This window comes from Mesorhizobium sp. BH1-1-4 (assembly GCF_020165665.1).
Taxonomy (GTDB): domain Bacteria; phylum Pseudomonadota; class Alphaproteobacteria; order Rhizobiales; family Rhizobiaceae; genus Mesorhizobium.
The window spans coordinates 1-56221 of the sequence record NZ_JAIUIN010000008.1; the positions used below are offsets into that span (position 1 = coordinate 1).

General features: G+C 63.6%; 56 protein-coding genes, 2 pseudogenes and 1 riboswitch (1 of these 59 cut by a window edge). Of the genes and pseudogenes, 24 read left to right on the forward strand and 34 right to left on the reverse strand.

Annotated elements, in window-relative coordinates:
- The 7 genes from LB569_RS15870 to LB569_RS15900 all read left to right on the forward strand — a co-directional run.
- Positions 1-3629: DUF5801 repeats-in-toxin domain-containing protein (locus tag LB569_RS15870; RefSeq protein WP_318013115.1), on the forward strand; the 3629-nt coding region annotated here is incomplete at its 5' end.
- Positions 3630-3700: 71 nt separating this feature from the next.
- Positions 3701-4069, forward strand: coding sequence for a hypothetical protein (locus LB569_RS15875; protein WP_140705884.1), 369 nt, complete (start codon positions 3701-3703; stop codon positions 4067-4069).
- Positions 4070-4719: 650 nt separating this feature from the next.
- Positions 4720-5922 (forward strand): ABC transporter substrate-binding protein, encoded by a 1203-nt coding sequence (locus LB569_RS15880; RefSeq protein ID WP_224693140.1) that lies wholly within the window; start codon positions 4720-4722, stop codon positions 5920-5922.
- A gap of 46 nt (positions 5923-5968) precedes the next feature.
- Entirely contained in the window at positions 5969-6631 is a 663-nt protein-coding gene (locus LB569_RS15885; RefSeq protein ID WP_224693141.1) for a thermonuclease family protein, read from the forward strand.
- A 147-nt stretch (positions 6632-6778) separates the two neighbouring features.
- Complete coding sequence (locus LB569_RS15890) at positions 6779-7534, forward strand: GGDEF domain-containing protein (protein ID WP_224693142.1); 756 nt, start codon at positions 6779-6781, stop codon at positions 7532-7534.
- 302 nt (positions 7535-7836) lie between these two features.
- Positions 7837-8205 carry a VanZ family protein gene (locus LB569_RS15895; protein ID WP_224693143.1) on the forward strand — a complete coding sequence of 123 codons (369 nt, stop codon included), beginning with the start codon at positions 7837-7839 and terminating at the stop codon, positions 8203-8205.
- 38 nt (positions 8206-8243) lie between these two features.
- On the forward strand, positions 8244-8417 hold the full coding sequence (locus LB569_RS15900; protein WP_224693144.1) for a hypothetical protein: 174 nt from the start codon (positions 8244-8246) through the stop codon (positions 8415-8417).
- A gap of 363 nt (positions 8418-8780) precedes the next feature.
- Here the strand turns inward: LB569_RS15900 and smc are convergent, their stop codons facing one another.
- The 3 genes from smc to LB569_RS15915 all read right to left on the reverse strand — a co-directional run bounded on the left by smc (position 8781) and on the right by LB569_RS15915 (position 13747).
- On the reverse strand, positions 8781-12239 hold the full coding sequence (gene smc, locus LB569_RS15905; protein WP_224693145.1) for a chromosome segregation protein SMC: 3459 nt from the start codon (positions 12237-12239) through the stop codon (positions 8781-8783).
- A gap of 99 nt (positions 12240-12338) precedes the next feature.
- Positions 12339-13082: a DsbA family protein gene (locus LB569_RS15910; RefSeq protein WP_224693146.1), complete on the reverse strand. Its 744-nt coding sequence runs from the start codon at positions 13080-13082 to the stop codon at positions 12339-12341.
- Between the two features lie 164 nt (positions 13083-13246).
- Positions 13247-13747 (reverse strand): DUF721 domain-containing protein, encoded by a 501-nt coding sequence (locus LB569_RS15915; protein WP_224693147.1) that lies wholly within the window; start codon positions 13745-13747, stop codon positions 13247-13249.
- Between the two features lie 53 nt (positions 13748-13800).
- Between LB569_RS15915 and mutY the strand changes: the two genes are divergently transcribed.
- Positions 13801-14925: an A/G-specific adenine glycosylase gene (gene mutY / locus LB569_RS15920; RefSeq protein WP_224693148.1), complete on the forward strand. Its 1125-nt coding sequence runs from the start codon at positions 13801-13803 to the stop codon at positions 14923-14925.
- Positions 14918-15529 (forward strand): HAD family hydrolase, encoded by a 612-nt coding sequence (locus LB569_RS15925; protein WP_140705865.1) that lies wholly within the window; start codon positions 14918-14920, stop codon positions 15527-15529. The genes mutY and LB569_RS15925 overlap by 8 nt, the downstream gene beginning before the upstream one ends.
- A gap of 64 nt (positions 15530-15593) precedes the next feature.
- Here the strand turns inward: LB569_RS15925 and LB569_RS15930 are convergent, their stop codons facing one another.
- Positions 15594-16727 (reverse strand): site-specific DNA-methyltransferase, encoded by a 1134-nt coding sequence (locus tag LB569_RS15930; RefSeq protein WP_224693149.1) that lies wholly within the window; start codon positions 16725-16727, stop codon positions 15594-15596.
- Positions 16728-16905: 178 nt separating this feature from the next.
- Here LB569_RS15930 and LB569_RS15935 point away from each other — a divergent pair, with 178 nt between their 5' ends.
- Positions 16906-17595: an HAD family hydrolase gene (locus LB569_RS15935; protein ID WP_224693150.1), complete on the forward strand. Its 690-nt coding sequence runs from the start codon at positions 16906-16908 to the stop codon at positions 17593-17595.
- Positions 17596-17637: 42 nt separating this feature from the next.
- On the opposite strand, the gene LB569_RS15940 is transcribed toward LB569_RS15935, so the two are convergent.
- On the reverse strand, positions 17638-18369 hold the full coding sequence (locus LB569_RS15940) for a hypothetical protein (protein ID WP_140705859.1): 732 nt from the start codon (positions 18367-18369) through the stop codon (positions 17638-17640).
- 129 nt (positions 18370-18498) lie between these two features.
- Between LB569_RS15940 and thrC the strand changes: the two genes are divergently transcribed.
- The 4 genes from thrC to LB569_RS15960 are packed head-to-tail and all read left to right on the forward strand — an operon-like array spanning position 18499 to position 24704.
- On the forward strand, positions 18499-19896 hold the full coding sequence (gene thrC / locus LB569_RS15945) for a threonine synthase (RefSeq protein ID WP_224693151.1): 1398 nt from the start codon (positions 18499-18501) through the stop codon (positions 19894-19896).
- Positions 19897-19910: 14 nt separating this feature from the next.
- Complete coding sequence (locus tag LB569_RS15950; protein ID WP_224693152.1) at positions 19911-21203, forward strand: M16 family metallopeptidase; 1293 nt, start codon at positions 19911-19913, stop codon at positions 21201-21203.
- A 12-nt stretch (positions 21204-21215) separates the two neighbouring features.
- Positions 21216-21812 carry a GNAT family N-acetyltransferase gene (locus LB569_RS15955; RefSeq protein ID WP_140661409.1) on the forward strand — a complete coding sequence of 199 codons (597 nt, stop codon included), beginning with the start codon at positions 21216-21218 and terminating at the stop codon, positions 21810-21812.
- Positions 21813-21815: 3 nt separating this feature from the next.
- Positions 21816-24704 (forward strand): EAL domain-containing protein, encoded by a 2889-nt coding sequence (locus LB569_RS15960; RefSeq protein WP_140705853.1) that lies wholly within the window; start codon positions 21816-21818, stop codon positions 24702-24704.
- Positions 24705-24835: 131 nt separating this feature from the next.
- Here LB569_RS15960 and LB569_RS15965 read toward each other — a convergent pair whose 3' ends face one another.
- The gene (locus LB569_RS15965; RefSeq protein WP_140705851.1) at positions 24836-25444 is read right to left on the reverse strand and encodes a YqgE/AlgH family protein; all 609 of its coding nucleotides are present in this window, start codon (positions 25442-25444) and stop codon (positions 24836-24838) included.
- Positions 25445-25616: 172 nt separating this feature from the next.
- On the opposite strand from LB569_RS15965, the gene LB569_RS15970 reads away from it, so the two are divergent.
- From LB569_RS15970 to LB569_RS15980, 3 genes are all read left to right on the forward strand, one after another.
- Positions 25617-26423 (forward strand): protein-disulfide reductase DsbD domain-containing protein, encoded by an 807-nt coding sequence (locus tag LB569_RS15970; protein ID WP_224693153.1) that lies wholly within the window; start codon positions 25617-25619, stop codon positions 26421-26423.
- A gap of 82 nt (positions 26424-26505) precedes the next feature.
- Positions 26506-26988, forward strand: a complete 483-nt coding sequence (locus LB569_RS15975; RefSeq protein ID WP_140705847.1) for a peroxiredoxin — start codon at positions 26506-26508, stop codon at positions 26986-26988.
- A 93-nt stretch (positions 26989-27081) separates the two neighbouring features.
- Positions 27082-27558 (forward strand): DUF2938 domain-containing protein, encoded by a 477-nt coding sequence (locus tag LB569_RS15980; RefSeq protein WP_140705845.1) that lies wholly within the window; start codon positions 27082-27084, stop codon positions 27556-27558.
- A 4-nt stretch (positions 27559-27562) separates the two neighbouring features.
- Here LB569_RS15980 and LB569_RS15985 read toward each other — a convergent pair whose 3' ends face one another.
- From LB569_RS15985 to coxB, 15 genes and pseudogenes are all read right to left on the reverse strand, one after another.
- A complete protein-coding gene (locus tag LB569_RS15985) occupies positions 27563-27874 on the reverse strand; it encodes a type II toxin-antitoxin system RelE/ParE family toxin (RefSeq protein WP_140705843.1) in 312 nt (103 codons plus the stop codon).
- Positions 27864-28145, reverse strand: a complete 282-nt coding sequence (locus tag LB569_RS15990) for a type II toxin-antitoxin system ParD family antitoxin (protein ID WP_140705841.1) — start codon at positions 28143-28145, stop codon at positions 27864-27866. Before LB569_RS15990 ends, LB569_RS15985 begins: the two co-directional genes overlap by 11 nt.
- A 111-nt stretch (positions 28146-28256) precedes the next feature.
- Positions 28257-28834 (reverse strand): annotated as a pseudogene (locus LB569_RS15995) (histidine phosphatase family protein).
- 43 nt (positions 28835-28877) lie between these two features.
- The gene (gene rnhA, locus LB569_RS16000) at positions 28878-29411 is read right to left on the reverse strand and encodes a ribonuclease HI (protein WP_224537882.1); all 534 of its coding nucleotides are present in this window, start codon (positions 29409-29411) and stop codon (positions 28878-28880) included.
- An 11-nt stretch (positions 29412-29422) separates the two neighbouring features.
- Positions 29423-30385 (reverse strand): homoserine kinase, encoded by a 963-nt coding sequence (locus LB569_RS16005; RefSeq protein ID WP_224693154.1) that lies wholly within the window; start codon positions 30383-30385, stop codon positions 29423-29425.
- A gap of 5 nt (positions 30386-30390) precedes the next feature.
- The gene (ispH, locus tag LB569_RS16010; RefSeq protein WP_224537886.1) at positions 30391-31401 is read right to left on the reverse strand and encodes a 4-hydroxy-3-methylbut-2-enyl diphosphate reductase; all 1011 of its coding nucleotides are present in this window, start codon (positions 31399-31401) and stop codon (positions 30391-30393) included.
- 106 nt (positions 31402-31507) lie between these two features.
- Positions 31508-32263, reverse strand: coding sequence for an SURF1 family protein (locus LB569_RS16015; RefSeq protein WP_181173677.1), 756 nt, complete (start codon positions 32261-32263; stop codon positions 31508-31510).
- Entirely contained in the window at positions 32260-32646 is a 387-nt protein-coding gene (locus LB569_RS16020; protein WP_027041471.1) for a DUF983 domain-containing protein, read from the reverse strand. Before LB569_RS16020 ends, LB569_RS16015 begins: the two co-directional genes overlap by 4 nt.
- A 2-nt stretch (positions 32647-32648) precedes the next feature.
- Entirely contained in the window at positions 32649-33140 is a 492-nt protein-coding gene (locus tag LB569_RS16025) for a murein L,D-transpeptidase family protein (protein WP_224537888.1), read from the reverse strand.
- A 91-nt stretch (positions 33141-33231) separates the two neighbouring features.
- Positions 33232-34110: a cytochrome c oxidase subunit 3 gene (locus tag LB569_RS16030; RefSeq protein ID WP_140705827.1), complete on the reverse strand. Its 879-nt coding sequence runs from the start codon at positions 34108-34110 to the stop codon at positions 33232-33234.
- Position 34111: 1 nt separating this feature from the next.
- On the reverse strand, positions 34112-34741 hold the full coding sequence (locus tag LB569_RS16035; RefSeq protein WP_224693155.1) for a cytochrome c oxidase assembly protein: 630 nt from the start codon (positions 34739-34741) through the stop codon (positions 34112-34114).
- On the reverse strand, positions 34741-34908 hold the full coding sequence (locus LB569_RS16040) for a hypothetical protein (RefSeq protein ID WP_224693156.1): 168 nt from the start codon (positions 34906-34908) through the stop codon (positions 34741-34743). Before LB569_RS16040 ends, LB569_RS16035 begins: the two co-directional genes overlap by 1 nt.
- Positions 34905-35849, reverse strand: a complete 945-nt coding sequence (locus LB569_RS16045; protein ID WP_224693157.1) for a heme o synthase — start codon at positions 35847-35849, stop codon at positions 34905-34907. Before LB569_RS16045 ends, LB569_RS16040 begins: the two co-directional genes overlap by 4 nt.
- Positions 35850-35922: 73 nt before the next feature.
- Positions 35923-37578, reverse strand: coding sequence for a cytochrome c oxidase subunit I (gene ctaD / locus LB569_RS16050; RefSeq protein ID WP_140705820.1), 1656 nt, complete (start codon positions 37576-37578; stop codon positions 35923-35925).
- Between the two features lie 38 nt (positions 37579-37616).
- Entirely contained in the window at positions 37617-38636 is a 1020-nt protein-coding gene (gene coxB / locus LB569_RS16055; RefSeq protein ID WP_181173676.1) for a cytochrome c oxidase subunit II, read from the reverse strand.
- Between the two features lie 259 nt (positions 38637-38895).
- Here coxB and LB569_RS16060 point away from each other — a divergent pair, with 259 nt between their 5' ends.
- From LB569_RS16060 to LB569_RS16075, 4 genes are all read left to right on the forward strand, one after another.
- Entirely contained in the window at positions 38896-39441 is a 546-nt protein-coding gene (locus tag LB569_RS16060; protein WP_140705816.1) for an invasion associated locus B family protein, read from the forward strand.
- Between the two features lie 172 nt (positions 39442-39613).
- A complete protein-coding gene (tldD, locus tag LB569_RS16065) occupies positions 39614-41026 on the forward strand; it encodes a metalloprotease TldD (protein WP_140705814.1) in 1413 nt (470 codons plus the stop codon).
- A gap of 164 nt (positions 41027-41190) precedes the next feature.
- On the forward strand, positions 41191-41907 hold the full coding sequence (locus tag LB569_RS16070) for a transglutaminase-like cysteine peptidase (RefSeq protein WP_224693158.1): 717 nt from the start codon (positions 41191-41193) through the stop codon (positions 41905-41907).
- Between the two features lie 84 nt (positions 41908-41991).
- Positions 41992-42408 carry a hypothetical protein gene (locus LB569_RS16075; RefSeq protein ID WP_224693159.1) on the forward strand — a complete coding sequence of 139 codons (417 nt, stop codon included), beginning with the start codon at positions 41992-41994 and terminating at the stop codon, positions 42406-42408.
- Positions 42409-42614: 206 nt separating this feature from the next.
- Here the strand turns inward: LB569_RS16075 and LB569_RS16080 are convergent, their stop codons facing one another.
- From LB569_RS16080 to LB569_RS16090, 3 genes are all read right to left on the reverse strand, one after another.
- Positions 42615-42860 (reverse strand): hypothetical protein, encoded by a 246-nt coding sequence (locus LB569_RS16080; protein WP_224693160.1) that lies wholly within the window; start codon positions 42858-42860, stop codon positions 42615-42617.
- A gap of 116 nt (positions 42861-42976) precedes the next feature.
- Entirely contained in the window at positions 42977-44218 is a 1242-nt protein-coding gene (locus LB569_RS16085; protein ID WP_224693161.1) for a class I SAM-dependent RNA methyltransferase, read from the reverse strand.
- On the reverse strand, positions 44215-44979 hold the full coding sequence (locus tag LB569_RS16090) for a TlyA family RNA methyltransferase (protein ID WP_224693162.1): 765 nt from the start codon (positions 44977-44979) through the stop codon (positions 44215-44217). The genes LB569_RS16085 and LB569_RS16090 overlap by 4 nt, the downstream gene beginning before the upstream one ends.
- 172 nt (positions 44980-45151) lie before the next feature.
- On the opposite strand from LB569_RS16090, the gene LB569_RS16095 reads away from it, so the two are divergent.
- Positions 45152-45553, forward strand: a complete 402-nt coding sequence (locus tag LB569_RS16095) for a GFA family protein (protein WP_140705806.1) — start codon at positions 45152-45154, stop codon at positions 45551-45553.
- Here the strand turns inward: LB569_RS16095 and LB569_RS16100 are convergent.
- The 6 genes from LB569_RS16100 to LB569_RS16125 form a co-directional block, all read right to left on the reverse strand.
- Positions 45550-45843: a hypothetical protein gene (locus LB569_RS16100; protein WP_224693163.1), complete on the reverse strand. Its 294-nt coding sequence runs from the start codon at positions 45841-45843 to the stop codon at positions 45550-45552. The genes LB569_RS16095 and LB569_RS16100 overlap by 4 nt on opposite strands.
- Positions 45844-46017: 174 nt before the next feature.
- Positions 46018-47931, reverse strand: a complete 1914-nt coding sequence (gene dxs, locus LB569_RS16105; protein ID WP_224693290.1) for a 1-deoxy-D-xylulose-5-phosphate synthase — start codon at positions 47929-47931, stop codon at positions 46018-46020.
- A gap of 98 nt (positions 47932-48029) precedes the next feature.
- Positions 48030-48950 (reverse strand): pirin family protein, encoded by a 921-nt coding sequence (locus LB569_RS16110; protein ID WP_224693164.1) that lies wholly within the window; start codon positions 48948-48950, stop codon positions 48030-48032.
- Positions 48951-48980: 30 nt separating this feature from the next.
- Positions 48981-49247, reverse strand: a complete 267-nt coding sequence (locus LB569_RS16115) for a DUF2277 domain-containing protein (RefSeq protein ID WP_224693165.1) — start codon at positions 49245-49247, stop codon at positions 48981-48983.
- A 105-nt stretch (positions 49248-49352) separates the two neighbouring features.
- Positions 49353-49604 (reverse strand): exodeoxyribonuclease VII small subunit, encoded by a 252-nt coding sequence (locus LB569_RS16120; RefSeq protein WP_127280686.1) that lies wholly within the window; start codon positions 49602-49604, stop codon positions 49353-49355.
- A 3-nt stretch (positions 49605-49607) separates the two neighbouring features.
- Complete coding sequence (locus tag LB569_RS16125; RefSeq protein WP_140705798.1) at positions 49608-50534, reverse strand: histone deacetylase family protein; 927 nt, start codon at positions 50532-50534, stop codon at positions 49608-49610.
- Positions 50535-50654: 120 nt separating this feature from the next.
- A riboswitch (cobalamin riboswitch) is annotated at positions 50655-50843 on the forward strand.
- A gap of 59 nt (positions 50844-50902) precedes the next feature.
- On the opposite strand from LB569_RS16125, the pseudogene bluB reads away from it, so the two are divergent.
- Positions 50903-51517 (forward strand): annotated as a pseudogene (gene bluB / locus LB569_RS16130) (5,6-dimethylbenzimidazole synthase); the annotation flags it as partial.
- Between the two features lie 119 nt (positions 51518-51636).
- Here the strand turns inward: bluB and LB569_RS16135 are convergent.
- A complete protein-coding gene (locus tag LB569_RS16135) occupies positions 51637-52620 on the reverse strand; it encodes a hypothetical protein (RefSeq protein ID WP_224693166.1) in 984 nt (327 codons plus the stop codon).
- Between the two features lie 90 nt (positions 52621-52710).
- A complete protein-coding gene (locus LB569_RS16140) occupies positions 52711-53319 on the reverse strand; it encodes a TetR/AcrR family transcriptional regulator (RefSeq protein WP_224537909.1) in 609 nt (202 codons plus the stop codon).
- A 119-nt stretch (positions 53320-53438) separates the two neighbouring features.
- Between LB569_RS16140 and LB569_RS16145 the strand changes: the two genes are divergently transcribed.
- Positions 53439-54659: an MFS transporter gene (locus LB569_RS16145; RefSeq protein WP_224693167.1), complete on the forward strand. Its 1221-nt coding sequence runs from the start codon at positions 53439-53441 to the stop codon at positions 54657-54659.
- A gap of 123 nt (positions 54660-54782) precedes the next feature.
- On the opposite strand, the gene ribB is transcribed toward LB569_RS16145, so the two are convergent.
- Entirely contained in the window at positions 54783-55883 is a 1101-nt protein-coding gene (gene ribB, locus LB569_RS16150) for a 3,4-dihydroxy-2-butanone-4-phosphate synthase (RefSeq protein WP_224693168.1), read from the reverse strand.
- A gap of 95 nt (positions 55884-55978) precedes the next feature.
- A protein-coding gene (gene aroC, locus LB569_RS16155; RefSeq protein WP_224693169.1) for a chorismate synthase crosses the window boundary here: on the reverse strand, positions 55979-56221 show its final stretch. The gene runs 885 nt beyond the window's last position; the window shows 243 of its 1128 coding nt (coding positions 886-1128); its start codon lies off the right edge, out of view — the gene reads right to left on this strand; it ends in the stop codon at positions 55979-55981.

Here is a 56221-nt window from a genome sequence, read left to right on the forward strand (position 1 = left end):
CCGACAAGGACGGCGACACGGCGACGGCGACGGCCAACATCGGCCAGAACCTGACCTTCCTCGATGACGGCCCGTCGGTGACGGCGAGTGCGACCCAGCCTCCGCTGACGGTCGACGAGAGCAATCTCGGGCAGAATGCGACGGCGAGCTTTGCCTCGGTGTTCACACCGGTGTTCGGCGCCGACGGCGCGGCGGCGGCCAATTCGGTCACCTATGCGCTGGGCTTCAATGCCGGAGCGACGGGTCTTGTCGACACGGCGACCGGCCAGGCGGTCGTGCTCAGCCTCAACGGCGGTGTCGTCGAGGGCCGCACGGCGGTCGGCAACGAGCTGGTGTTCACGGTCGCCACCGATGCGTCGGGCAATGTCACGCTCGACCAGCTGCGGGCGGTGGTTCACCCGAACGCCGCCGATCCCAACGATGCCAAGAGCCTGTCGGCGGACAACCTGATCACGCTGACGGCGACGGTGACCGACAAGGACGGCGACACGGCGACGGCGACGGCCAACATCGGCCAGAACCTGACCTTCCTCGATGACGGCCCGTCGATCTCGGTCTCGACGGCGGTGCAGCCGGTGCTGACGGTCGACGAGACGGATCTGACGGCCAATGCGACGGCGAACTTCGCCGCCAACTTCACCTCGGCGTTCGGCGCCGACGGCGCCGGCACGCTGGTCTATGGCCTGAGCGTGGTGGCGGGTGCGTCGGGTCTGGTCGACACGGCGACCGGCCAGGCGGTCAACATCGCCCTCGTCGGCAACGTCGTCGAAGGCCGCACGGCCGTCGGTGGCGACCTGGTGTTCACGCTGACCGTCAACACGGCGACCGGCGGGGCGACGCTGGACCAGATCCGGGCGGTCGTCCATCCGACGACGGACCCCAACGAGCCGACCAGCCTGAGCGCCGACAATCTGATCAAGGTGACGGCGACGATCACCGACAAGGACGGCGACAGCCAGACGGCCTCGGTCGACATCGGCAAGAACCTGACTTTCCTCGATGACGGCCCGTCCATCTCGGTCTCGACGGCGGTGCAGCCGGTGCTGACGGTCGACGAGACGGATCTGACGGCCAATGCGACGGCGAACTTCGCCGCCAACTTCACCTCGGCGTTCGGCGCCGATGGCGCCGGCACGCTGGTCTATGGCCTGAGCGTGGTGGCGGGTGCGTCGGGTCTGGTCGACACGGCGACCGGCCAGGTGGTCAACATCGCCCTCGTCGGCAACGTCGTCGAAGGCCGCACGGCCGTCGGTGGCGACCTGGTGTTCACGCTGACCGTCAACACGGCGACCGGCGGGGCGACGCTGGACCAGATCCGGGCGGTCGTCCATCCGACGACGGACCCCAACGAGCCGACCAGCCTGAGCGCCGACAATCTGATCAAGGTGACGGCGACGGTGACCGACAAGGACGGCGACAGCCAAACGGCCTCGGTCGACATCGGCAAGAACCTGACTTTCCTCGATGACGGCCCGTCGATCTCGGTCTCGACGGCGGTGCAGCCGGTGCTGACGGTCGACGAGACGGATCTGACGGCCAATGCGACGGCGAACTTCGCCGCCAACTTCACCTCGGCGTTCGGCGCCGATGGCGCCGGCACGCTGGTCTATGGCCTGAGCGTGGTGGCGGGTGCGTCGGGTCTGGTCGACACGGCGACCGGCCAGGCGGTCAACATCGCCCTCGTCGGCAACGTCGTCGAAGGCCGCACGGCCGTCGGTGGCGACCTGGTGTTCACGCTGACCGTCAACACGGCGACCGGCGGGGCGACGCTGGACCAGATCCGGGCGGTCGTCCATCCGACGACGGACCCCAACGAGCCGACCAGTCTGAGCGCAGACAATCTGATCAAGGTGACGGCGACGATCACCGACAAGGACGGCGACAGCCAAACGGCCTCGGTCGACATCGGCAAGAACCTGACTTTCCTCGATGATGGTCCGTCGGTGGTTGCCCCGGACTATGCTATTCTATCAAACGGAGCCGGGAGTCCGGTCACATTTGCCTTGGACGCAGACCATACGCTGTCGAACAATTACGGAGCGGACGGTCCCGGCACGGTGAGATTCGCGGCGTCTCTCGACACTGCGGACAGCGGCCTGACCTCGGGCGGCGTGCATATCCTCTATGACGTGTCGCCGGACGGCCATACCTTGGTAGGAACTGCCAATGGCTCGACGGTGTTCACCGTCACGCTCGACCCCCTGGCCTCAACGTATTCGGTGGACATGGACGGAACGATCGACAGCCTGACGCAAGTGAACTTCACCAACGGAAGCTATGACTTCTACGGCAGCAACAAGCCTTGGGCCGGCTTCGTGCCCACCGGCCAAGATAGCGCGCCGGTAAACGACGATTCGAGGGACGTGCTTTTCACGCCGTTCGGTACCGGCACGTCGATCAACGGAAACGCGAATTCCTTTGGTGTCGGCGGCGGTAGTGCCGGACAGAATATCGGCGCAGGCGAAGGCATAAGGGCCGACTTTGTCCAGGACTTGACTGGATCTCCCCCCGCCACCCACGTCTTTGACAAACACTATCTGGTTAATGGTGCCAGCTTCACGTTTGGCGATGGCGGCAGCAACACTCTCCTTCAGATTACGGCCAAAGACGACAACGCTACTACCGGCACCGACGGCAACACGGTGGTCGGCGATGGCCACCTCGATTCCATTACGTCAGTCACGATCACATATGACGGGCAAACGCAGCTTGTCACGCAAGTGGACGCCGCGGCACATGTCTATACAATAGGCAATCCGGGAGGGCTGACGGACAGAAGTTATACGGTGCAATTCGTCGACTTGGGCAGCGGGCACTATGCCGCCCAAATAACGGGCGTGCTCGACACAAACGTTTCCATCGCGACATTCACTGCCGACGGGTACAACAGCCTGGAGCTGTTGAACAAGAGTGGCGACGACTTCGACATTACCGGATTCGGCGCGGCCGTTCAGACTACCGATCCAGTCAACTTCCACCTTCCGATCGAGATCGTGGATGGTGACGGCGATATCGCTGCAAGTTTGATTGGCCTGACATTGAGTGGAACCGGATTCCAGAACCATTCGGCCGACGCCTCAGGCGCTTCTCATCTCTACGCGTCGACGGCGCTCGCGCCCAACATCATCGGGTCTGACTACAACGACACGCTGACGGGCGACGGTTCCGCGAATGTGTTTTATGGGGGAGCCGGAGCCGACATCCTCAACGGCGCCGGCGGCAACGATACGCTCATCGGCGGCCCCGGCAGCGACACCCTCACGGGCGGGGCGGGCAACGACCTCCTTATCGGTGGCGCGGGGGCAGATACGCTTACCGGCGGCACCGGCGCCGATACGTTCAAGCTCGATCAGCTCGAACTAAACATCAAGGACATCATCGCCGACTACAACAAAGGCGAGGGAGACCAAATCGATCTGACCGCGTTGTTTGACACCGCACTGAACCCCAACATCAACAACTATGTACAGTACAATAGCACAACTCATATCCTCAGCGTGGACACCAGCGGCTCGGGCAACGCGGCCAACTTCGTGGACGTGGCGCAATTGACGAACTCACCTGCCGCCGGAACCATCACGATCCTGTACGACGACACCACGCATGCACAGCACACAGTCACGATTTAAAACTTCTGTGCGCTCGTGCCCCCGTGCTATACATTAGCGGAACATGAAATGGCAATTTGGAGAGGGCTTACATGAGAATTAGTTCAAGACTGCTGGTTTCCACTGCAACGCTTTTCTTGGCTGGATCGTCCGGCTATGCCGCCGACATCATCGGCGGCTCGACGGCCGATTATTGCCGCACCGTTGGAACATCCAATCTCGTGCTGACCGAAAACACGGTCGACCTCACGACACAGGTCGTGAAACTGATGGATGAGTCGAGCGCCGTCGCCAGTAGCCCGGAATGGATCAACTCGTCCCGGCCGGTCTTCGTCTGGGCTTCGGAAGCCAAGGTCGCCTGCGGCAAGGCCTATGGCTATCTCAAGACCAATTATCGCGACGAAGACTATCTCAACAAGTGCGAGTGTTTTCACGACCGCATGGTCGAGTACATGAACTGACCGCAAGAGCGAGGGCGCCCGGCGGGTCCGATGAATGGCGATCGCGCACCGCTCGCCGTGATCGCTGGGGCGGTCGCGCTGATCGGTTGGCTGGTGCCGGCCGCGCCGGCCAGGGAATTCGAGCCGTCTTCGGTAGAACAGGCACCATCAGCCATCGCGGTGCGGCAGATGCCCTGCAGCGCTGCATCCACGTGGTCGCGCGAGGCCTACATGGCGTTCGCGACCTGCGAGGCATCGATCCACGGCCTTGAACCGATACTGGCGCAACGAGACCCGGTTCTCCGCTCTTTCCGTTCGCTACTGCGAGCGCGCGAGGGCCATACTGGCAAGGGACGGCCTGGAGGTGGTCGGGCCGTTACCCCTCGCGACGTTCGGGTTTTCCGCCCTTTCGCAGGAGCCGGAGAGCAACCCGGCCGGGGCAAAGCGTGTCTGCGTACGCAGGTTTTTCGTGCCCGGCCCACGCTATATGAAATGCGCCGACTATCGAAGCGCGGAGCAGGCCAGGCGGATCAAAACGCTCCGCGCGCAGCTGTTTCGCGACTGAGCAAGTCGCCCAAATGAGACGCAGAATCGCCGCGAAGTGTGTCGACAATGAAGCCGGGCAGGACGTGTTACGGGTGTAGACCGCGGACAGGGGTTGGGGGGCAAGAATGGTATGTGACCGGAAGGTCCACCACGGTTCGCGGACATGGGCGGTCGCCTGTGCACTGGCCGTGGCGTTGTTCGGCTGTCAATCGGGTGGCTCGGTCTCCGACGCGCTAGACCCGGCCGCCGTCGCCGCCGGGGCTCAGCAGCCGGGTGTCGCAGCCCCCGGTCCCGGTCAGGCCACGCAGACCCTCGGCACGGGACCTGCCCGGATTGCCATGCTGCTGCCGCTGTCCGCCCCCGGATCGGTGGGCGAGAACGGCCGAAAGATGCTCGACGCCGCCAAGCTCGCGATGACGGATCTCGGCAACCCGCTGCTGACGCTCACCGTCGAGGACACAAGGGGTGACGCGACCTATTCCCAGCAACTGGCCGTAAAGGCGATAACCTCGGGAGCGAAAGTGGTCATCGGCCCGACCGAACTGCCGGCGGCCCAGCATGTCGCGAAACTGTCCGGCTCGAACCGCCCGGTGGTCCTGGCCCTTGCCGATAATTTTGCCGGCGGACCCGGTGTCTATGCGGTGTGCCTTACCGAAGCCGACAGCGCGGCGGCGGGCGCCGGCGCGATCGCGGCCAAGGGCGGCAAGAAGTTCGTCCTGCTGGTGCCGGCCGGCGCGAGTGCCGACATTTTCGAAAAGCGGGTTGCCAACAGCCTCAGCGTGTACGGCGCCGCCCTCGCAATAACCATCCCCTATACCAGCGCCGACAGCGCGGCAAAGGCGGTGGCCGACATGGGCTCGCTGGTGGACGCTCCCGATGCCGTGATCGTCGCCAGCGGCGACAGCAATCCGTCGCCAATCCTGATCGCCCTGAAGGCAAAAGGCATTCCGGGAAAATCGACCTCCGTGGTCGGCACGAATCGCTGGCTGGAACATCCGACCAGTCCACTTTTCGAAGGCGCCTATATAGCGACGCTCGACCAACATGAAACAGGTCCCATTTCGGATCGCTTCAAGGCCACCTTCAACTATCAGGCCGACATCAATGTCGCCTATGCCTATGACATGGTTGCCCTGACCGCGGGCATTGCGAGCGCTGCCGGACCGAACGGTTTCAACAGGCAGGTTTTCGAGAACCCGAATGGATTTCGCGGATCGACCGGCTTGTTCAGGTTCCGCGCCGATGGTTCCAGCGAACGCTCGATGCCGTTTTACCGGATTGAAAAAGGTGCGCTCAAACTGGTTGCCAAATCAACGCCCAGCTTCTAGCGGGTTGGGCGCGGGCGGCCCGATGGGACAAGCGGGGCGCCTTCGCATGATGATCGCGGTCGCAAGCCTCGAGCTTCTCGTCGGCATCCTGCTGCTGGGCAAGGCGGCGACCCTGTTCCCCGTCGAACGGGCCGCCATCGAGCCGGCCCCGGATGTCAACGATGACATCGCGCAACCTCGGGGTCGATCGATCGTCAATTCGGCCCGCAAGATTGCCGAGGATCTCATCGCACCACCCCGGATCGAAGGAACCGACATGGAGCGGGTGGACCCTCGTTCGCCGCTTGGCGACCTTGGCCTGGCGTCACGTCCCAAGTCATCGATGCCCAGGGATTGGCGCGAAACGCTGCTGTACCGTCCGGTGGCCACGACGTCGGCCGGCTTCGACTCCATGGGGCGGAAACTGTTCATCAGCGGAACCCAGGGCGTCGAGCCCGACAGGGTCTGCCTGTTTCACGACGTTTCGTGGCCATGCGGGCAGCGGGCGCGCGCGGCTTTCAACAACTGGATGCGCGGGCGGGCGCTGAACTGTTTCGTGCCTCCGGAGGTCGACCGCTTCCCTGTCGCGGCGACATGCAGGCTGGGCAAGCAGGACGTCGGCGCCTGGCTCGTATCAAATGGTTGGGCGCAGGCCTTGCCGAGCGGCATCTATGGCAAGGCGGAGGAAACAGCCAAGACGGCGCAGATGGGAATCTTCGGCCCCCCATAGGCGGCGGCAGAACCGGATTCGCGGCAGAGGCCGGCCTTCTCTCCAGCCAACTGGGCGATCCATGCCGACGCCTCAAATTGTATTGTTCTTCGAAACCGAAATCCTAACTTGCCGGCCTTATGCTTGGGGATCGAACGGAGATCGACCATGAGCAACGCAGCAGCCGATGTCCCGGCCCATCACGAATGGAAGATCATTGCCTGGTTGGCCTTCCTTGGAACCACCGGCAGCCTCGGCCTCTCCCTGATCTTGAACTATCTGCTGTTGTTCAGCGAGACGCTGACGCCTTTCGCGCGAGGGATGATCACCGCGACGCTTTTGCCCGTGGTGATCTGCCTGCCGCTTTTTGTGTTCATAGGCCTGAAACTGGCCGAGATCCGTCGCTATCGGCGGGAACTCAACAGGGCTGCCACCTTCGATACGCTGACGGGTTGCCTGAACGGCAGCGTCTTCACGTCGCTGATCGAGAGACGGGCGATCAGATCTTCCCCGCCGGGCGAGCGATCGGGCGCCTTCCTGGTCATTCATCCTGAACATCTCAACGCCATCAATATGCGCCACGGCCTGAACTGGGGCGACGAAGCCTTGCGCCTCATAGCCTCGAGCATCCGGTCTTGCGTGCGCTCGCAAGATGTCGTCGACCGCATAGGCGCGTCCATGTTCGGTGTCTTCCTTCCCGGAACGGACGAGGCCGACGCTAGGACGGTTGGCGAGCGTATCCGCGCCAGTGTCGCGCAGGTCTATTTCGCCCCTCGGGGTGCCGAGGAGATCCTGGCCGTCACTGTCGGCGGCGTGGTTTTCGAGCAGGAACTGGACTTCGAGGACATGTTCCGGCCGGCGGAAGAGAGCTTGTCAGGCAAAGGCGGTTTCGAACTGTCGCGTATCCAACGCGTTTCAACCTGACGGTCTCCGGCGCCATCGAGAGCCGTGCGTGAAAGAAGTGGAACCCGCTTTGCCGGGCAACAACCTTCCCAAAATCCGGGATAATCCGCGCTCTCATATCGGCAATAGTGAAAGGCGTGTCCTGCGCCGGCAAGACGGCCTGGGATCTCCTTGTGACCACGAGACGGGGCTCGTTGCTTTCCAAAGCCGGCTGATGCAATCGTGCGAGACAGTGCCAGCCTGCCGTGCGAGCATTGCCAGGCAGCGAAGATTTCGGAACCGGCTTCGATGGCGGGTGTATCGAAGCAGACTGTTGGAGCAGAATGAAATTTTACTCAGCCGCTGAACGGATTGCTTTTGTCGTCACGCTGATTGCCGTTCTGGTGCTGGCGCTGCTGCCGATACCCCGCCTCGATGAATTCGGCATCGACATCGGCTTCCCCTACGACAAGGCCAACCATGCCAGCGCCTTCGCGGTCCTGGCGTTTCTGGGAGGTCTGGGCTGGCCCGATCGCAAGGCGAGGCTGATCATCTTCCTCGCGCTGGTCGGTGCCGCGATCGAAATCCTCCAGGGCACGTCGCTGATAGGCCGTGACCTCGACGTGTTCGACTGGGTCGCCGACTGCATCGGCATGGCGTTCGGTCTGCTGGCAGCGACCTGCGCGAACTGGATTCGGCGGCGGATACATTGAGATACCCAGATCAACCAATTGGCAGCACAAGAAACACGATGGCCCTTAAAATCAGGCTTCCAGGCGGCACGTTGAAAGTGAAGCAACATCATGAATTGCGCCGCCGCGAGCAGAAGCGCGAGGTGCCGGTCTGGCAGGTCGGCAAGTATTTTGTCGTCTGGTGGCCGGCGACGATTTCCGACCGCCCATCCAAACGTCCGGACCCGGAGTGAAACGACTTTCACTGACCCTTTGTTAGATACGCGAATCTACGTATACTATCGCGTCATGGTACTGCGAATCAGATTGCCCCGCGGCACGCTGAAGCTGAAGTCCTACCGCGAACTGCGAGATCGCGAGCGGGATCGCAAGGTGCCTGTGCTCAAACTGGGCTGGATTTATTTCATCTGGGCCTCTGCCAAGCAGCATTCGCACAGACACGGCCAGGCTGAATAGCCTTAGAGCGGTTCAGCGTTTGGTAGAATCGCTGACCCGCTCATTCCTTGTTTTTACGCAGTTCCCAAGGCGAAGCGCTACGCGCTTCTCCCGGGAAAACCGCTACGCACTTTCCTGGAATTGCTCTGGGCCTTAACGCCTCAGCTTGCCTCGCGCATGGCTTCGGCTGCCTGCAGATCAACCGAAACAAGCTGGCTGACGCCCTGTTCGGCCATGGTCACGCCAAACAGCCGGTCCATGCGCGCCATGGTGATGGGGTTGTGCGTGATGATGACGAAACGCGTCTCGGTGGTCTTGGCCATCTCGTCCATGAGATTGCAGAAGCGTTCGACATTGTGATCGTCGAGCGGCGCGTCGACTTCGTCGAGCACGCAGATCGGCGCCGGATTGGTCAGGAACACGGCAAAGATCAGCGACATCGCCGTCAGCGCCTGCTCGCCGCCGGAGAGCAGCGTCATGGTCTGAGGCTTCTTGCCTGGCGGACGGGCCAGGATTTCAAGGCCCGCCTCCAATGGATCGTCGGATTCGATCAGCTGCAATTCCGCCGTGCCGCCACCGAACAGATGCGAGAACAGCCGCTGGAAATGACCGTTGACGACATCGAAGGCTGCCAATAGCCGCTCGCGCCCTTCGCGGTTGAGGCTCTGGATCGCTTGCCTGAGCTTGCGGATCGCCTCAATGATATCCTCGCGCTCGGAGACGATCGTCTCCAGTCGCTCGGAAAGCTCCCTCTGCTCTTCCTCGGCGCGCAGATTGACCGCGCCGAGCCGTTCGCGCTCGATCTTCAACCGATCCAACTGGCGTTCGATCTCGGCCATCTCGGGCATCGGATCGTCGGCCTCCAGCCCGGTGTGGCGGATGACCAGATGCGGCGGCGTGTTCAGCGTTTCCTGGATGCGCGCCTCGACCTCCAGCCGGCGTTCGTCGGCCGCCGTCAGCCGTTCCTCGGCGCGGGCGCGGGTTTCGCGCGCTTCGGCCAGCGACTGGATGGCACCGGTCGCCGCCTTGTCCAGTTCGGCCTGCCTGTTCTCCGCTTCCTGCAGACGGTCGGCTGCCGCCTTGCGCAAGGTCTCGGCCTCGGTGAGCTGCGACAGCAGCGCACGGCGCTTGGCATCGATCTCGTCGGGCGCATCGGCCAGCCGTTCGCGCTCGGCCTCGGCCTCGGCCTTGCGTTCGCCGAGGGAAGCGATCTGCGTCGAGGCGTTTTCTGCGCGCACCAGCCAGTTGCTGCGTTCCGCGCCAATGGCGTCCAGCCGGCGCGTGCGGGACTCGGCTTCGCGCCGCAGCCCTTCATGGACGGCGCGCGCATCGGCCAAGGCGGCGCGATCGCGGGAAACGTTGGCCGAGGACTGTTCGAGCTGCAATTGCAGGTCGCCGAGATCCGGCGCGTCCTGCAGCAACATCTCGGCCTCGACAAAAGCCGCCGACGTCTCCTCGTGGCTATCGACGATGCGCGCGCGGGCCTCATCGAGTGCCGCACGCCGGCTCGCCAATTCGCCGCCGGCCTTCTCGGCCTCGGCAAGTGCATTGCGGGCGGCGTCCAGCCGGTGCTGGGCATCGCGTCCGGCCTGACGCGTGTTGCGCTCGGCCTCGCTCGCCTGCCGAAGTGCTTGCTCGGCCTGTGCAAGCACCTCCTCGGCCTGGCGCAGGACGAGCGTCGCCTGAATCGCCTCGGCATCGAGTTCGGCAAGACGGTTCTTCTGTGCCAACCTTTGGGCCGCGGCCGTCGGTGCATCGGCGCTGGCGGTCAGGCCGTCCCAGCGCCACAGCGCGCCCTCGCGGCTGACCAAGCGCTGGCCGGGAGCCAGAAGCCCCTGCAACCGGCGGCCGTCGGCGGCCTCGACGATACCGATCTGCGCCAGCCGGCGCGCAAGCTGGGCCGGCGCGCGCACCACGCTGGCGAGGCTCTTGATGCCTTCCGGCAGGGCCGCGTCGCCGGGCTGGATCTGACTTTCGCCCCAATGCGCCGGCGCGCTGCGGTCGAGCGGCACGTCGAGATCCTCGCCCAGTGCCGCCCCCAGAGCGGTCTCGAAGCCGCGCTCGACGCTGATCTGCTCCAGCACGGAAGGGAAGAGGTCGCCGCTGGCCGCGTTCAGGATCTTGGCCAGCGTGCGCGCTTCGGTCTCAACCCGCGCCAGCTCCGCCCTGGCCTCCTGAAGCGGCGGGCGGGCGGCACTTTCGGCGCCACGAGCGTCGATGACCGACTCTTCGGCCTGCGAGACCGCTGCCTCGGATTCCTCCAGCAGTGCCATCGCCTGTTCGACCAGAGCCTGCTTCTCGGCCGGATCCGGCAGGCCTGCCACCTTGGCGAGGATATCAGACAATTCCCGGTCGACCTCGGCGAGCTGGCGGGCGAAGCGATCGCGGCGCTCGGCGGTTTCTCGCAAAGTCCGTTCGATCTGATGGCGCGAGGCGGCGGCCTCGGCGCGCTCGGCCGTCAGCGCGGCGAGCTTGGCTTCGCTTTGCGCAAGCGTCGCGGCGGCCTGTTCGAATGCCGCGCGCGTGGTGGCCTCGCGCTCGGCGGCGCCGGCGTTCTCCGAGTTCAGCGCAGCCTCTTCCGCGCGCAGGCGCTCGAGAACGTCGGCATTGTCGCGCACCATCCGCTCTTCGCGGGCGATGTCGCCGTCGAGTTGCTGCAACCGGCGCTCGAGTTCGGCCTGACGGGTGCGGATGCGACCGGCTTCTTCCTCGATCTGCGACCGGGCGATCGACAGCCGCTGGAAGGCAGCGGCAGCCGCGGCTTCAGCGTCGCGCAGGTCAGGCAGGCGATGGGCGGAGATGCCTTGTTCCTTGGCCGCATTCATCTGCGTGGCGGCGCGGTCGCCGACCAAAGCGGTGGCGACGGCCAGCGCCGAACGCGCCTCGCCTTCCTGTGTCTTGGCCAGCGTCCAGCGCAGATGGAGAAGCGTCGCTTCGGCCTTGCGGATGTCGGCGGACAGGTTCTTGAAGCGCGAAGCCTGGCGCGCCTGGCGCTTCAGGCTTTCGATCTGGCTTTCCAGTTCGCCGACGACGTCGTCCAGGCGTTCGAGATTCTGTTCGGCCGCCTTCAGCCTCAGTTCCGCCTCGTGGCGGCGGGTGTGCAAGCCGGAAATGCCGGCCGCCTCTTCGAGCAAAGCGCGGCGCGCCTGGGGCTTGGCCTGGATCAGTTCGCCGATACGGCCCTGACCAACCATGGAGGGGGAACGCGCGCCGGTCGACTGGTCGGCGAACAGGAGCTGCACGTCCTTGGCGCGCGCTTCCTTGCCGTTGATGCGGTAGAGCGAGCCCGCCTCGCGCTCGATGCGGCGCGATACCTGAAGCTCGTCGGCATCGTTGAAGGCGGATGGAGCCGAGCGGTCGCTGTTGTCGAGGAAAAGCGTGACTTCGGCGGTGTTGCGGGCGGGACGCGTGCCCGAGCCGGAAAAGATCACGTCGTCCATGCCGGACGCGCGCATGTTCTTGTAGGAGCTTTCGCCCATCACCCAGCGCAGCGCCTCGACAAGGTTCGACTTGCCGCAACCATTGGGTCCGACAATGCCGGTCAGGCCGCGTTCGATGACGAACTCGCCTGGTTCGACGAAGGACTTGAAGCCGAGGAGGCGAAGGCGCGAAAACTTCATTCACGCGCCTCATAAAGTTTTGCGATAGGACGCATGGCGCGCGAACAGAAAGAAAGGCAAGCAGCGCCGGAGCGCTGCCGCTTCAGCGCTGAGCCGATGTCAGAGCAGAGGGTCGATGATCGCCGACATTTCCTCAATCGACATCGCCCCTTTGTAGGTCTTACCGTTGATGAAGAAGGTCGGTGTCGAGTCGACCTTGAATTCATTGGCGCCACGCTTCTGGACCGATCTCACATCGTCCAGAAGTTTCTGGTCCGTCAAGCAGGCCTCGAAGGACTCCTGTGTAAAACCGGCGAGCTTCGAGATTTGCAGCAGCGCATCCTTGGTGTTGGACACGCCGACCCAGTTCGCCTGCTGCCGGAACAGCACATCGACCATCGGGAAATAGTTATCCTTGGAGCAGCGCGCCAGCATGAAACCGGCTTCGGCGCTCGGATCGAACGGGAATTCGCGCAGGATGTAACGGGCCTTGCCGGTATCGATGTACTTGGTCTTCAAATCCGGGAAGGTGGTCTCGGCGAAATGCGCGCAGTGCGGGCAGGTCATCGAAGCGTATTCGACGATGGTGACCTTGGCGTCATCCTTGCCGAGCTGCTTGTCGGGCAGCGCACCCGGCTTCAGCAATTCTGCCATATCCACGGTGCCTTGCGCCTCCGGCACCTGGACCGCGGCGGGCGTGGCCGGCTTTGCGGGCGTGGCCGGGTCCGCAGGCTTGACATCCGCGGCCTTCGCCTGTTCGCCGGAATCGCTGCAGGCGGCAAGCAGGGCCACCGCCGGGATGGCTGCAAGCGAAGTCAGGACGTTTCTGCGAGAGAAGCTTTGGCCAAACGGGGGACGGCTCATACGAATCACCTGATAAGGGTTGAATTTTGCAATGCAAAGGCACGAAAAAGCGAGAGTTGGCGCGAATTAAGGCATCCCTGTCCCCAATCCAATCGTGAAACCTGACAAGGGCGATCACGAATGCGCGAGATTAACGACAAACCTATGACTATTTCCAGTGCGAACTAAACTTTCCTTCCGCCCAGAATGGTCGCCCCCAGCCGTTCCAGCGAGGCGCGTAGCCCGTCATCCTCGATAAGCCCCACAGTATTGGCCAATTTCGCCTTTTCCGCCGCGTTCAGTGCCCTGAGGGCGGGTCTGGGCCGGGCTTTTCCCGAGCTTACCGGCTTCTGCACGATCCTGATGCGGCCTATCGCGGTGAAACCCAGGAATGCATTCACCCGGTTGATGATCTCGCCGGTCTCGTGCTGCAGATGAAGCGCGGCCATGCCTTCGCAGGCGATGACCAGAACGGCCGGCTCGAACGGATCGTCCTCGTGCATGCGGCGCGGCCACTGGATCTTTTCGGGCCGCGAGTGGGTCGCGAGGCGTGGTCCGGCAATCTCTTCCCAGGACTGGACGAGGCCGATCGAGATGCCTGCCCGCTTGCGCAGCACCGGGTCGAGGATCTCGGTGGCGAGATCGCTCACCGGAACGGGATTGCCGAAGCGCCTTTTCCCTGCCATGTGCGTTCTCCAGCCACGACCCAGCAGATACCGGCCAGGCCAACGCAAGATCAATGGCACCAGCAGACCAGACCCGCAAGGCCATCCCGGACGACACTGCGTCACGCCTGCTCGCCTGGTACGACGTGCATCATCGCGAATTGCCGTGGCGCGTGAGCCCTCGCGACCATGCACGCGGCGTGCGGCCCGACCCTTACCGTATCTGGCTGTCCGAGGTGATGCTGCAGCAGACCACCGTCGAAGCGGTGAAATCCTATTTCCGCGCCTTTGTCGAGAAATGGCCCGATGTCACGGCGCTGGCCGCGGCGCCGACCGAGGATGTGATGAAAGCCTGGGCGGGGCTCGGCTACTATTCCCGTGCCCGCAACCTCAAGGCCTGCGCCGATCTGGTGGCGGCGCGCGGCGGCCGGTTTCCCGACATAGAGGCCGGCCTTAGAGAATTGCCGGGGATTGGCGCCTATACGTCGGCGGCAATAACGGCGATCGCCTTCGACCGCCCCGCAGCCGTTGTCGACGGCAATGTCGAGCGCGTCATCTCACGGCTGTTTTCGATCACGACGCCGCTCGGCGAAGCCAAGGCCGAGATACGGGCCCATGTCGAGCGCATGGTGCCGGCGACGAGGCCCGGAGACTTCGCCCAGGCGATGATGGACCTCGGCGCCACCATCTGCACGCCCCGCCGGCCGCGCTGCATGCTATGCCCGCTGCGCGGGAACTGCAGCGCGATCCTATCCGGCGACCCGGAACACTTCCCGGTGCGGCTGCCGAAGGCTGACAAACCGCTGCGGCGCGGCGCGGCTTTCGTGGCCGTGCGTGAGGACGGCGCCATTCTTTTGCGCAAGCGGCCGGAAAAGGGACTGCTTGGCGGCATGACGGAAGTGCCGACCACCGCCTGGACGGCACGGGTGGACGGAGCCACCACGCAAGCGGCGGCGCCCTTCCCCGGCGATTGGCGGCACGCCGGCAAAATCACGCACGTCTTCACCCATTTCGCGCTCGAACTCGAAGTCTTTCGCGCCCACACCAAAGGTGATGCGCTGGCAGGGCATTTCTGGTCGCCCGCCCGCGAGATATCGGGCGAGGCGCTGCCGACTGTCATGAAAAAGGCAATCGAGGCTGCGATACCCGGCGCGACGAAAAAACCGTCGCCATCAGGTACAAAGAGGCTCCATGACTGAAATCCGCCACATCGTTTTCGACATCGGCAAGGTGCTGATCCACTACGATCCCAATATCCCGTTCAGTCGCCTCATTCCCGATGCCGGGGAGAGACAGTGGTTTTTCGACAATGTCTGCACGCATGACTGGAACCTCGAGCAGGACCGTGGCCGGACTTGGCAAGAGGCCGAGGCGCTGCTGATTGCTGACCATCCCGGGCACGCGGAAAACATCCGCAACTTCCGCCGCTACTGGAACGACATGGTGCCGCACGCCTATGACGACAGCGTCGCCATCATGCTGGGCCTGATCGAAAGCGGACACGACGTGACCATGCTCACCAACTTCGCTTCAGACACGCTGGCCGAAGCCCGGCAGCGCTTCGATTTTCTCAGCCGTCCGCGCGGCGTGACAGTGTCGGGCGATATCGGCAAGATCAAGCCCGACCGCGACATCTATGACCATCACGTGGCGGCGTTCGGCCTCGAACCATCCGCGACACTGTTCATCGACGACAGCCAGAAGAACGTCGACGGCGCCAAGGCCGCTGGCTGGCAAGCGGTGCTGTTCACCGATGCCGCCACGCTTAAAGCAGATCTTGAGCGGTTTGGAATAAAGGCGTGATCCGAATCGGTTCCGGCGATCCGTTGAGATTTTGAATCAACGAAGTATGAGGAAGCGGCAGGGGTCAGCCCCCTGCCCGTTCCATGCCGAGCCGGGCGATGCGGCGCAGTTCATCGATCGGGGTCAAGCCGCCGCTGCGCTCATAATGCCAGAAGGTCCAGCCATTGCAGGCATCCAGCCCCTGCACCTCGGCGCCGATCTTGTGGATCGAGCCGGCGCTGCCGCCGATCGCCACCGTGCCATCGGCGCGAACCTTGGCGGCCCACCGCTTCTTGGCGTCATAGAGCGTGGCGCCGGGCGTCATCAGCCCGGTGTCGATCAGGCTGACGAAGGCGACGCGCGGCTCGGCGCGTTTTCCGGTGAGCACGGTGAGGTCCGCTTCGTCGAGTGGCCGCACGGCGTCGATGCGCTCATTGGCGGCGTCGATATAGGCCTGCTCGCGCTCGATGCCGACGAAGTGGCGGCCGAGGCGCTTGGCCACGGCGCCCGTTGTACCGGAGCCGAAGAACGGGTCGAGCACGACGTCGCCCGGCTTGGTCGACGCCATCATGATACGGGCAAGCAGTGCCTCGGGCTTCTGCGTCGGATGCAGCTTGTCGCCATTTTCGTTCTTCAGGCGCTCGCCGCCGGTGCAGATCGGGAACAGCCAGTCGGAGCGCATCTGGATATCGTCGTTCGACGCCTTCAGCGCTTCATAGTTGAACGTATAGCCCTTGCCCTTCTGATCGCGCGAGGCCCAGATCATGGTCTCATGGGCGTTCTGGAAGCGGCGGCCGCGGAAGTTCGGCATCGGGTTGGTCTTGCGCCAGACGACGTCATTGAGGATCCAGAAGCCGAGATCCTGCATCTTGGCGCCGACGCGGAAGATGTTGTGATAGGAGCCTATGACCCAGATCGTGCCGTTGGGCTTCAGCACCCGGCGCGCCGCCAGCAGCCAGGCGCGGGTGAAGGCGTCATAGGCTTCGAAGCTTTCGAACTGGTCCCAGTCGTCGTCCACCGCGTCGACCTTGGACTGGTCGGGACGATGCAGATCGCCATCGAGCTGCAGATTGTAGGGGGGATCGGCAAAGATGACGTCGATCGACTTTTCCGGCAGGCGGTCGAGCGCCGCGACGCAATCGCCTTTCAGGATCGTGTCCAGCCATTCGGATTGCTGGGGAGCATGGGAGAGCTCGTCGAGAAGACGCACGGCTGACATTTTTACACCTAAGGCACGCGTTACTGTTTACTCCCCGTTATGGTTACCGATCAGCGTAAATATTCGGTGAAGCTTTATCGATCCCGTGCAGGAGTTTGCGAAGCCGTGCCCATTGGTGTATGCCGCGCCGCTCGAGCCCCGAGCGGCCATTCCTCCATCCTCCATCGTCCGGATCACCATGCCCCTGCCAGATCTTGTCATCTTCGATTGCGACGGCGTGCTCGTCGATTCCGAAATCATCGCCGCGCGTGTCGAGGCTGAGCTGATAACCCTGGCCGGATATGAAGTCTCGGCGGAGGAGATTGCCGAGACCTATGCCGGCCTGACTTTCAAGGACATATTGATGCGGATCGAGGAGAAGTCCAAAATCCCCTTCCAAGTGTCGCTGATCGATCGCGCCGAGGAACTGGTCGACCGCAAATTGCGCAGCGACGTTCGCGCCATCGAGGGTGTGCGCGAAGCGGTCGCCTCGGTCACGACGCAGCGCTGCATCTGCTCCAATTCTCGTTCGGATCGGATCGAGTTCATGCTGGAGAAGGTGCATCTGCTGCCGTTCTTCGCCGGACGCATCTTCTCGGCGATGGAGACGCCGACCGGGAAAACCAAACCAGCGCCGGACGTCTTCCTGCATGCCGCCGAAAAACTCGGCGCCAACCCGGAGAACACCTTCGTCATCGAGGATTCCGTGCACGGCGTCACCGGCGCCAGGGCCGCCGGCATGCGCGTGATCGGTTTCACGGGCGCCAGCCACAGCTATCCCGGCCATGCCGATGCCCTGACGGAAGCCGGCGCCGAAACGGTGATCCGGCGGTGGGCGGAGCTGAAAAGCGTTATCGCGGCGCTGTCGGAATGGTCCGCGGATGCCTGAGATGCGTGCGTCCTGCTGGACGCACGCCAGACCGACAGCCGCCTAGTTCGTCGCGGCGGCCTTCTTCCTGTGGGTCTTCTTCCTCGGCTTGTCGGTCGTCGCCTTCGGCGCGGTTTCGTCATAACCGGCATAGGCCTGATAGTCCTGCGCCGTCGGCGCCGGCACGACGATATTGGAATCGGTGAAGACAAACTGGGTGGCGACCGAGGGATCGGTCACCTGGACCTGATACTGGTGGATCTGCGAATAAAGCACGTCGGTGCCGTGCATGACCGCCGTGCGGATCGGCATGGTGATGGTGCCAGGCGTGAACTTCGGTCCTGGCACGATCTTGCCGGCAACCGCGATCGTCATCGTCAGCTGTCCGTCGCTACGGCTGCAATCGCGGGTCACGTCGCTGATCGACGCCTGGTAAATGATTCTCGCCGAATCGTCGGGCGGCGTAGCAGCAGCGGCGTCAGCCGCCGCCTGGGCCGCGGCATCCGCGGCGGCGTCGCCGGTCTTCTTGAGCTTCGGCTTGGGCTTCTGGACCTCGTTGACATAGGTGTTGAAGAACGCCGTGCCATCGCGCACCGTCACCCTTGGGCAATACGCGTTCAGCTGGCTGGCCAGCACCTTGGGATCCTGCGGCGGCGGTGGCGCCGCCGGGTCCTTCTTGCCGAAACCGAGGTTCAGGATGCCGTTGTCGCCTGATTGGCAGCCGGCGACGGCAAGCATAAAGCCCGTGAGCGCAAGACCCGCCAAAAAGCGACCACTTGATATACGAAACGCCATGAAACCGTACTTCCCTCTCGCAAAGCTGGTGACGTATATCAACCGCGCGGCAAAAATGCGACTAGAGCCGGCACAGAAATTAACCACCTTGTGGTGAACGGAAAACCAAGCGGCGAACGGATCAGTGACATGCAATATGTGAGTACCCGCGGCGAAGCGCCCGCGCTTGGATTTTCCGACGCCGTCCTGGCCGGCCTAGCGCGCGATGGCGGGCTCTATGTGCCGCGCGAATGGCCGCACTTCTCGGCAGCCGACATCCGCGCCATGCGCGGCCTGGCCTATCCCGACCTCGCCATCCGCGTGCTGACGCCGTTCCTCGGCGGCGAAATCGCCGCGCCGGTCTTCGAGCGTCTCGTCCGCGAAGCCTATACCACCTTTCGCCATGAGGCTGTCTGCCCCTTGGTGCAGACCGGCGCCAACACTTTTGTCCTCGAACTCTTCCATGGGCCGACGCTGGCGTTCAAGGACGTGGCGATGCAATTGCTCGCCCGGCTGATGGACCATGTGCTTGCCGAACGCGGCCAGCATGCGACCATCGTTGGCGCCACGTCGGGCGATACCGGTGGCGCGGCCATCGACGCCTTCGCCGGGCGCAGCCGCACCGACATCTTCATCCTCTTTCCGCATGGCCGCGTCTCGCCGGTGCAGCAGCGGCAAATGACGACTTCGACAGCCGACAACGTCCATGCGCTGGCGATCGAAGGCAATTTCGACGACTGTCAGGGCCTGCTGAAGGATATGTTCAACGATCACGGCTTTCGCGACCGGGTGTCGCTGTCGGGGGTCAATTCGATCAACTGGGCGCGCATCATGGCCCAGATCGTCTATTATTTCTCCTCGGCATTGTCGCTCGGTGCACCGGACAGGCCGGTCTCCTTTACCGTGCCGACCGGCAATTTCGGCGATATCTTCGCCGGCTACGCCGCCAAGAAGATGGGGTTGCCGATCGAGCGGCTGGTCATCGCCACCAACGACAACGACATTCTCGCCCGTACTTTCGCGACCGGCGAATACCGGACCAAAGGGGTCTTTGCGACCACCTCGCCGTCGATGGACATCCAGGTTTCCTCGAACTTCGAACGTCTGCTTTTCGAGGCGTCCGATCGCGACGCGGCGACCGTGCGGCGCTACATGGCCGGCCTGAAGCAATCGGGCGCTTTCACCATCGAAGCCCGGGAAATCGCCGGGATGCGGTCCGAATTCGATGCCGGCCGCGCCACGATGGATGAGGTCGCCGCCACCATCCGCTCGACGCTCGCGACCAGCAATTACCTGCTCGATCCGCATACGGCGGCAGCCGTGCATGTGGCGGCGGGCAAGGCTGCGGGCGCCGTGCCGATGGTGGTGCTGGGCACCGCGCATCCGGCGAAATTCCCGGCCGCCGTCGAGGCCGCCAGCGGCGTCTCGCCCGCCCTGCCCGCATGGCTAGGTGGATTGATGACATTTGAGGAAAAATACACGGTACTTCCATCCGACCTGAAAATGGTGGAAGATTACGTCAGTCGCCGCGCGCGGGCGGCGCGTTAGGGAGTAAGAGCCATATGGGTGTTGAGGTAAGCCGTCTGTCGAACGGCCTGACAGTCGCCACCGAAACCCTTCCAAGTATCGAATCGGTTGCCTTGGGTGCCTGGGTCAAGTCGGGTGCCCGCAATGAACGCGAAGACGAGCATGGCATGGCCCATCTGCTCGAGCACATGGCGTTCAAGGGGACGAAGCGGCGAAGCGCCTTCGAGATCGCCTCGGAAATCGAGGACGTCGGCGGCGAGATCAACGCCGCCACCAGCGTCGAGACCACATCCTACTACGCTAGGGTGCTCTCCGACGACGTGCCGCTGGCCGTCGACATCCTGTCCGACATCCTGCAGGAGTCCGAATTCGACCCGCAGGAACTGGAGCGCGAGCAGCACGTCATCCTGCAGGAGATCGGCGCCGCGCACGACACGCCCGACGACATCGTCTTCGACCGTTTCACCGAAACGGCCTTCCGCCACCAGACCATCGGCCGCTCGATCCTGGGCACGCCTGAAACCGTAAAATCCTTTACCTCCAAGCAGTTGCACGATTTCATCGAACGCCAGTATGGCGCCGAGCGGATGGTGATCGTGGCCGCCGGCGACGTCAAGCACGACAAGTTCGTGCGCGAGGTCGAAAACCGGCTCGGCGGCTTCCGCAGCAAGGCCGACAGCACCATTCCGCAATACGCGCAATATGTCGGCGGCGATTTCCGCGAGGACCGCGACCTGATGGACGCGCAGATCGTGCTCGGCTTCGAGGGCCGCGCCTACCATGTGCGCGATTTCTACGCCTCGCAGGTGCTGTCGATGATCCTCGGCGGCGGCATGTCGTCGCGTCTGTTCCAGGAGGTCCGCGAGAAACGCGGCCTCTGCTACTCGGTCTATGCCTTCCACTGGGGCTTTTCCGACACCGGCATATTCGGCGTCCATGCCGCGACGGGGCAGAGCGATATCGCCAAACTGGTGCCTGTCATCATCGACGAGCTGCAGAAGGCCGGCGAGAGCATCCTGCAGGAAGAACTCGACCGTGCACGCGCCCAGTATCGCGCCGGGCTGATCATGTCCGCCGAGAGCCCGGCCAGCCGCGCCTCGCAGATCGCGCGGCAACTGCTCCTATTCGGCAGGCCGATCGCAAAGGAAGAGCTGATGGAGCGCCTGTCGGCGCTGACAGTGGAGCGGCTGACCGACCTGTCGTCGCGGATGTTCTCGACCAAGCCGACGCTTACCGCTGTCGGGCCCGTGGGTACGCTGGCACCATACGAGGCGATCCTCGATTCGCTTCCGGGCACGCAGACCACGGCCCGCAGACTCGCCGTCTAAGTCCCAAGCGCCGTGTTCGCGCTCCCTTTCTTTCGCCGTGACCTGCCGGCACTGAAGGGCAACCTCGTCACGCTGCGCGTGCCGTTCACCAACGACTATCGCGAGTGGTCGGCGGTGCGCGGCGAAAGCCGGGCGTTCCTGGAGCCTTGGGAGCCGCGCTGGACCCCGGACGAACTCGACCGCACGGCATGGCGCCTGCGCATCAGCCGCTATCGCGAGGACTACGCACAGGGAACGGCGATCGCCTTCTTCATCTTCGAGAAATCGAGCGGCAAGCTCGCGGGCGGCATCACGCTCGGCAACATACGCCACGGCGTCTCGCAAAGCGGTCATGTCGGGTACTGGATCGGCGAGCGCTTCGGCGGCCGCGGCCTGATGACCGACGCGGTCAAGGTGGTGGCCCGCTTCGCCTTCGATACGCTGAGGTTGCACCGGATCGAAGCCGCCTGTATTCCCGACAACATCAGGTCGATCCGCGTGCTTGAAAAAGCCGGATTCCGGCGCGAAGGACTTCTGCGATCCTATCTCAGGATCAACGGCATCTGGCAGGACCATTACCTCTACGCCCGGATCGCCGACGATCCCCCGGGCGCTGGAACGAAGGACTGATTTTTGACGAATTTCCTGCGAAACGGGCCGCTGTTCGCCTTTCTGCTGGCGACGATGCTGACGCTGTGCGCGGCTTCGTCGGCCTTTGCCGTCGAACCCATCAAGATTGCCCGCGACGATGTCGCGCTCGATCTTTCGCGCGCCGTCGAGATTTACCGCAACCAGGGTGAGAACTTCCAGGTGTCGACCGCGCCCGGGCCGGACGGCATCGTGCGGCGCATCGAGGTCGAGGCCAACGATGCCCGCTCGACCGGCGACTGGGCAGTGTTCGCGCTCGCCAACACCACCGACCAGCAGCTCGACAGGCTGATCGTCGCGCCGCATTTCCGGCTGGTGAATTCCGGCATCTTCTGGCCGGATCTGGGCTCGACGCGCATCGCCGCCATCACGCCCAGCGAGGGCTTCGCGCTCGACCGCCAGACCAGCCCCGACGCCGACGTGTTCCGGGTGACGCTGAACCCCGGCACGGTGATCACCTTCATCGCCGAGCTTGCCTCGCCGAAGCTGCCTCAGGTCTACCTGTGGGATCCGGAATCCTACAAGGATTCGGTCAATTCCTACACGCTGTTTCGCGGCATCGTCATCGGCATCGCCGGCCTTCTGGCGCTGTTCCTGACCATCCTCTTCGTGGTCAAGGGAACATCGATGTTCCCGGCGACGGCAGCGCTCGCCTGGGCGGTGCTTGCCTATATCTGCGTCGATTTCGGCTTCCTCAACAAGGTCATCGAGATTTCGCCCGGCAACGAACAGATGTGGCGGGCCGGAACGGAGGTGGCGCTGGCGGCGACCTTCGTGGTCTTCCTGTTCGCCTATCTCAACCTCAACCGATGGCACGGCCATTTCAGCTATGGCGCCCTGGTCTGGATCCTGGGACTGCTCTTGATCGCCGGTGTCGCCATCGTCGACCCGGCGGTCGCCGCGGGCATCGCCCGCATCTCGTTCGCCGCCACGGCGCTGACCGGGCTCGGCCTCATCATCTTCCTCGGTATTCGTGGTTATGACCGCGCCATCATGCTTGTGCCCAGTTGGGTCATGGTGCTGTTGTGGCTATGCGGATCGTGGATGGCGATCACCGGCATGCTCGACAACGACATCGCCCAGCCGGCACTTGGCGGCGGTTTGATCCTGATCATCCTGTTGATCGGCTTCACCGTCATGCAGCACGCCTTTGCCGGTGGCGCGCTGCATCAGGGGCTGTTCTCCGACCTCGAACGGCAGGCGCTGGCCGTCGCGGGATCGGGCGATACGGTGTGGGACTGGGACGTTCTGCGCGACCGCGTCGTCACCAAGCCCGATGTCAGCATCCAGCTCGGCCTTGCCCCCAACAGCCTGGGTGGTGCCGCCCGCAACTGGCTGCCGGTGCTGCATGCCGACGACCGCGATACATTCCGCACGACGCTCGACGTGGTGCTCGAACACCGCCGCGGCAGGGTGGCACAGAACTTCCGGCTGCGCGGCGCCGATGGGCACTATCACTGGTTCGCCCTGCGCGCGCGTCCGGTGATCGGATCGGATGGCGAGGTGATCCGCTGCGTCGGCACCATGGTCGACGTCACCGAACAGAAGAAGTCCGAGGAACGGCTGCTGCACGACGCCGTGCACGACAATCTGACCGGCCTGCCAAATCGCGAATTGTTCATGAACCGGCTAGAGGCGATCATCTCGATCGCCCGCACCGAAGAGAAGGTGCGGCCGACCGTCTTCGTCATCGACATCGACCGCTTCAAGCAGGTCAATGACGGGCTCGGCATCTCGGCCGGCGACACCATCCTGCTCACCATAGCCCGGCGCCTGCACCGCCTGCTCAAGCCGAAGGATTCGCTGTCGCGCTTCGCCGGCGACCAGTTCGCCCTGATGCTGCTGTCCGAGCAGGATCCCGCCCGCATCGCCGGCGTCGCCGATGCCATCAAGCACGCGATCAACAACCCGATCACCTTCGCCAAGCGCGAGATCGTGCTGACCGCCTCGATCGGCCTGATCACCTGGACCTCTGCGCAGACCTCGGCCGAGGACATGGTCAAGGACGCCGAGCTCGCCATGCATCAGGCCAAGCGCTTCGGCGGCGACCGGATCGAGCCGTTCCGCCCCGCGTTCCGCACCGTCGGCACCGACCGTCTGCAGTTCGAATCCGACTTGCGGCGCGCCATCGAGCGGCGCGAATTCACGCTGGCCTACCAGCCGATCGTGCGGCTCGAGGACGGCAGCGTCGCCGGCTTCGAAGCGTTGCTGCGCTGGGACCATCCACGCCGCGGCATGATCCCGCCGGCCGATTTCATCCCGGTCGCCGAAAGCTGCGGGCTGATCGTGCAGCTTGGCCTGTTCGCCATGCAGCAGGCAGCCGAGGATCTCGCGGGATGGCAAAAGCAGATCGGCGATGCGCCGCTGTCGGTCTCGGTCAACCTGTCCAGCCGCCAGCTCATCCGCCGCGACCTGGTCAGCGATGTGCGTTCTGTTATCGCGCGCGCCAATTTGAAACCACGCTGCTTCCGGCTCGAACTCACCGAGTCCCTGGTCATGGACAATCCCGAGCAGACCGCCCATGTGCTGACCAAGCTGAAGCAGCTCGGCATCGGCCTGTCGCTAGACGATTTCGGCACCGGCTATTCATCGCTCGCCTACCTGACGCGGTTCCCGTTCGACACCATTAAGATCGACAAGAGCTTCGTCGACGACAGCACGCCCAAACGCGCGGTGCTGCTCAAATCCATGGTCAACATGGCGCATGAGCTCGGCCTTTCGGTGGTCGCCGAGGGCATATCGGATGAACGCGACGCGCTGGAGCTGCGCCAGATGGGCTGCGAATATGTGCAGAGCTTCATGTTCGGCGCGCCAATGCCGGGCGACCAGGTGCTGAAGACGCTGAAAGAGCAATATCCGCTGACGCAGGCGTGATGGAGCGCAGCCGCGTCGCCGCTGTCCCTTCGTCACCCCAGGGTCTTCGCGACGGAGCTTCGCTCCTGCTTCGCCCAGGGATGACGAAGGTGGGAGGATTCGGCTAATCTCGAGGGTTGGCGGAGGCGGCCTCAGGCGTGGCCGGCCGCCAGGCTCAAATGCGCGAGATCGATGCCGATCGAGGCGAGAATCCGGTCATATTTGCGTTCGATGTCGGCGTCGAACAGCAATTCCGGCGTCGCCGGGCAGGTCAGCCAGCCATTCTCGGCGATTTCGGTTTCCAGCTGGCCGGCTCCCCAGCCGGAATAACCAAGCGCCATCAGCGCGCGACGCGGCCCGCGCCCTGACGATATCGCCCGCAATATGTCCACCGTCGCGGTCAGGCAGATGTCGTCGGAAACGGTGAGCGAGGATTCCACCCGATAGTCGCCCGAATGCAGGACAAAGCCCCGGCTGCGGTCGACAGGCCCGCCATTGCGCACGACGAAATCGCGCGCCTGCGCCGGCAGGCGGATCGCTTCCTGCTCGTTCATGATGCCGAGCTGCACCAGAAGGTCGGGAAACAGCATCTGCTGCGTCTGGTTGATGATCAGGCCCATCGCTCCTTCATCGCTGTGGGCGCAGATGTAGATCACCGAGCGCGTGAAACGGTCGTCCTTCATGCCGGGCATGGCAATCAGGAACTGATCGTCGAGAAAGCCGGGGACGGCGGCTGTCTTCTTATGGCGCAACAAATCCATGGCAGGGAGGGTAACGCGTTTCCCGGTCGCCGAAAAGATGCGCCGCGCCGGATTCGACCAAAGCCCATATTGCGAGGCCGGCCTTGGCTTGCCCGCGAAGGTCACGCAAATATGATATCAGCAAGGTCATGAAAACATTGCGCGGCCACGAACGGACGATCAAATCACGCCCATGCAAAGCTTGAAAATCCTGTTGCTCTGTGCCGCCATTGGATTGGCGACGGCGCTCCCCGCCACCGCCTCCTCCTCCGCCTGGTACAGCAGCGAAGGCGGCAAGGTGCGGCTGGTGACGTCAGGCAAGCCCGACGATGCGGGCCGCATCCAGGGCGTTCTCGATATAGCGCTCAAACCCGGCTGGAAGACCTACTGGCGCGACCCGGGTGACGCAGGCGTGCCGCCGCAGCTCGACGTTTCGGCCAGCACCAATATCGCCGATGCGACGCTGTCGTTTCCCGCGCCGCAGCGCCACGACGATGGCTACGGCAAATGGGCCGGCTACAACTACCCCGTTTCGCTGCCGGTGACGTTCACGCTGGCGACGCCGAACCAGCCGGCGGTCATCGATGCCGACATCTTTCTCGGCATTTGCGAGACCATCTGCATCCCCGTGCAGACACGGCTGAGCGTCGACCCCGCCTCCGATCCCGACAATGCCGACGACGCGGCGTTGGTGAAGGCGAGCTTCACCGCATTGCCGGCTGCTGCAAAGCCTGACTTTGGCATCAAGGTGCTGCCAGGCGACCACGAAACGCTGGTGGTCGAAGCGAGTTTTCCCGGCGATCCGCAGGCGGCGGATTTCTTCGTCGCCGGCGAGCGCGACTATATGTTCGGCACCCCTTCGCGCGCGGAAAAGAACGGCAAGTTGATCTTCACCGTGCCGATCCTCGATCGCCCCTCGACGACGCCGACGGATGGCGGGCTCCACTATACGCTGACGAGTTCGGCGGGCGCGGTCGAAGGGTTGCTGCCCTTTCCGTGATGGCGGCGCTGCCATGGTTGCAGGAAGCCGCCGAGTTCGCTACGCAAGCACGCGTCCTTCCCCATCCCCAAGCGAGGAACTCATGACCATCTCCGTTGGCGACAAGCTGCCCGAGGCGACCTTCAAGACCATGACCGACGACGGCGCCAAGCCGATCACGTCGGCCGAGATTTTCCCGGGCAAGAAAGTGGTACTGTTCGGCGTTCCCGGCGCCTTCACGCCGACCTGCAGCAACAACCATCTGCCTGGCTATCTAGAGAACCATGACGCGATACTGGCGCGCGGCGTCGATACGATCGCCGTCGTTTCGGTCAACGACGTTCACGTCATGGGCGCCTGGGCGCGCTTTACCGGCGGAGAAGGCAAGATCCTGTTCCTGGCCGACGGTAACGGGGACTTCGCCAAGGCGGTCGGTCTCGACGCCGACTATTCCGGTGGCGGCATGGGCCTGCGCTCGAAGCGGTTTTCGATGATCATCGACGATGGCAAGGTCACCGCGCTCAATGTCGAAACCAAACCCGGCGTAGACGAGTCCGGCGCGGCTCATATTCTGGGCCAGCTCTGAGCTTCCAGGGCCGCTAAGGCGGGGCCGCGATGGCTGGCCTCGCCTGACAAGCGCCGCGCTTCAGAACTGCCGGCTCTCGGGGGAATTCCAACGATGTTTGACATCTTCTGGCGCGCTGTCGCGATCGGCATCGGCGCCACCGTCCTGATGGATATCTGGGCCTTCTTCCTGCACAAAGCGTTCGGCCAGCCACGGCCGAACTGGGGGCCGGTCGGGCGCTGGGTCTGGCACCTCCGCGACAAGGTGTTTCACGACGATATTGGCGATGCCACGCCCTACGCCCATGAGAAAGCGCTGGGCTGGGCTTTCCATTACTTCGTCGGCATCGTCTACGGCATCATCCTGGTGGTGCTGGCGGGCGCTGGCTGGCTGGCCACGCCGACCTTCCTGCCGGCCTTCATCCTCGGCATCGTCACCGTCGGCGCCGGCTGGTTCCTGCTGGCGCCGGGCATGGGCGCCGGCTGGGCGGCTTCAAAGCGGCCGAACCCGATGCAAATCCGTGCGCTCAACCTGGTCTCGCACACGGTGTTCGCGCTTGGGCTTTGGGGAACGGCGCTGCTGATCCGTTAGGCAATTAGAACAAACGGTTCAGATCCCGCCGCCCATCCACCACGCGGACGATTTCAACCCACTCGACTGGGCCATCGTCCGTGTCTGGAACCGTTTCGTAGAGCAGTACAAACGGCGCCTCCACCAGCATTCGTGCGGAAGGCCTGATATCCGATCGCCTAACACCCATGCGCGGCTGGTCCGCCAGTTGCAGGGCCCGCGCTTCCAACTGATCATAATAACGATCGGCCGCCCGTATGTTTTCGCTGCCTATCGCCACGTAGATGTCGATGAGGTCAGCCCTGGCTGCGGGCGACCAGACCAGCCTAACGGCCATTCCGCGAGGCTTCCGTCAGCTTTCGCCGTGCTTCTTTTCGCAACGCGTCGAAATCCACAGGCTCTGGCCTCCCACTTGCCTTGCCTTCATCCCATGCCTGTCTCAGCCGGCGGATATCGTCATGCCGCAGTTCGCGCTTGGCCAGCCAATCCCGCACCGCTTCACGCACAATCTCGCTTGCGGTGGCATACTCGCCCGCTTCCACAGCCTCTCGCATGAGGGCTGCCTGTTGCGGGGTCACAGCCACGCTCATTTTTTCAACGTTTGCCATGCTGCGTCCTTATCGCATGCTCCGTGGTAGGAAATATTACTCCCACCCTTGAGCAACCGCAACGTCACCAGAAGAACCAGGCCCGACCCGATGCGTACGCCCGTCAGACAGTCAGGGCAGCCGGTCCATCGGCTGCCACCCATGGAGAATGCGGCGCGCGCCGATATCGTAGGCGAAATAGTTGCCGCCGCCAGCCGGCTGGTCCGCTTCGCGGCTGATCGGCCTACCGCTCAGCGACAGCAGCAGGAGCGTCCCGACACCGCCATGTCCGACAAAGGCGATGTCTCCAGCACCGCCCTCACCAAGCACGCCTCGACCTCGCTGACGATGCGCCGCTCCGCGTCGATGGCCCGCTCCCAGCCGCGAACGCTTTCATGCGGATTGGCGAAAAACCGGTCGGCGACCGCCTCGAAATCCGGCGGCGGCAGGAAACCCGTCGATGACCGGTCGTTCTCATGCATCCGCTCCCTCACCTGCACGGCAAGGCCGAGATGCCGCGCCAGCACTTCGGCGGTTTCAACCGCCTTGCGTTCGCCCGACGACACCACACGCCCGATCGACGCGATCCACGGCTGAACCAGCATTGCGTTCGCCCTTGCGCGACCAATGTCAGACAGGCCCCAATCCGGTACCGGAATGGTGGCGTCGATCTGAACTTGGGGATGGGTGATGTAGTAGGCAATCGTCATGACGGAGGCGCTCCGTTCGGTTGTGGCCGCGACGATCCGAGGCTCAATAGCTCTGGGTCGATCGGCGCGCCTTCGGGGCCAGCGGCTGCTTTGCCTGGACATCCGGCTTGGACAGTGAGACCGCCGGCTTGAAAGAACCCTTCTTGAACGGCGCCATGCCTTCCCTGGCCAGTTCATCGGCACGCTCGTTCTCGGCATGGCCGGCATGGCCCTTGACCCAGTTCCAGGTGACCTTGTGGCGGCGGTTGGCCTCGTCCAGCGCCTGCCACAACTCGCCATTCTTGACCGGCTTCTTGTCGGCGGTCTTCCAGCCATTCTTCTTCCAGCCATGGATCCATTTGGAAATGCCGTCCATCACGTATTTGCTGTCGGTATGAAGCTCGACCGTGCAAGGCTCCTTCAACGCATTCAGCGCCGAGATGGCGGCCAGCAGTTCCATGCGGTTGTTGGTCGTCTCGGCTTCGCCGCCGGAGAGTTCCTTGGTGGCGCCGTTGAAGCGCAGAATGGCGCCCCAGCCGCCGGGGCCGGGATTGCCTGAACAGGCGCCATCGGTGAAGATTTCAACCTGTTTGCTCATGATACCCCATATCAGGCCAATCCATATTCCGAAGCCGATCTGATCGCCCGATGGAACCGCATCCTTCTGATGTATTCGGTCGGGTCGCGTTTCATCACCAGCCCGCCGTCAGGAACGGTCAGCCAGTCGTAGAGCCGGGTCAGCATGAAGCGCAGCGCCGAGCCGCGCGCCAACATTGGCAGCGCCGCCTTCTCCTCCACGCTCAGCGGGCGCACGCTCTGGTAACCTGCTAGCAGCGCCTTGCCCTTGGTGAGGTTGAAGGAGAAATCCTTCTCGAAACACCAGGCGTTGAGGCAGGTGGCGACGTCGTAGGCATAGAGGTCGTCACAGGCAAAATAAAAATCGATCAGACCCGAGAGCTTCTCGCCGAGGAAAAAGACATTGTCGGGGAAAAGATCGGCATGGATTATGCCTTCGGGGAGGCCCTTGGGCCAGTTCCGCTCGAAATCGGCGAAGTCGGCATCGACCTCGGCCGCCAGCCCCGGCTCGACTTCGTCGGCGCGGGCGCGAGCCGAGTCCCAAAGCTTGCGCCAGCCGTCGATGGCAAGCGCGTTGGGCCGGTTCATCGGGAAATCGGCCCCGGCCATATGGAGCGCGGCCAGCGCCTTGCCGACCTCGGCGCAATGCGTTGCCGTCGGCCGCCGTAGCGAAAGCCCTTCGAGGAAAGTGATGATGACCGCCGGCCGGCCGGCCAGCGTGCCGATGACACTGCCGTCATGCGCGGTCACTGGCAATGGACACGACACGCCCTTGTTGGCGAGATGGCCCATCAGCCCGAGGAAGAACGGCAGATCCGCCTTCTCGACGCGCTTTTCGTAGAGCGTCAGGATGTAGGAACCGCTCGAGGTGTGCAGCAGGAAGTTCGAATTCTCGGTGCCTTCGGCGATGCCCTTGTAGGACAGGAGATCGCCGACCGGATAGTGTTTCAGGAAAGCGCCGAGTTCGCCCTCCGCAACGTCGGTATAGACGGCCATGTGCCTTACGCGGCCCCGTTGACGAAGGCCATGTCGGCCGGCGTCAGTTCGACATCGCGCAACACCCGCATGACCGGAAAATCCTCTGTTTCGGTGGCCGTGATGGCCAGGTCGATGGTTACATCGAAACGCTGACGGAACGCCTCGATGATCTCATCGACGATGATCTCCGGCGCCGATGCCCCCGCCGACAGGCCGAGCGTCGAAATGCTGCCGATGTCATTCCACGGAATTTCGGCGGCGCGCTGCACGAGAAGCGACATGGCGGCGCCGGCGCGTTCCGCAACTTCGACAAGACGGCGCGAATTCGAGGAATTGGGCGCGCCGACGATCAGATAGAGGTCGGCACCCGGAGCGGTGTCCTTGACCGCCTCCTGGCGGTTTGTGGTGGCGTAGCAGATCGATTCCGCCGCCGGCGCCTGCAGGTCCGGAAAACGTTCCTGCAATGCGCGGATGATGCCGGCGGTATCCTCGACCGAGAGCGTCGTCTGGGTGACGAAACCGAGTGCCTTGGGATCGGCGGGCGCGAGCCGGGCGGCATCGGCCTCGGTCTCGACCAGCGTGACCGCGCCTTCCGGCAACTGTCCCATGGTGCCGATCACCTCGGGGTGGCCGGCATGGCCGATCAACAGCACATGGCGGCCGAGCCGCTGGTGGCGCATCGCCTGTTTGTGGACCTTGGAGACCAGCGGGCAGGTTGCGTCGAGATAGAACAGGTTTCGCGCCTGCGCGTCCGCCGGCACGGACTTCGGCACGCCATGCGCCGAGAAGACGACCGGCGACTGCCGGTGTTCGGCGGGAATCTCTGAAAGTTCCTCGATAAACACGGCGCCAAGGCTTTGAAGGCCCTCGACGACATAGCGGTTGTGCACGATCTCGTGGCGGACATAGACCGGCGCGCCATATTTCTTCAATGCCAGCACGACGATCTGGATGGCACGGTCAACGCCCGCGCAAAAACCGCGCGGCTGGCAGAGCCGGATCGTCAGGGGAGGCTTGGCGATTGTGTGAAGCATTAAATCCTGCCGGTTCGTCAGCGCCGAAATGAGGTGCCCACCCCTGCCCTGTCAAGAGCGTAGGTAGAAATGGGGGTGTCGGTTGGAAAGGAGGCGTCGGTCGCGTTCATTCCTCTTTCGCGGGCCGGCGAAGCCGCAGGATGAGGACGGCGGCGAGCGCCGCGGCCAGGCCATACCAGGTGACAGCATATTGCAGATGGCTGTTCGGCAGGTCGACGATGGTGACGCCCCCGACCGGCAGGCCGCCGGGATTCGGCGTCTTGTCGGCATCGATGAAGATCGGCACCAGCGTGAACCCGGCCGGCAGGCCGGCGCTCGCGGCCATGACGTCGCGGTCCTTCCAGTAGAAGATGTTCTTGGCCACGTCATTGTCGGGCAGCATCATGGACGGCTTTGCCGGCAGCGGATTGCGCGCAAGCCCGGTGATGGTCACCTTGCCCGTCACCTGTCCCTTGGCGCGCTTGGCGGCATCCTTGAGGTCATAGGGTACGAAGCCGCGATTGATCAGGACGAAACGGCCATCGTCGAGGGCCAGCGGCGTGTAGACGTTGAAGCCGGCGTCCCCTTCCCAGGTCGCGTAGAAATGCCGCTCGCCGGAATGCAGGAAAGTGCCTGAGACCGTGACCGGGGTATAGTCGACGTCGCCGGTCGAGGCGAATTGCTTCTCGACCTCGGCAAGCGGCAGTGGCGCCGAGTGCGTGCGCTGGTCGATGGTCCGCAGCAGACCTTCCTTCCAGTGCAGGCGCTGGACCTGCCAGGTGCCAAGTGCCAGCAGGATCCCGAGCAGAAGCAGGCCAAGGCCGAGCAGCAATGCCGACCTTGGCCGCGAACGGCCGCGGTCGTTGAGGGAAGCTTCGTTCATTCGCCGCGATCCAGTCGCCCCTCGGCGGCCTTGTTGGCGTATTGCAAGGTGAGCAGCACGCCCTTGATCAACCGCAGCGCCGTAAGGCACAGCACCAAGGCCAGCGGGATCCAGATCAGCAGATGCAGCCACAGCGGCGGGCTTAGCGTCACTTCAACCCAGAGCGCCAGGCCGACGATGATGAAGCCGATGATCAGGATGACGAACACGGCCGGCCCGTCGCCGGCATCGGCAAAGGAGTAATCGAGACCGCAATTGACGCAACGCTTGCCGACGGTGAGGAAGCCGGAAAAGAGCCGCCCCTCGCCGCAGCGCGGGCAGCGGCCATGCAGGCCGGCCGAAATCGGCTCGATCGGAGGCCAGATCGCCTTATCGTCACTCATGCCTATTGCTCGATCTCGATTGGCGTCCCGTCGGCCACCATTGCCCAGATTTCGTCCATGTCGGAGTCCGTAACCGCAATGCAGCCATCGGTCCAGTCGACCAATTGAAGCAGCCAGCCCCACCAGCCGAAACCGTTCGGCTGGCCATGGATCATGATCATGCCGCCGGGATCGACATTGCGTGCCTTCGCGGCCGCCTGATCGTCGACATCGGGGTAGGAAATGTGGATCGACCTGTGCGCGATGCTGTTGGGGTTGCGCCAGTCGAGGACGTAGCGCCCCTCGGGTGTGCGCCGATCGCCCTCCTGCCGCTTGTGACCGACGGGATCTCCACCGAGTGCAATGCCGTAGCTGCGCAGGACCTTGCCGTCGCCGATCAGTTCGAGCCGCCGCTCCGCCTTGTGGACACGCACCAGATCGACCTTCTCAGCGGCAAAGGCCTGGAAGGTCGCGATCAGAAATGCGCAAATCGCCCAGAAAATTGTCAGCCGCATTTTCTATCGATCGATGATCATTGCGCCGAAAAGAAGAAGGCGGCCACGTCGCCGCGGCCGCCTTCTCCAAATCAAAAATCCGCGGGCGGGATCAGTGGCCTTCGATCACCGCGCCGACCGATCCCCAGACGTAGATCGATGCGAACAGGAACAGCCAGACCACGTCGACGAAATGCCAGTACCAGGCGGCTGCCTCGAAGCCGAAATGCTGCTTGGGGGTGAACTCGCCCTTCATCGCGCGGATCAGGCAAACCAGCAGGAAGATGGTGCCGATGATGACGTGGAAGCCGTGGAAGCCGGTCGCCATGAAGAAGGTGGCGCCGTAGATGGAATCCTTGAAGCCGAACGGAGCGTGCATGTACTCGTAGGCCTGCACCATGGTGAACAGCATGCCGAGGCCGACGGTCAGCACCAGGCCGTTGATCAGTCCCTTGCGATCGCCATGGATGAGCGAGTGGTGGGCCCAGGTGACGGTGGTGCCCGAGAGCAGCAGGATGATGGTGTTGTAAAGCGGCAGATGGAAGGGATCGAGAACCTCCATGCCCTTCGGCGGCCAGACACCACCAGTAAACGTGTGGCGCGCGTAGTTCTGCACCTCACCGGCAAAAAGGCTGGCATCGAAATAGGCCCAGAACCAGGCAACGAAGAACATCACCTCAGAGGCGATGAACATGATCATGCCATAGCGCAGATGCAGCGACACGACGCGCGTGTGATGGCCCTCATGCGCTTCCTTGATCGTGTCCGACCACCAGGCGAACATGGTGTAGAGCACGATCACCAGGCCGATGAAGAACAGCCACGGATTGGCGATGTTGAAGCCGAAGATCGGGAAGGAGCCGCCCTTCAGATACTCCATGAGGCAGACGCCGCCAAAGGCCATGACAAGCGCCCCGATCGACCCCAGGAAAGGCCACGGGCTCGGGTCGACGAGATGGTAGTCGTGATGTTTTGCGTGCGCGTCTGCCATATCAACCCCCGAGATTTTCGGTATCTGAAACTGTCTTGCTGTTGCCCTTGGCCGGCTCCGAGGAGGCGACCGGCTTGTTCTTCTCGACCGGGAACATCGTATAGGACAGCGTGATCGTCTTGATGTCCTTCAGTTCCGGCACGTTCACGATATCGGGATCCACATAGAACAGGACCGGCATGTCAAGCGTCTCGCCGGGCTTCAGCGACGTATCGGTGAAACAGAAGCACTCGACCTTGTTGAAGTAGGGTCCGGCCAGTTCCGGCTGGACGTTGAAGGTGGCGCGGCCGGTGACGGGACGATCGAACTTGTTGGTCGCCTGGTAATGCGCCTGCACCGTCTGCCCGATCTTCATCGTCATCGAGCGCTGGACCGGCTGGAACTCCCACGGCACACCGGCGATGTTGGCGTCGAAGCGGACGGTAATCTCACGGTCGAGCACGCGGCCGGCATATTGCTTCTCGACGCGCTGCGTCGTGCCGCCATAGCCCGTCGCCTGGCAGAACATCCTGTAGAGCGGCACTGCGGCATAGGCCATGCCGATCATGCCGGTGAAGAAGGCAAGGCAAACGACCGCGACGACGCGGTTGCTGTTATTGCCCGCAGGCTTTTTGGGCGTTTCGACGCTCATCACATCTTGCCCGACAAATTGTGGGCGAACTTCACGATCGTCGCGATGTAGAAAATAATGACCAGCACCGCCAGCGCCACGCCGATGGCGACGGAACGGTTGCGCTGAGCCTTCTTCTGCCGATCGGTCAGAGTGACCGTTTCGAGCTTGTCTTCGGCCATGCTCATGATCCACCAGCCGCGAGTACACGCCCGATGACGCTGTCGGCGAGATAGACGGCGAAGATGGCGAAGAGATAGAGCAGCGAATAGGCGAACAACGCCTTGGCCGGCCTCATGGCGCGGTCGTCGTCGGCCATGCCAAGCACTTTCCAGGCATACCAGACAAAGCCCGCGCCCAGCAGCAGGGCGGCAACGCCATAGAATGGCGTGGTGTAGCCGAGCAGCCACGGCAGCACGCCGACCGGGGCCAGCACCAGCGCATAGGCGAAGATCTGGCGGCGGGTCGAGGCCTCGCCGGCGACGTTCGGCATCATGGGAATGCCGGCGCGGCCATAATCCTCGGACTTGAACAACGCCAGCGCCCAGAAATGCGGCGGCGTCCACAGGAAGATGATGAGGAACAGAATGATGCTTTCGAGGCTGACCGAGCCGGTCACGGCTGCCCAGCCGATGACAGGCGGAAAGGCGCCGGCCGCACCGCCAATGACGATGTTCTGCGGCGTCCAGCGTTTCAGCCACATCGTATAGACGACAGCATAGAAGAAGATGGTGAAGGCCAGCAGCGTCGCCGAGAGCCAATTGACCAGCACGCCGAGCGTCATCACCGAGAGCACCGACAGCACCAGTCCGAAAGCCAGCGCCTCGCCTGGACGAACGCGACCGGCCGGCACCGGACGATTGGAGGTTCTGGTCATCACCGCGTCGATGTCGGCATCGTACCACATGTTGAGCGCACCAGAGGCACCAGCGCCAATGGCGATTGCCAGGATCGCGATCACCGCCAGCAGCGGGTTGATGGTCACGGGTGCGGCCACCAACCCGACGAAGGCGGTGAACACCACCAACGACATGACGCGCGGCTTCAGCAGGGCGAAGAAATCACCCGCAGTGGCTTCCGACATGCGGAAGCCCGCTTCGTCAATGCTGTTTTCGTCGACTAGGGCCATGCGTACTCAGTCCATTCTTCCGTTGGCCAAAACCGCCGGCGGACCGGCGGTTTCGCATTCGAGGGGAGCCGCCTTACTTGATCTTCGGCAGTTGCTCCCACTGGTGGAAGGGCGGCGGCGAAGGCAGCTGCCATTCAAGCGTCGTTGCCCCCTCGCCCCATGGGTTGGCACCGGCGATCCGCTTCTTCTGGAAGGCTTCGAAGACGCCATAGAGGAAGATCAGCACGCCGACGGCCGAGATGTAGGACCCGATGGACGACACATAGTTCCAGCCCGCGAACGCATCCGGATAGTCGATGGTGCGGCGCGGCATGCCGGCGAGGCCGAGGAAATGCTGCGGGAAGAAGATCAGGTTCACGCCAACGAAAGTCACCCAGAAGTGGGTGTTGGCAATGACAGGCGAGTACATGTAGCCGGTCATCTTCGGGAACCAGTAGTACCAACCGGCAAAGATGGCGAACACCGCACCCAGCGACAGCACGTAGTGGAAGTGGGCGATGACGAAATAGGTGTCATGCAGCGAGCGGTCGAGGCCGGCATTGGCGAGCTGGACGCCGGTGACACCGCCGATGGTGAACAGGAAGATGAAGCCCAGCGCCCACAACATCGGCGTCTTGAAAGAAATCGACCCGCCCCACATCGTCGCGATCCAGGAGAAGATCTTCACACCCGTCGGCACCGCGATGACCATGGTGGCGAAGACGAAGTAGCGCTGCGTGTCGAGCGACAGGCCGGTCGTGTACATGTGGTGCGCCCAGACGATGAAGCCGACGGCGCCGATCGCTACCATGGCGTAGGCCATGCCGAGATAGCCGAACACCGGCTTCCTCGAAAATGTGGAGATGACGTGGCTGATGATGCCGAAGCCCGGCAGGATCAGGATGTACACTTCGGGGTGACCGAAGAACCAGAACAGGTGCTGGAACAGCAGCGGGTCGCCACCGTTGTCCGGCGCGAAGAAGGCTGTGCCGAAATTGCGGTCCGTCAGAAGCATGGTGATGGCACCGGCAAGAACCGGAAGCGACAACAGCAGCAGGAAGGCAGTTACCAGCACTGACCAGGCAAACAGCGGCATCTTGTGCAGCGTCATGCCCGGGGCGCGCATGTTGAAGATGGTGGTGATGAAGTTGATGGCGCCGAGGATCGAAGAGGCACCGGCGATGTGGATCGACAGGATCGCCAGATCCATCGCCGGTCCAGGCTGACCCGAGGTCGAAAGCGGCGGATAGAGCGTCCAGCCGCCGCCGACACCATAGGCGCCTGGCGCGCTCGGCATGAACATCGAGGTGAGCAGCAGGATGAAGGCTGGCGGCAGCAGCCAGAACGAGATGTTGTTCATGCGCGGGAACGCCATGTCGGGCGCGCCGATCATGATCGGCACCATCCAGTTGGCAAAACCGCCGATCAGTGCTGGCATGACCATGAAGAAGATCATGATCAGCGCGTGCGCGGTGGCAAAGGCATTGTACATGCTCTTGCCGCCGTCGATCGCGGCATCACCGTTCATGCCATAGACCATCTGCGCCAGACCGCTGAAAATCTGGATGCCTGGCTCCTGCAGCTCCATGCGGATGGCAACCGACAGCGCGCCGCCGATGATGCCGGCCATGATCGCGAAGATCAGGTAGAGCGTACCGATATCCTTGTGGTTGGTCGAATAAACCCAGCGCACCCAGCCGTGGTAAGGCTTGTGGTCGTCGTGCCCGTCGTGAGCTGCAGCGTCTGCCATGTTCCGCTCCGTTCCCTAAATCTTGCTAACCCGCGGCATCAGTTGCCGGCGGCCGCTACCTTGTTCTGGCCATCGACCTCGGCCATGAGCGTCTTGTTGGCGCCGGGCAGATCGGTCTTGGCCGCCGCCAGCCAGGTCTTGAACTGCGCGTCGGAGACGACGCGGATGGCGATCGGCATGAAGGCGTGGTCCTTGCCGCAGAGCTGCGAGCACTGGCCGTAGAAGATGCCTTCCTTTTCCGCCTTGAACCAGGTCTCGTTGGTACGCCCTGGAATGGCGTCGACTTTGATGCCGAAGGACGGCACGCCGAAGGAGTGGATCACGTCGGTCGCGGTGACCAGCAAGCGGGTCATGGTGTTGACCGGCACCACCAGCTCATTGTCGACCGCGAGGAGGCGCGGATAGACCTTGCGGTCCTCCTTGCCTGCTTTGGCTCGATCGCCTTCCTGGAGGATGGCCGAATTGAAGGAGAGCGTGCTGTCGGTCTGGTACTCGTAGTCCCAGTTCCACTGGTTGCCTGTCGCCTTGACGGTGAGCTTGGCTTCTTCCGGCGGCGTGTACTGGGCGGTCAAGAGCTGGAACGAGGGAATGGCCAGGCAGAGCAGGATCACGACCGGGCCGACGGTCCAGATCACCTCGATCAGCGTGTTGTGGCTGGTCTTGGAGGGAACCGGGTTTGCACTGGCGCGGAATTTCACGATGCAGTAGGCGAGCAGAAGCAGCACCAGGATGGTGATCGGGACGATGAACCACATCGTATAGTTTCCGAACCACTCGATCTGCCGCATCATGTCGGTCGCCGGCGCCTGGAAGGTGGTCTCCCACTCCACGGGCTGATCGGCATGGGCGGATGTGCCAGCGAAAAGCACAGTGGCAGCGGCACAAGCACTCAGAAACTTGGCACTTGCTAGAAACCTGGCGCCAGCTAGGAAATTTCTCATCGCCCTCTTCGTCTCCCAGTTCCTCGCGGCGGTGCCAACGAGAATAACGAACAATGCCGGGACGGGAATCCCGACAGTCTCAAGGTGGTTCAAACCATACTCTTTTTCCCTCCGCAAGAAAGGAGCGGAGGAAACTGTGCGGCATTTTTGCGCGCAAGCCGTGACGGGTGTTTGAAGGCGGCCGCATCGGCAGCGAATCGTCTATGTCCGACACATCGTCCTGCCTTTGGCCGTCAGGCGTGCCTGGCGTCGTAATTCAGGCGAAATTGGCAGGGAAAAGCGCGCTATTGGCTTTTTCGGGACAGCCAAGCCGTCGTCTCGTCCTTTACTTGGCTTTGGCGCGGCTTAAAGTGCCGTGATTCGCAATGGAGCGGTTATGAACTCTTGGCTGTCGAGAACCGGGCTTTCGAGAACCTTGGCGAAGATCGCCGTTCTCGCCGCCGTCTCCTGTGCCGGCCTGTCCGTCACCGGCCAGGCCAATGCCGCCCAGCCGAGCGGCACGGTCAAGTCGACGCATGGCGCGTGGTCGATCATCTGCGACACGCCGGCCGGCGCCACCTCGGAACAATGCGTGATGATGCAGAACGTCGTCGCCGAGGATCGGCCGGAGATGGGGCTTTCGGTCGTCGTGCTGCGCACCGCCGACAACAAGGCCGAGATCCTGCGCGTGCTGGCGCCGCTCGGCGTGCTCCTGCCGAACGGGCTTGGCCTCAATGTCGACGGCAAGGATATCGGCCGCGCCTATTTCGTGCGCTGCTTCCAGGACGGCTGCTATGCCGAGGTCATTCTCGAAAAGCCGCTGCTCGACACGCTGAAGACCGGCACGTCGGCGACCTTCATCGTCTTCCAGACCCCGGAAGAGGGTATCGGCATTCCCGTCGACCTCAAGGGTTTCGCCGAAGGCTTCGCCGCCCTGCCCTGATCGCGGCTTCGCGCTGAATCGGGCCTTGCCCCGGCTTTTGCCGATTCCAGGCGCATGCCTTGTGCTCAGCGGACGGGTGTCATTCGTCGGCGCTGATCTCCATTGCCGATTGTGCGGGCGCGGCTTCACGCCTACATCGGGGGAAAGCAATCATCCCACGGACGGACGCGCCATGAACAGCCTGATCGGCCAATTCGACATTTCAGACGACCGCATCAAGCAGATCGTCGCCGACACCATCAAGGGTGCCGACGACGGCGAGCTTTTCCTCGAATACAGCGAGAGCGAAGCGCTGATGTTCGACAATGGCCGGCTCAAGACCGCCAATTTCAACACCGACCAGGGCTTTGGGCTGCGCGCCGTCGCCGGCGAAGCCAGCGGCTACGCACATTCGAGCGACCTGTCCGAGGCCTCGCTGCTGCGCGCGGCCGACGCCGTCTCGACCGTCAAGGGCGGCTATTCCGGTACGCTAGCCGCCGCGCCCGCCCGCACCAACCGCCATCTCTACGGCGACGAGAACCCGATCCCCTCGCCCTCCTTCGAGGCCAAGGCCAAGCTGCTGCAGGAAATCGATGCCTGGCTGCGCGCCGAGGATCCACGCGTGCGCCAGGTGACCGCCTCGATCGCCGCGTCCTGGCAGCATGTCGAGATCGTGCGTGCCGATGGCCAGGTGGTGCGCGATATCAGGCCGATGGTCCGCGTCAACGTCTCGGTCATCGTCGGTGACGGCGACCGCCAGGAGAGCGGCTCCTATGGCATGGGTGGGCGCAAAGCGTTCGGCGACTTCCTGATCGAGGATAGCTGGAAGCACGCCGCCAAGGAGGCACTCCGGCAAGCGCTGGTCAATCTGCAGGCGATCCCGGCTCCGGCCGGCACTTTCGACATCGTGCTGTCCAGCGGCTGGCCGGGTGTGATGCTGCATGAAGCGGTCGGCCACGGCCTTGAAGGCGATTTCAACCGCAAGAAGACATCGGCCTTCGCCGGCCTGATGGGGCAGCAGGTAGCCGCCAAGGGCGTGACCGTCGTCGACGACGGTACCATCCCCGAGCGGCGCGGCTCACTCACCGTCGACGATGAAGGCACGCCTTCGGCCCGCAATGTGCTGATCGAGGACGGCAAGCTGGTGGGCTACATGCAGGACCGGCAGAATGCCCGGCTGATGGGCATGAAAGCCACCGGCAACGGCCGGCGCGAAGGCTATGCGCATCAGCCGATGCCGCGCATGACCAACACCTACATGACCTCGGGCGACATGGAGCCGGACGAAATCATCGCTTCGGTCAAGAACGGCATCTACGCCGTCTCCTTCGGCGGCGGCCAGGTCGACATCACGTCGGGCAAGTTCGTGTTCGGCTGCACCGAGGCCTACATGATCGAGAACGGCAAGGTGACGCAGCCGATCAAGGGCGCGATGCTGATCGGCAACGGACCGGACGCGATGCACCGCGTCTCGATGGTCGGCAACGACATGAAGCTCGACAACGGTATCGGCATGTGCGGCAAGGCCGGCCAGGGCGTGCCCGTGGGCGTCGGCCAGCCGCATCTGAGGATGAACCAGATGACGATCGGCGGCACCCGGGTTTGAGGCTCGGTGCCGCCACGTGATGTTTCCGGATGGAACAGCGCGCGACGCGTGCTGCGTTGCGAGGGGAGATGCTGGCGTTTCCAGCCCGTATTTCGGCCGGGACCTTGAAGTGGACACAATCCAGATTATGAAATTGTTAAGTCTCTGACTGCCTGGGCTGCCTTTTGCGCACGGACGCAGCACCAGCTCCTCGTTGCGGTGGTGGTTTTGGCAATGCGGCCCGTCCTGACTTCGTCTTTCGTGCTTGGCTTCGTTTCGTTGATTGGCGCGACGGCGCTGCAAGCCGGTCCGGCGGCAGCACAGTCGACATGGTTCAAGGCGCGATCGACGCAATCTTCCGCCGCCGCCGTCGGCGGAAGCACCAGCGTCCCCTACGGTGGGTCGATTTCTGTCATCGCCGACCCAAAGAGTGCAAGGTGCCCGCTCTGCCGGCCGCGAACGTCAAGCTGACGGCGCGGAACCTCCGCATCCTGAAGCGGATAAATCAGAAGGCGAACAGTTCCATCAAACCCGTCAGCAATTTCGACCACTGGGGCACGATGGCGGACCATTGGGACTACCCGGTCGACGGGAAAGGCGACTGCAAGATCTACGCACTCTACAAACGCAAGCTCCTTCAGGAGGCTGGCTTTCCCCGGCAGGCGCTGCTGATGACGGTCGTGCGCGACCTCAACAATGAAGGCCACACCGTCCTGACGGTGAAAACCGACAAAGGCGATCTCGTCCTCGACAATTTGGTCGACGAAATCAGGCCATGGAACGCGACCGGCTACTATTTCCTGAAACGTCAGTCGCAGCAGAATCCGAATATCTGGCTGTCGGTCAACCAGCGAGGCGGCACGCCGAGAACCTCCAAGACTGTTGCAAAGCTCGTGGACTGAGCCTGTCAGAACCGCGGCGAGTTCCGACAGTCGAGAGCGGGTTCCGCAACCGTCTCATCCGCGCTTGATCTGTCCAGGGTGGACATGGCTTCAGACGAAAACTGGTTTATATTTTTCCGAAATGCCACCAGCCTGCCCCAGCAGGGCAGGCTGGCAATGACCTCGGCCGCGAAGGCGGCCGGTCAGGTGGCTTTGCCGCCGTTCTTCTTGCAATCGGCGCGGAATTTCTCACGTGCCTTGCCGTGCAGTTTCTGGGCATCCGCAAGTGCTGAACATTGCTTCGAAATCGCGGTTTTCTCAGGCGTCATGGCAGTCGTCTTCGCCTTCTTCACGGGGGCGGCCGTGGTGGCGGCCGGCGCCGTTGTGGTCGTGGTGGCTGCCGTGGTCGCCGCCGCGGCTGCTCCCGTCGCGATGAACCCGGCTACGGCGATGGAGGTCAGAACGCTTGCAATCCTCATCATGGTCACTCCCTTGAGCGCCCCGCCCGGCATCGACTGGTAACAGCAGGCCAACGGGCCGCGCAATCGAGACCACGGCCGACCACGCAGTTGTGATGTGAGCGTGTGTCGCGCGGCACGGTCGGGGTTCGAGCCGTGTTACCTCTTGCAGGCCGGCTCATTGGGATGTCCGCAGGGCGGCTTCTTGCCTGGCTCGCGCTGCTGCTTTTGCCGTGCCGGCGCTGCCGCCGCATCTGGGCGGCGTGGAATTCAGGCTTCTGGTCTCGAAACCATCTGTGCCTGCTGCTTGAGCTGGCGGTGCGGATTGCCGCTCGAGACCTTGTCGCCCGCCGGTCCGCCGTTGGCCGGCAGCTTGTGGAACTTTGGCCCCTTGCTCTGTCCGATACCTGTCCCATCCGTGGCATCCGGGCCGCCTGCGCCTTGACGTTTTTTGAGTTTGCCATTGGCCGCGATCTGGCCATTGAGCGGCGCGGTATTGTTGGTCTTCGGTTTCACCCCCCGCAGGACCGCCCGACTAGGCTGGCGCAACAAGGCGGCTTTGCGGCATCATTCCGGCGCCTTTCGGACGGGATGGGCCGGATTGCCCGGTCTCAAGCGAATGTGATCGGATGTCAGCGCCTCCGCCTGGGCTTTTCCAGCAGGGCGACGGCCTCGACATGCGGCGACCACAGGAACTGATCGATCGGCGTCACGCTCTTCAGCGTGTAGCCGCCATCGATAAGGATGCGCAGGTCGCGAGCCAGCGTCACCGGGTTGCAGGACACCGCGGCAACGAACGGGACATCCGAGCGGGCGATCTGCTTCGACTGATCCTCGGCTCCGGCGCGCGGCGGATCAAAGACAAGCCCGTCGAAGAGATTCAACTCCTTAAAGGTCAGCGGCCGGCGAAACAGGTCGCGGCGCTCGCCCGTCACCCGCTTGAGCCCGGTGGCGAAGCGCGACCCCCGGTCGAGCGCCGACAGTGCGGCCGCATCGCCCTCGACCGCATGGACTTCCGATTTCGCGGCCAGCCGCAAGGCAAAGCTGCCGCAACCGGCAAAGAGATCGGCGACCTTCTTGGCCCGCGATAGATGTCCGCCGACGATCTCGGCCATGGTCTGTTCGGCCGCCTCGGTCGCCTGAAGGAAGGCGCCCGGCGGCACGGCGACCGCGACGCTGCCGAACATGACCACGGGTTTTCTTGGCTCGATGACGATCTCGTCGTCGATGGACAGTCTGGCAAAGCCCTGCGCAAGGACAAAATTGGAGGCGATGCGGCGCTGGTGTTCGCCGAGCTTGCCGGAGTCATGCACCGCGATGTCGAGGCCGGAGCCCGTCACGGTGACCGCCATCCGGAACGATTTGGTGGTGGCGCATATCAATTCTGCCAGCGCTTTCAACGGGCCGAGCGCGGCGACGATCTCGGGCAGCGAGATCGGACATTCGGATATAGAGATGATTTCCGGCGACAGATGGCGATTGAAGCCGAGCAGCATGCCCGCATCGGCGCGCCGGGCGGCAAGCACGACACGGCGCCGCGAGTGCGGCGCACAGGCAACCAACGCGCCGATGTCGCAATCGATGCCCTTGCCCTTCAACGCATGCACCACCTTCTCGCGCTTCCACTGCCGATAAGCCTCGGCTTCCAGATGCTGGAGGGCGCAGCCGCCGCACTCGGTGAAATGGCGGCAGGCGGGTTCGATGCGCAGCGGCGAAGCCTCCAGCACCGCCATCAGCGTGGCGCGATCCCGTTCGCGTGCGGCGGTGACGGTCTCGCCGGGCAGCGTGAAGGGAATGAACAGATCGCCGCTTTCGGTTTCGGCGATGCCGTCGCCTTGAGCTCCGAGTTTCCTGATGGTGAAGCGCGTGCTCATCGATCCTTGACCCCACCGAGCAGGAATTCGCGATTGCCGTCGCCACCTTCGATGGGCGACAAATGCAGGCCGAGCGAGCGCCAGCCGCCAACGGCATCCAGCCAATCCCGCAGCAGGCCGGCGACACGGGCCGCATCGAAGGGATCTTTCAACAGGCCGCCCTTGCCGATCGCCTCGCGACCGGCCTCGAATTGCGGTTTGACCAGAAAGATCGCCCCGGCACCGGGCTTCGCAAGAGCAAGTGCCGGCGGCAGCGCCAGTTTCAGCGAGATGAAGCTGACATCGGAAACGATGAAATCCGGGCTTCGGCCACCAAGACCGGCGATTGTCAAATCGCGGGCATTCAGCCCTTCGATCACCGTTACGCGCGGATCACCGCCGACATCGGGATGCATCTGGCCGTGGCCGACATCGATGGCCGTGACGTGGGACGCGCCGCGTTCGAGCAACACCTGTGTGAACCCGCCGGTCGAGGCGCCGATGTCGAGGGCTTCGCGGCCTGCGGGGTCGAGGCCGAAATGGTCTAGCCCGCCGATCAGTTTGAGCGCCGCGCGCGAGACATAGGTTTGCGCCGGATCGTCGATGACAACAAGGGATTGCGGCGAAACGTTCTGGCCGGGTTTGCGGGCAATCGCGCCGTCGACCGTCACCGTGCCGCGCTCGACCGCGTCGCGGGCGCGCGAACGGCTGGCAAACAGCCCACGCTGGACGAGCAGGTCGTCGAGCCGCTGGCGTGTGCTGGCTGGCAGAGGTGAATTCATCGGCCTTCTCTGACGAAAGCCCGCGATGAAGGCAAGGACATTACACGGAACAAGGTGACGTCGGACGTGAACGGCTGGAGCAGCGAGCTTGGCCGCGGCTTGCGCGCATCGCGTCGGATCCAGCAGAATGGTCGTCGAGGAGAGCCTCCATCGTCGAACCCGAGGAGAACGAATGCTGACGGGAACCTGCCACTGCGGCGCGGCCCACTGGACCCTGGAAGGCGATCCCGGTCCGGTGACTGCCTGCAACTGCACGCTTTGCCGCCGCTATGGCACGCTCTGGGCCTATGATTATGTCGATGAACGCATTCGGGTTTCGGGGCCGACGGCCAGCTACACGCGCGCTGGAAAGGACGATCCGTCGCTGGAAATCCTGTTCTGCCCGACATGCGCCTGCGTGCTCGGCTGGCGCGGACTGCGCGCCAGCGCCTCGGGTCGAAGACGCATGGCCGTCAACGTCCGGCTGGCGCCGCCCGAAGCCGTCGCCGATCTGCCGATCGACCATTTCGATGGCCTCGACTCCTACGACGATCTGCCACGCGATGGTCGCTGCGTACGCGATATGTGGTTCTAGAAGATCGTGCGTGAACCCTGGCGTTCGACAGCTGGGGACAAACCATCGTCCCTGTTGCCCGAAGCCTGTTCGCGCGGACGCTCGGTCGTAACAGCGGGCCGAGGTGCGGTGTCCGGAACGACGACGAACTTCGGCACCTGCCTGAAGGAAAAGCCGCCGCGAATATCGCCCATCTTGCCGGCGACGATGCCCATCGCGGCCTTTTCAAGATTACGGTCGTAGGCCGTTTCGGCGGCGGCAGGCACGACCATCACGGCCAAAAGTGCCCCGCCGCACAAAAGCATCTTCATTGATTTTGTCTCCCTGCCTGGCCGTGATCTAGCACGGCGCCGTTGAAAAACGGCCAAGGGACAGGGTAAGCGAAACGCCAAACGGCAGCGTTAACAATGCGCTACGAAATCAAGCCGGCAAACCGATTCAAGCCGTTCAGATTTTGATTCAGGCGCGCTGGGCGCGATTTTGATTCAAGCGCGCTGCGCGCGGGCCGTGTGGCCGAGCGCAGTGAAAACGGTGCGCACGATACCGGCGGCGTCGAGCCCGGCATCGGCATACATCTTTTCCGGCTTGGCATGGTCGGTGAAGACGTCGGGCAGCACCAGCGGGCGCACTTTGAGACCACTTTCCAGCAGTCCTTCATGGGCGAGGAACTGCAACACATGGCTGGCGAAGCCGCCGATGGCGCCCTCCTCGACCGTCACCAGCACCTCGTGCGAGCGGGCCAGCCGGCGGATCAGGTCCTCATCGAGCGGCTTGGCGAAGCGGGCATCGGCGACCGTGGTGGAAAGACCGGCCGCGCCGAGTTCTTCCGCCGCTACAAGACAATCCTGCAGGCGCGTGCCGAAGGACAGCAGGGCGACCTTGGTGCCCTCCCTGACGATGCGGCCCTTGCCGATCTCGAGCATGACGCCACGCTCCGGCATGTCGACGCCGACGCCATTGCCGCGCGGATAGCGGAAGGCGATCGGCCCGTCGTCATAGCTGGCGGCGGTGCGCACCATATGGCGCAATTCCGCCTCGTCGGCCGCCGCCATCACGACGAAGCCCGGCAGACTAGCCAGGAAGGTGGTGTCGAAGGCGCCGCAATGGGTGGCGCCGTCGGCGCCGACGAAGCCGGCGCGGTCGATGGGGAAACGCACCGGCAGTTTCTGGATCGCGACGTCATGGACGACTTGGTCGTAGGCGCGCTGCAGGAAGGTCGAATAGATCGCCGCGAAGGGCTTGTAGCCTTCCGTCGCCAGGCCGGCGGCAAAGGTCACCGCATGCTGTTCGGCGATACCGACATCGAAGGTTCTGGTCGGAAATACCTCGCCGAACAGGTCGAGGCCGGTGCCGGTCGGCATGGCGGCGGTGACGGCGACGATGCGGTCGTCCTCGCGGGCTTCGCTGATCAGGCTTTCGGCGAACACCTTGGTGTAGGCGGGAGCATTGGCCGGTGCCTTGGCCTGCGCGCCGGTGATGATGTCGAACTTGTTGACGCCGTGGTATTTGTCGGTGGCGGCTTCCGCCGGCGCATAGCCCTTGCCCTTCTGGGTGACGACATGGATCAGGACGGGGCCTTTTCCGTTGTCGCGAACGTTCTTCAGCACCGGGATCAGGTGCTCCAGATTGTGCCCGTCGATTGGGCCGATATGGTAGAAGCCGAGCTCCTCGAACAAAGTGCCGCCGGTGACGTAGCCGCGCGCATGCTCGACCGCCCGGGTGATGGCGCGATCGGCGCGCTTGCCGAGATAAGAGGTCAGCTTCTTGCCGAAATCGCGCAGGCCGACATAGGCCTTGCCAGAGGCGAGCCGCGCTAGATAGGCGCTCATGGCGCCGGTCGGCGGGGCGATCGACATGTCATTGTCGTTGAGGATGACGATGAGCCGGGCATCGAGCGCGCCGGCATTGTTCATCGCTTCATAGGCCATGCCGGCCGACATGGCGCCATCGCCGATGACGGCGATGACGTTGTTGCGGCCGCCGGAGAGGTCGCGGGCGGCGGCCATGCCCAAGCCGGCCGATATCGATGTCGAGGAGTGAGCAGCGCCGAACGGGTCGTACTCACTCTCGGCGCGGCGAGTGAAGCCCGACAGGCCACCTTCCTGGCGCAAGGTGCGGATCCGGTCCCGCCGGCCGGTCAGGATCTTGTGCGGATAGGCCTGGTGGCCGACATCCCAGATCAGCCGGTCACCGGGCGTGTTGAAGACATAATGCAGCGCCACCGTAAGTTCGACCACGCCGAGGCCGGCACCCAGATGGCCGCCGGTGCGGGACACCGCGTCGACCAGTTCGGCGCGAAGCTCGGATGCCAGTTGCGGCAATTCGCCCTCGGCCAGCGTGCGCAGGTCGGCCGGCACGCGGACCTTGTCGAGAAGCGGCGTATGCGGCGTTGCGTTCACGGGCACCCAGACTTTCTGTTCATCGGCGGGATAGGCCGCCGTCCGGCGAAAGTAAATGCGTGTCGGTGACGCGGACCGTCAGCCTCTCACCGACCCGCTCAGCCTTCCGGCAGCGGAATGAACTCTTGCTGGTCGCCAGGAACGATGTCGAAGCGGCCGGTCTTCCATTCCTGCTTGGCCTGTTCGATGCGCTCCTTGGACGAGGAAACGAAATTCCACCAGATGTAGCGCTTCGAACCGAGCGAGGCGCCGCCGAACAGCATGAAATGCGCACCGGCTTGCGACGATATGACGATCTCGTCACCGGGCTTGAACACCAGCATGCGCTCGGCCGGAAACACGTCGCCCGAAATCGAGACCTCGCCCTCCAGCGTATAGATGGCGCGCTCTTCGGCGTCGGCCGGGATTTTGACGCTGGCGCCGGGCTTCAGCCGCAAATCGGCGTAAAGCGTCTCGGAATCCGCCCGCACCGGAGACCGCAACCCCTGGAAATCGCCGATGACGACGCGGCCGCTGACGCCTTCGGCGTCGATTTCGGGAAGTCGAAGCGCAGCGGTGTTCTCGAACACCGGTGCGACCTCTTCCTTGCCGTCGGGCAGCGCCAGCCAGGTCTGCAGGCCGGAGATCGACATTGGCGCGCCGCGCAGTTCCTGCGGCGTGCGCTCGGAATGGACAATGCCGCGACCAGCCGTCATCAGGTTCACGTCACCGGGCTCGATGACCATTTCGGTGCCGAGCGAATCGCGGTGCCTGATCCTGCCGTCGAACAGATAGGTCACGGTCGAGAGGCCGATATGCGGATGCGGACGGACATCGAGCGCCTGGCCCGCCCGCAGGATGGCCGGGCCCATACGGTCGAAAAAGATGAATGGCCCGACCAGCCTTCTCTTGGCGGTCGGCAAGGCGCGGCGCACCTCGAAGCCGCCAATATCCTTGGCGTTGGGGATGACCATCAGCTCGAGCTGGTCGCTGGCAAAGGCATCACCGGCTTCAGGATCTTTACCGGGAAAGAAGCTCATGAACTCTCCTTGTCAGCGGCCTTGGCCGCGTCAGGCAAACCGGATAGCCGCCTTCGCCCGCAATTTGGCCGCCACCTCTTCCCGGTTGCGCGGATGCTGGTGGGTCTCGAGCGTATCAAGCAGCTCGCGTGCCGCCGCCGCGATAGCCTCGACCGCGTGATCGAACGCATGCTGGTTCTTGGCGGACGGCCGCGTCCTCCCGCTCAGCTTGCGGACAAACTGGAGCGCCGCGTCGCGGACTTCGTCATTGGTTGCCGGCGGATCAAAATTGAACAGGGTCTTGATGTTTCTGCACATCGTTTCCAAACCTCCTCTGGAACCTTTTCAATCGGGACGAGCCTTATCCTCAATCATGATCGTGTCCAAAAGCCGGTGAGGCAAGCGCGTCGTTGGCGAGCGGCGTCAGTCAGCGTCGAGCGGCTCGGTTCCGACCGGCTTGCCGTCGCGCGACAGCCTGATCTTCTCGACCTTGTCCTCGGCAGCCTTCAGCAGCCGGTCGCAATGCGCCTTCAGCGCCTCACCGCGCTCGTAGATGCGGATCGACTGGTCGAGCGGCACGTCGCCACGCTCCAGGTCATCGACGATCTTCTCCAGCGCGTCGAGCGCCTGTTCGAAGCTCATCGCCTTGACGTCTTCGTTGATCTCACCGCTCATCATTCATCCTTTCATCAGTCGCCCGACATGGGCGGCGACCGAAAATGCCAATCCCTGCAGATCGTAGCCGCCCTCGAGCAGGCTGACGAGCCGGTTGCCGCTGTGGCGAGCGGCGCGCTGCATGAGCTGGCCGGTCGCCCAGTCGAAATCGTCCTCGGTCAGATTGATCTCGGCCAGGGGATCGCGATGATGCGCGTCGAAGCCGGCCGAAATGATGATCAGGTCGGGCGCGAAATTGTCGATCGACGGCAGCACGCGCGACAGGAAGGCGTCGCGAAACACCTCGCTGCCGGTTTGCGGCGCCAGTGGCGCGTTGACGATGTTTCCGGCGCCGGTCTCGGTCTTCGCGCCGGTGCCGGGGTAGAGCGGCATCTGGTGCGTCGAGCAATAGAGCACCGAGGGATCGTCCCAGAAAATGTCCTGCGTGCCGTTGCCGTGATGCACGTCCCAGTCGACGACGGCGACACGTTCGGCGCCATGCTTCTTCTGCGCATACCGGGCAGCGATCGCCGCTGTGTTGAAGAAGCAGAAGCCCATCGCCGTGGTCTTTTCGGCGTGATGGCCGGGCGGTCGGGCCGCGACGAAGACATTGTCGGCACGGCCCGCGAAGACGTCGTCGACGGCGGCGTTGGCGGCACCGATCGCGGTGATGACCGCCTGCCAGCTTTTCGGGCTGGCGGTGGTGTCGGCATCGATGCGGGCTATGCCCTCGTCGGGGATGGCGGCGCGGACACGCGCGACGAAATCGGCGGGATGCGCGTAGAGGATCGTCGCCTCGTCGCCTTTAGATGCCTCGACGCGGTCGAGCGCGGCAAAAGCTTCGTCGTCGAGCACGCGCTCGATGGCGCGCAGGCGATCCGGCCGCTCGGGGTGACCGGGCGGGGTGATGTGTTCGAGAAAGATCGGGTGTGTATAGAGACGGGTGGCCATGTCCCCCTATCTAGTGCCCCGGCGCCTCAATGACCATGCGCCGCGCTTTGATCGCTGGGGAAAATCACGTCCGCGTCTCGTAGTGTCGCTACGGGCATTGGCGTCGCCGGCACTTCGGCGTAAGGTGGGGACCTGCCTGGTGCCCGCCGGTCGATTTGTGGCGGGAGAATCGGGAACACGGTTGAATTCCGTGGCGTGCCCAACGCTGTAAGGGGGACCGCGCCGGTAAATGCCACTGTCGATGACGGGAAGGCACCGGAGGCGGGTTGATCCCGAGCCAGAAGACCGGCCTGGCAGGCATCGATATCCGCATGGTCAGGCGGATATCAGGGATTGCAATCGCAAGGGGACACGCGATGCCGGAAGCCATGACCGCTCCTGTCGGCGACGGATTCGATCAGAAAGCGCGCGACGCGGTTTATCGCGCCATGTTCACGCGGCGCGACGTCCGCAGCCATTTTACATCGGAGGCGATCGATGACGACGTCCTGGCGCGGCTGCTGCTTGCCGCCCATCACGCGCCGTCGGTCGGCTTCATGCAGCCCTGGAACTTCATCGTCATCCGCGACGGGCAGCGGCGGGCTGAGGTGCGCGACCTGTTCCTGGCCGCGCGAGAACAGGAGCTGCCGGCTATCGAAAAAGAAAGGCGGGCGCTGTACCGCAAGCTCAAGCTCGAAGGCATTTGCGAAGGCGCGCTCAACATCTGCATCACCTGCGACCGCGAACGCTCGAAAGGCTCGCCGCTTGGACGCTGGCACAATCCGGAGATGGACCTCTTCAGCACGGTCTGCGCGGTGCAGAATTTCTGGCTGGCGGCACGTGCCGAGGGTGTTGGCGTCGGCTGGGTCAGCATCATCGAGGCCGAGGCGTTGAAACGGCTGCTGGCCATTCCCGACCATGTAACGCCGATCGCCTATCTCTGCGTCGGCCGTGTCTCGGAGTTCGCACCGAAACCGGATCTTGAAACGCATGGCTGGGGACGACGGCTGCCGCTGCCCGACCTGATCATGAGCGAGACGTTTTGCGGCCAGGGAGAGGCACCGCTCAAATCGGCGGTGGCGCGCCTCAACATCCCCGATATTGCGCCCGCGAGTCCCACCGATCAGCGCGTCGCGCCGGCCGTGCCCCAGCGCGAGCCGCCGAAGGTGGAGAGCGCCTTGTCCTTGAGTTCCCTGAACTTCGACGAGGCTTCGGCCAGCCTGGCATCCCAGGCGGCATCGGGCACCTGGCCTTCGATGGTCTTGAAATAGACCTGCATCAGGCAAGCGATGGCGAAGGGCTCGATAAAGGCCGCCTTGAAGGCCCAGGCAAAGACGATCGCCAGCACGAAGGCCCAACCGGCGAGTTGACCGGGCATGACGTAAAGAATGGCGGCGGCCGGCGCCAGCATCAGCAGGAAGATCACAAACGACACGCCCCACATGATGACCGCCAGCCAGACGGCGTTCTTGACCATGATCTTGCCGTTCTGGGCGTAGAGCACGACGCCTTGGCGCGCGGTTTCGAAGGGCGAGGACGAGTTGATGCGAATGTTGTAGCCGAGGATGATCTCGTCGACATAGGTCAGCGACAGGCGGATCAGCGTGTTGAGGAAGGCGACAAGGCCGCTGAGGCCAGGAATGGGCAGGAAGGCGGCGACGCCGCCGAGCAGGCCGGTGATGGCGCGGATGGCGCCCTTGACCAGCTGGTCGACGACGAAAAGGATGTTCGCCTCGGCGAAACGCTCGGTCACGACCTGTTTCGCGTAGGCGATCTGGTTCTGGCCGTCGGGAACGTCATGACCGTCGATCAGATGCACCATGACGGCGATGTGGCCGGCCTTGACGACATAGAGGATGTATTCGCGCAGCCAGTAGACGGCGATCGAGACGACGCCAAAGCCGACCACGCCGCCCCACAGGGCAAAGGACAACGGGCCGTCCGGATCGGTGGAGATATGGCCGACGCCATAACCGACCGAGGCACCGGTGCCGGTGGCCATGATGTAGGCCAGCGTGATGCCGAAATAGACGATCATGCGAAAGACAATGAAGGGCCAGGTCCGCACCATGATGGACACCGACCTGCCGATATCGAAATCCCACATGCCCGATTCTCCCCCTCAGAGATGGCTGGGGGAGGATGCGCTCAAACCGGCTGTTGTCAATTGCGGGCGGTGGCGTCCCGCCATGGCGGTTCAGCTTGACCGCGCTTGCGGCTTTTTCAGCAGGCCTTCGAGCAATTGCTTGAACGCCGCCACAACCATCCTCGACGTCGCCTCGGGATCCTTCGCATTGGCGATGCGCTGCGCGGCCTGACTGCTCGCCCCGTTGATCAGCCGCGCTGCCGACTCCGGGTCGACACCGGGGACGACCACCCCTTCCCCCTGCAGCGCGATTAGATGATCGGTCATTGAACCGACACATGCACTGGCATTCGACCATTGCGCCGGGTCGCCCAGCACGGCCGGGCCATCCCGGAACATGATGCGCTGGATTTCCGGCTCCAGCGCCATTTCGATATAGGTCGTGCATTCGTCGACGAAATGCTGCCAGCGGGTCGGCGCCCGTGACGCAACCTCATTCACCCGGGCGGCCATTTCCGCATCGATTTCAGCGATAACCGCCTCCAGCAGGCCTTTCTTGTCGCCGAAGTGATGATAGAGGGCGCCGCGAGTCAGCCCGGCCGATGCGGTGAAATCGTCCATCGATGCTTCGGAATAGCCGATAGTGCCGAAAGCCTGACGCGCCGCGGCGATCAGCTTGGCTCGTGTCTCAGCGATCATCTCCTTGCGTGGTCGGTGCATGCTCTGGTCCTATCCACATACGCTCCGTATGCCAATTGACATACGCGACGTATGGTCTATTTAACACTCATACGTATCGTATGTAATTATCAGATCGCCTTTTGTCGAGGAACCGGATCATGCATAACCCTTACTCCGAAATCTTCCGGGCCCGCGGAGCCAAAGGCTTTGCGGCCGCCGGCTTCCTGGCGCGCCTGCCGATCGCCATGGCGCCGATCGGCATCGTCGCGATGCTGTCGCAGACGCGTGGCGAATACTGGCTGGCGGGTGCTGTCTCGGCGACTTTCGCGCTAGGCAATGCTTTCGTGGCGCCGCAGATATCAAGGTTGGTGGACCGTCTGGGCCAGACACGCATCGTGGTCCCCACCACCATCATCACCGTGATCGCCTTCGCGGTTCTCATCGCGGCGGCCAATCAGGATTGGCCGGTCTGGACGCTGTTCGCCTCGGCACTGGCAGCCGCGGCCATGCCCAGCATGCCGGCAATGGTGCGCGCGCGCTGGACCGAGATTTTCCGGGGACGGCCGCAGATGAACACCGCTTTCGCCTTCGAATCGGCGGCGGACGAACTGGTCTATATCGCCGGCGCGTCGCTGTCGGTGGGCCTCAGTGCAGGCCTCTTTCCTGAAGCCGGCGTTCTGGTCAGCACCGTGCTCCTCGCCATCGGTTCAACGGCTTTCATCCTGCAGCGGTCGACCGAACCGCAGGTGCGGCCGGTGGATCGCGCCACGAGCGGTTCGGCAATAAGGCTGCGGCCGGTGCAGATCATCACCCTTGCCCTGATTTTCATCGGCGCGACCTTCGCCACGACGGAGGTGAGCACCGTGGCCATCACCAAGGAATTTGGCCAGCCGGGCGCCGCCAGCCTCGTCATCGGCGTCTATGCGCTGGGGTCGTTCGTGCTCGGCATCATCGTCGGTGCCCTCAACCTGCAAGCGCCGCTGCAACGCCAGTTGGCAATCGCGGTCGCCCTGGTCGCGCTTGGCACGCTGCTGCCGCTCACCGCCGGTACGGTGCCGCTGCTGGCGCTGACCGTGTTCATCAGCGGCGTGGCAATCTCGCCGACCTTCATCACCGCCTTCGGCCTGATCGAACGGCACGTGCCGGAAGCGATGCTGACTGAAGGCATCACCTGGGTGATGACCGGCATCGGCATCGGCATGGCGCTCGGTTCCTTCGCCGCCGGCGCGGTGGTGGATGCGTTCGGCGCGCAGAACGGGTTCTGGGTTTCGGTTGCATCAGGCGTTATCGCGCTGGTCACGGTGCTGCTCGGCCAGCGCAGCCTCGCCACCCACGAATGCGAGTTGGCAGGATGCGAGGCGGCTATCCCGGCGGAGTGACGGCTAGCCGTCCGATGATCAGCGCATATACGTTTGGCCTAGGCGACATCGTCATCCACGGGCGAAGCGACGCGCGGCGGAGCGCAGACCCGTGGATGACGACGTCGCGAAGGTGTTGGCCCGCTACAGAATCTCGGTCTTGGCGATGTGGATGCCAAAGCCCTCGAGGCCGATGTAATGGCGCTCGCGCGAAGCGATCAGGTTGATGGAAGAAATGCCGAGATCCTTCAGGATTTGCGCGCCTAGGCCGATCTCGCGCCATTCGCTCTCGCGCCGGCGCGCCTCTTCGTGATCCTCGCGGTCGCCCGACGCGGGGCGCTTGCGCTCCTGATGCGCGACGCCGACCGAGCCCTCTCTGAGATAGACGATGACGCCGCGCTTGCGCTCGCCCATCGCCTTCATGATGCCGTCGAGCCGGTGGCTGGTGCCGAACACGTCGGTCACCACATCCTCGGAATGCAGCCGCACAGGCACGTCCTCGCCGTCACGGATATCGCCGAAGACGACGGCGACATGGTGCATCGTGTCCCAGGGCAGCGTGTAGGTGAAGACCTGCGCCTTGCCGCCGAGCGTGTCGATGTCGGAGCAGGCGACGCGCTCGACCAGCGTTTCCTTGCGCTGCCGATAGGCAATGAGATCGGCCACCGAAACCTGCTTGAGGCCATGTTCTTCGGCGAAAGCCTGCACCTGCGGGCCGCGCTTGACCGTGCCGTCGTCATTGACCAGTTCGGAAATGACACCGATCGGCGGCAGGCCGGCGAGCTTGCACAAATCGACAGCCGCCTCGGTATGGCCCGAGCGCATCAGGACGCCGCCCTCGCGCGCGATGAGTGGGAAGATGTGGCCGGGGCGGACGAAATCGGAGGCGCCGACATTACCATTGGCAAGGTTGCGGACGGTCAGCGTGCGGTCGTCGGCCGAAATGCCTGTCGTCGTGCCATGCTTGAAGTCGACGCTGACGGTGAAGGCGGTGGTGTGCGCGGAATCATTGTCTGCGACCATCGGCTGCAGGTTGAGCCGCTTGGCTTCCTCGCGCGGCATCGGCGTGCAGACGATTCCGGAGGTGTTGCGCACGATGAAGGCCATCTTCTCGGGCGTGCAGTGGACGGCGGCGACGATCAGGTCGCCCTCGTTCTCGCGTCCGTCATCATCCATGACGACGACGATCTCGCCGCGCTCGAAGGCGCGGATGGCTTCGACGATCTTCTTCTGGTCGTAAGGCATAGTGCGCTCGCTTCGCTCGCAAGGGAGTAGGGGAATAGGGCAGCAAGGGAATAGGGAAAAGGAAAGAATTTGCCTGGTCGGGCTAAGGGTGAAATTTATTTCCCCTGCTCCTCTACTCCCCTACTCCCCTTCCCTGTCTGTCCTCGATGCCGCAGATAATGGTCGGCGATGGCGCAGGCGACCATCGCCTCGCCGATCGGCACGGCTCGGATGCCGACGCAGGGGTCGTGGCGCCCCTTGGTCATCACCTCCACGTCGTTGCCGTCCTTGTCGATCGATTTGCGCGGCGTCAGGATCGACGAGGTCGGCTTGACGGCGAAGCGCGCGACGATCGCCTG

Bases quoted from the DNA above. Each gene is read 5' to 3' on its own strand.
- LB569_RS16045 (WP_224693157.1), bottom strand. From the start codon at position 35,849: ATGGCCCTAGTCGACGAAAACAGCATTGACGAAGCGGGCTTCCGCATG.
- LB569_RS16140 (WP_224537909.1), bottom strand. From the start codon at position 53,319: ATGCACCGACCACGCAAGGAGATGATCGCTGAGACACGAGCCAAGCTG.
- LB569_RS15875 (WP_140705884.1), top strand. From the start codon at position 3,701: ATGAGAATTAGTTCAAGACTGCTGGTTTCCACTGCAACGCTTTTCTTG.
- LB569_RS15990 (WP_140705841.1), bottom strand. From the start codon at position 28,145: ATGGCAAACGTTGAAAAAATGAGCGTGGCTGTGACCCCGCAACAGGCA.
- LB569_RS15910 (WP_224693146.1), bottom strand. From the start codon at position 13,082: ATGAGCCGTCCCCCGTTTGGCCAAAGCTTCTCTCGCAGAAACGTCCTG.
- LB569_RS15930 (WP_224693149.1), bottom strand. From the start codon at position 16,727: ATGTCAGCCGTGCGTCTTCTCGACGAGCTCTCCCATGCTCCCCAGCAA.
- LB569_RS15925 (WP_140705865.1), top strand. From the start codon at position 14,918: ATGACTGAAATCCGCCACATCGTTTTCGACATCGGCAAGGTGCTGATC.
- LB569_RS15895 (WP_224693143.1), top strand. From the start codon at position 7,837: ATGAAATTTTACTCAGCCGCTGAACGGATTGCTTTTGTCGTCACGCTG.
- LB569_RS16005 (WP_224693154.1), bottom strand. From the start codon at position 30,385: ATGGCCGTCTATACCGACGTTGCGGAGGGCGAACTCGGCGCTTTCCTG.
- LB569_RS16125 (WP_140705798.1), bottom strand. From the start codon at position 50,534: ATGGCCACCCGTCTCTATACACACCCGATCTTTCTCGAACACATCACC.
- LB569_RS16075 (WP_224693159.1), top strand. From the start codon at position 41,992: ATGGCTTCAGACGAAAACTGGTTTATATTTTTCCGAAATGCCACCAGC.
- LB569_RS16090 (WP_224693162.1), bottom strand. From the start codon at position 44,979: ATGAATTCACCTCTGCCAGCCAGCACACGCCAGCGGCTCGACGACCTG.
- rnhA (WP_224537882.1), bottom strand. From the start codon at position 29,411: ATGAGCAAACAGGTTGAAATCTTCACCGATGGCGCCTGTTCAGGCAAT.
- LB569_RS15940 (WP_140705859.1), bottom strand. From the start codon at position 18,369: ATGGCGTTTCGTATATCAAGTGGTCGCTTTTTGGCGGGTCTTGCGCTC.
- LB569_RS15965 (WP_140705851.1), bottom strand. From the start codon at position 25,444: ATGGATTTGTTGCGCCATAAGAAGACAGCCGCCGTCCCCGGCTTTCTC.
- LB569_RS16115 (WP_224693165.1), bottom strand. From the start codon at position 49,247: ATGTGCAGAAACATCAAGACCCTGTTCAATTTTGATCCGCCGGCAACC.
- smc (WP_224693145.1), bottom strand. From the start codon at position 12,239: ATGAAGTTTTCGCGCCTTCGCCTCCTCGGCTTCAAGTCCTTCGTCGAA.
- LB569_RS16015 (WP_181173677.1), bottom strand. From the start codon at position 32,263: ATGAACGAAGCTTCCCTCAACGACCGCGGCCGTTCGCGGCCAAGGTCG.
- LB569_RS15935 (WP_224693150.1), top strand. From the start codon at position 16,906: ATGCCCCTGCCAGATCTTGTCATCTTCGATTGCGACGGCGTGCTCGTC.
- LB569_RS16110 (WP_224693164.1), bottom strand. From the start codon at position 48,950: ATGAGCTTCTTTCCCGGTAAAGATCCTGAAGCCGGTGATGCCTTTGCC.
- LB569_RS16145 (WP_224693167.1), top strand. From the start codon at position 53,439: ATGCATAACCCTTACTCCGAAATCTTCCGGGCCCGCGGAGCCAAAGGC.
- LB569_RS15950 (WP_224693152.1), top strand. From the start codon at position 19,911: ATGGGTGTTGAGGTAAGCCGTCTGTCGAACGGCCTGACAGTCGCCACC.
- ctaD (WP_140705820.1), bottom strand. From the start codon at position 37,578: ATGGCAGACGCTGCAGCTCACGACGGGCACGACGACCACAAGCCTTAC.
- LB569_RS16020 (WP_027041471.1), bottom strand. From the start codon at position 32,646: ATGAGTGACGATAAGGCGATCTGGCCTCCGATCGAGCCGATTTCGGCC.
- LB569_RS16040 (WP_224693156.1), bottom strand. From the start codon at position 34,908: ATGAGCATGGCCGAAGACAAGCTCGAAACGGTCACTCTGACCGATCGG.
- LB569_RS15890 (WP_224693142.1), top strand. From the start codon at position 6,779: ATGAGCAACGCAGCAGCCGATGTCCCGGCCCATCACGAATGGAAGATC.
- LB569_RS15985 (WP_140705843.1), bottom strand. From the start codon at position 27,874: ATGGCCGTTAGGCTGGTCTGGTCGCCCGCAGCCAGGGCTGACCTCATC.
- LB569_RS15970 (WP_224693153.1), top strand. From the start codon at position 25,617: ATGCAAAGCTTGAAAATCCTGTTGCTCTGTGCCGCCATTGGATTGGCG.
- LB569_RS16120 (WP_127280686.1), bottom strand. From the start codon at position 49,604: ATGAGCGGTGAGATCAACGAAGACGTCAAGGCGATGAGCTTCGAACAG.
- LB569_RS15980 (WP_140705845.1), top strand. From the start codon at position 27,082: ATGTTTGACATCTTCTGGCGCGCTGTCGCGATCGGCATCGGCGCCACC.
- LB569_RS16085 (WP_224693161.1), bottom strand. From the start codon at position 44,218: ATGAGCACGCGCTTCACCATCAGGAAACTCGGAGCTCAAGGCGACGGC.
- LB569_RS16135 (WP_224693166.1), bottom strand. From the start codon at position 52,620: ATGTGGGATTTCGATATCGGCAGGTCGGTGTCCATCATGGTGCGGACC.
- LB569_RS15975 (WP_140705847.1), top strand. From the start codon at position 26,506: ATGACCATCTCCGTTGGCGACAAGCTGCCCGAGGCGACCTTCAAGACC.
- ribB (WP_224693168.1), bottom strand. From the start codon at position 55,883: ATGCCTTACGACCAGAAGAAGATCGTCGAAGCCATCCGCGCCTTCGAG.
- LB569_RS16035 (WP_224693155.1), bottom strand. From the start codon at position 34,741: ATGAGCGTCGAAACGCCCAAAAAGCCTGCGGGCAATAACAGCAACCGC.
- LB569_RS16060 (WP_140705816.1), top strand. From the start codon at position 38,896: ATGAACTCTTGGCTGTCGAGAACCGGGCTTTCGAGAACCTTGGCGAAG.
- thrC (WP_224693151.1), top strand. From the start codon at position 18,499: ATGCAATATGTGAGTACCCGCGGCGAAGCGCCCGCGCTTGGATTTTCC.
- LB569_RS16030 (WP_140705827.1), bottom strand. From the start codon at position 34,110: ATGGCAGACGCGCACGCAAAACATCACGACTACCATCTCGTCGACCCG.
- LB569_RS15915 (WP_224693147.1), bottom strand. From the start codon at position 13,747: ATGGCAGGGAAAAGGCGCTTCGGCAATCCCGTTCCGGTGAGCGATCTC.
- LB569_RS16025 (WP_224537888.1), bottom strand. From the start codon at position 33,140: ATGCGGCTGACAATTTTCTGGGCGATTTGCGCATTTCTGATCGCGACC.
- LB569_RS15885 (WP_224693141.1), top strand. From the start codon at position 5,969: ATGATGATCGCGGTCGCAAGCCTCGAGCTTCTCGTCGGCATCCTGCTG.
- ispH (WP_224537886.1), bottom strand. From the start codon at position 31,401: ATGCTTCACACAATCGCCAAGCCTCCCCTGACGATCCGGCTCTGCCAG.
- mutY (WP_224693148.1), top strand. From the start codon at position 13,801: ATGGCACCAGCAGACCAGACCCGCAAGGCCATCCCGGACGACACTGCG.
- LB569_RS16100 (WP_224693163.1), bottom strand. From the start codon at position 45,843: ATGAAGATGCTTTTGTGCGGCGGGGCACTTTTGGCCGTGATGGTCGTG.
- LB569_RS16095 (WP_140705806.1), top strand. From the start codon at position 45,152: ATGCTGACGGGAACCTGCCACTGCGGCGCGGCCCACTGGACCCTGGAA.
- LB569_RS15900 (WP_224693144.1), top strand. From the start codon at position 8,244: ATGGCCCTTAAAATCAGGCTTCCAGGCGGCACGTTGAAAGTGAAGCAA.
- LB569_RS15880 (WP_224693140.1), top strand. From the start codon at position 4,720: ATGGTATGTGACCGGAAGGTCCACCACGGTTCGCGGACATGGGCGGTC.
- tldD (WP_140705814.1), top strand. From the start codon at position 39,614: ATGAACAGCCTGATCGGCCAATTCGACATTTCAGACGACCGCATCAAG.